This is a genomic window from Azospirillum sp. BE72 (assembly GCF_031455875.1).
GTDB lineage: Bacteria > Pseudomonadota > Alphaproteobacteria > Azospirillales > Azospirillaceae > Azospirillum.
Genome location: NZ_JAVDTO010000004.1, coordinates 395796 through 438931 on the forward strand (window position 1 = coordinate 395796; position 43136 = coordinate 438931).

Annotated in this window: 39 protein-coding genes and 1 pseudogene (1 of these 40 only partly in view); 24 read left to right on the forward strand and 16 right to left on the reverse strand. The window is 68.3% G+C overall.

The features are described from left to right. From J2Y49_RS16165 to J2Y49_RS16175, 3 genes are all read left to right on the forward strand, one after another. A protein-coding gene (locus J2Y49_RS16165; protein ID WP_310115886.1) for a DEAD/DEAH box helicase crosses the window boundary here: on the forward strand, positions 1–1170 show its end. The gene continues 2262 nt to the left of window position 1, outside the view; 1170 of the gene's 3432 nt are visible here — the last part of the coding sequence; its start codon lies off the left edge, out of view; the stop codon is at positions 1168–1170. A 92-nt stretch (positions 1171–1262) separates the two neighbouring features. Then, positions 1263–2375, forward strand: a complete 1113-nt coding sequence (gene ada, locus J2Y49_RS16170) for a bifunctional DNA-binding transcriptional regulator/O6-methylguanine-DNA methyltransferase Ada (protein ID WP_310115887.1) — start codon at positions 1263–1265, stop codon at positions 2373–2375. Further along, the gene (locus J2Y49_RS16175) at positions 2372–3070 is read left to right on the forward strand and encodes a 2OG-Fe(II) oxygenase (protein ID WP_310115888.1); all 699 of its coding nucleotides are present in this window, start codon (positions 2372–2374) and stop codon (positions 3068–3070) included. Before ada ends, J2Y49_RS16175 begins: the two co-directional genes overlap by 4 nt. Before the next feature lie 4 nt (positions 3071–3074). Here the strand turns inward: J2Y49_RS16175 and J2Y49_RS16180 are convergent, their stop codons facing one another. Genes J2Y49_RS16180 through J2Y49_RS16195 form a run of 4 tightly spaced genes read right to left on the reverse strand, consistent with a single transcriptional unit; the run spans position 3075 to position 6878 of the window. Continuing rightward, the gene (locus J2Y49_RS16180) at positions 3075–3878 is read right to left on the reverse strand and encodes an ABC transporter permease (protein ID WP_310115889.1); all 804 of its coding nucleotides are present in this window, start codon (positions 3876–3878) and stop codon (positions 3075–3077) included. Then, positions 3875–4663, reverse strand: coding sequence for an ABC transporter ATP-binding protein (locus J2Y49_RS16185; RefSeq protein ID WP_310115890.1), 789 nt, complete (start codon positions 4661–4663; stop codon positions 3875–3877). The genes J2Y49_RS16180 and J2Y49_RS16185 overlap by 4 nt, the downstream gene beginning before the upstream one ends. A gap of 20 nt (positions 4664–4683) precedes the next feature. Then, positions 4684–5664, reverse strand: a complete 981-nt coding sequence (locus J2Y49_RS16190; RefSeq protein ID WP_310115891.1) for a YVTN family beta-propeller repeat protein — start codon at positions 5662–5664, stop codon at positions 4684–4686. After that, complete coding sequence (locus J2Y49_RS16195) at positions 5661–6878, reverse strand: ABC transporter substrate-binding protein (protein ID WP_310115892.1); 1218 nt, start codon at positions 6876–6878, stop codon at positions 5661–5663. Before J2Y49_RS16195 ends, J2Y49_RS16190 begins: the two co-directional genes overlap by 4 nt. A 220-nt stretch (positions 6879–7098) precedes the next feature. Between J2Y49_RS16195 and J2Y49_RS16200 the strand changes: the two genes are divergently transcribed. The 11 genes from J2Y49_RS16200 (at position 7099) to J2Y49_RS16250 (ending at position 16738) form a co-directional block, all read left to right on the forward strand. Next, positions 7099–7953, forward strand: coding sequence for a transporter substrate-binding domain-containing protein (locus tag J2Y49_RS16200; RefSeq protein ID WP_310115893.1), 855 nt, complete (start codon positions 7099–7101; stop codon positions 7951–7953). A gap of 22 nt (positions 7954–7975) precedes the next feature. Further along, a complete protein-coding gene (locus J2Y49_RS16205) occupies positions 7976–8830 on the forward strand; it encodes a quinoprotein dehydrogenase-associated SoxYZ-like carrier (RefSeq protein ID WP_310115894.1) in 855 nt (284 codons plus the stop codon). Then, complete coding sequence (locus J2Y49_RS16210) at positions 8827–9780, forward strand: quinoprotein relay system zinc metallohydrolase 1 (protein WP_310115895.1); 954 nt, start codon at positions 8827–8829, stop codon at positions 9778–9780. Before J2Y49_RS16205 ends, J2Y49_RS16210 begins: the two co-directional genes overlap by 4 nt. 208 nt (positions 9781–9988) lie before the next feature. Beyond that, the gene (locus J2Y49_RS16215) at positions 9989–11743 is read left to right on the forward strand and encodes a PQQ-dependent methanol/ethanol family dehydrogenase (RefSeq protein WP_310115896.1); all 1755 of its coding nucleotides are present in this window, start codon (positions 9989–9991) and stop codon (positions 11741–11743) included. A 204-nt stretch (positions 11744–11947) separates the two neighbouring features. Then, complete coding sequence (pedF, locus tag J2Y49_RS16220; protein WP_310115897.1) at positions 11948–12376, forward strand: cytochrome c-550 PedF; 429 nt, start codon at positions 11948–11950, stop codon at positions 12374–12376. Between the two features lie 67 nt (positions 12377–12443). Next, a complete protein-coding gene (locus J2Y49_RS16225) occupies positions 12444–12923 on the forward strand; it encodes a cache domain-containing protein (protein WP_310115898.1) in 480 nt (159 codons plus the stop codon). A 136-nt stretch (positions 12924–13059) separates the two neighbouring features. Then, positions 13060–14055 (forward strand): ABC transporter substrate-binding protein, encoded by a 996-nt coding sequence (locus J2Y49_RS16230; RefSeq protein WP_310115899.1) that lies wholly within the window; start codon positions 13060–13062, stop codon positions 14053–14055. Positions 14056–14058: 3 nt separating this feature from the next. Further along, the gene (locus J2Y49_RS16235; RefSeq protein WP_310115900.1) at positions 14059–14814 is read left to right on the forward strand and encodes an ABC transporter permease; all 756 of its coding nucleotides are present in this window, start codon (positions 14059–14061) and stop codon (positions 14812–14814) included. Positions 14815–14848: 34 nt separating this feature from the next. Further along, a complete protein-coding gene (locus tag J2Y49_RS16240; protein WP_310115901.1) occupies positions 14849–15526 on the forward strand; it encodes an ABC transporter ATP-binding protein in 678 nt (225 codons plus the stop codon). A gap of 163 nt (positions 15527–15689) precedes the next feature. Continuing rightward, entirely contained in the window at positions 15690–16097 is a 408-nt protein-coding gene (locus J2Y49_RS16245) for a DUF2946 family protein (protein ID WP_310115925.1), read from the forward strand. Positions 16098–16219: 122 nt separating this feature from the next. Further along, positions 16220–16738: a copper chaperone PCu(A)C gene (locus J2Y49_RS16250; RefSeq protein ID WP_310115902.1), complete on the forward strand. Its 519-nt coding sequence runs from the start codon at positions 16220–16222 to the stop codon at positions 16736–16738. Positions 16739–16806: 68 nt separating this feature from the next. Here the strand turns inward: J2Y49_RS16250 and J2Y49_RS16255 are convergent, their stop codons facing one another. From J2Y49_RS16255 to J2Y49_RS16270, 4 genes are read right to left on the reverse strand one after another with little or no spacing between them, the layout of a single operon-like run. After that, positions 16807–17175, reverse strand: a complete 369-nt coding sequence (locus tag J2Y49_RS16255) for a response regulator (RefSeq protein WP_310115903.1) — start codon at positions 17173–17175, stop codon at positions 16807–16809. Beyond that, positions 17172–18662, reverse strand: coding sequence for an HWE histidine kinase domain-containing protein (locus tag J2Y49_RS16260; protein ID WP_310115904.1), 1491 nt, complete (start codon positions 18660–18662; stop codon positions 17172–17174). The genes J2Y49_RS16255 and J2Y49_RS16260 overlap by 4 nt, the downstream gene beginning before the upstream one ends. Next, positions 18662–19135: a response regulator gene (locus tag J2Y49_RS16265; protein WP_310115905.1), complete on the reverse strand. Its 474-nt coding sequence runs from the start codon at positions 19133–19135 to the stop codon at positions 18662–18664. The genes J2Y49_RS16260 and J2Y49_RS16265 overlap by 1 nt, the downstream gene beginning before the upstream one ends. A 4-nt stretch (positions 19136–19139) precedes the next feature. Beyond that, positions 19140–21371, reverse strand: a complete 2232-nt coding sequence (locus tag J2Y49_RS16270; RefSeq protein ID WP_310115906.1) for an ATP-binding protein — start codon at positions 21369–21371, stop codon at positions 19140–19142. A 429-nt stretch (positions 21372–21800) separates the two neighbouring features. On the opposite strand from J2Y49_RS16270, the gene J2Y49_RS16275 reads away from it, so the two are divergent. Next, positions 21801–22775 carry a nitronate monooxygenase family protein gene (locus J2Y49_RS16275; RefSeq protein ID WP_310115907.1) on the forward strand — a complete coding sequence of 325 codons (975 nt, stop codon included), beginning with the start codon at positions 21801–21803 and terminating at the stop codon, positions 22773–22775. A 4-nt stretch (positions 22776–22779) separates the two neighbouring features. Here the strand turns inward: J2Y49_RS16275 and J2Y49_RS16280 are convergent, their stop codons facing one another. Both J2Y49_RS16280 and J2Y49_RS16285 read right to left on the reverse strand, forming a co-directional pair. Beyond that, positions 22780–22956 (reverse strand): hypothetical protein, encoded by a 177-nt coding sequence (locus J2Y49_RS16280; RefSeq protein ID WP_310115908.1) that lies wholly within the window; start codon positions 22954–22956, stop codon positions 22780–22782. Positions 22957–23029: 73 nt separating this feature from the next. Next, positions 23030–23857: a DMT family transporter gene (locus J2Y49_RS16285; protein ID WP_409017850.1), complete on the reverse strand. Its 828-nt coding sequence runs from the start codon at positions 23855–23857 to the stop codon at positions 23030–23032. A gap of 178 nt (positions 23858–24035) precedes the next feature. Between J2Y49_RS16285 and J2Y49_RS16290 the strand changes: the two genes are divergently transcribed. Then, entirely contained in the window at positions 24036–25442 is a 1407-nt protein-coding gene (locus J2Y49_RS16290) for a PLP-dependent aminotransferase family protein (RefSeq protein WP_310115910.1), read from the forward strand. Between the two features lie 84 nt (positions 25443–25526). On the opposite strand, the gene J2Y49_RS16295 is transcribed toward J2Y49_RS16290, so the two are convergent. The 4 genes and pseudogenes from J2Y49_RS16295 to J2Y49_RS16310 form a co-directional block, all read right to left on the reverse strand. Then, positions 25527–29138 (reverse strand): molybdopterin cofactor-binding domain-containing protein, encoded by a 3612-nt coding sequence (locus tag J2Y49_RS16295; RefSeq protein WP_310115911.1) that lies wholly within the window; start codon positions 29136–29138, stop codon positions 25527–25529. A gap of 22 nt (positions 29139–29160) precedes the next feature. After that, a pseudogene (locus J2Y49_RS16300) lies at positions 29161–29619 on the reverse strand ((2Fe-2S)-binding protein); the annotation flags it as partial. Between the two features lie 82 nt (positions 29620–29701). Beyond that, positions 29702–30184: a MarR family transcriptional regulator gene (locus J2Y49_RS16305; protein WP_310115912.1), complete on the reverse strand. Its 483-nt coding sequence runs from the start codon at positions 30182–30184 to the stop codon at positions 29702–29704. Between the two features lie 119 nt (positions 30185–30303). Then, positions 30304–31353 carry a 2,5-dihydroxypyridine 5,6-dioxygenase gene (locus J2Y49_RS16310; protein WP_310115913.1) on the reverse strand — a complete coding sequence of 350 codons (1050 nt, stop codon included), beginning with the start codon at positions 31351–31353 and terminating at the stop codon, positions 30304–30306. Between the two features lie 468 nt (positions 31354–31821). Between J2Y49_RS16310 and J2Y49_RS16315 the strand changes: the two genes are divergently transcribed. From J2Y49_RS16315 to J2Y49_RS16340, 6 genes are all read left to right on the forward strand, one after another. After that, positions 31822–32970 (forward strand): FAD-dependent monooxygenase, encoded by a 1149-nt coding sequence (locus tag J2Y49_RS16315; protein ID WP_310115914.1) that lies wholly within the window; start codon positions 31822–31824, stop codon positions 32968–32970. Continuing rightward, positions 32967–33794, forward strand: a complete 828-nt coding sequence (locus J2Y49_RS16320; protein ID WP_310115915.1) for an alpha/beta hydrolase — start codon at positions 32967–32969, stop codon at positions 33792–33794. Before J2Y49_RS16315 ends, J2Y49_RS16320 begins: the two co-directional genes overlap by 4 nt. 69 nt (positions 33795–33863) lie before the next feature. After that, positions 33864–34565: an Asp/Glu racemase gene (locus J2Y49_RS16325; protein WP_310115926.1), complete on the forward strand. Its 702-nt coding sequence runs from the start codon at positions 33864–33866 to the stop codon at positions 34563–34565. 12 nt (positions 34566–34577) lie between these two features. Continuing rightward, a complete protein-coding gene (locus J2Y49_RS16330; RefSeq protein WP_310115916.1) occupies positions 34578–35210 on the forward strand; it encodes an N-carbamoylsarcosine amidohydrolase in 633 nt (210 codons plus the stop codon). A gap of 316 nt (positions 35211–35526) precedes the next feature. Then, on the forward strand, positions 35527–36852 hold the full coding sequence (locus J2Y49_RS16335; protein ID WP_310115917.1) for an MFS transporter: 1326 nt from the start codon (positions 35527–35529) through the stop codon (positions 36850–36852). A gap of 174 nt (positions 36853–37026) precedes the next feature. Next, complete coding sequence (locus tag J2Y49_RS16340) at positions 37027–38709, forward strand: cache domain-containing protein (RefSeq protein WP_310115918.1); 1683 nt, start codon at positions 37027–37029, stop codon at positions 38707–38709. 15 nt (positions 38710–38724) lie between these two features. Here the strand turns inward: J2Y49_RS16340 and J2Y49_RS16345 are convergent, their stop codons facing one another. Next, entirely contained in the window at positions 38725–39663 is a 939-nt protein-coding gene (locus tag J2Y49_RS16345; RefSeq protein ID WP_310115919.1) for a LysR family transcriptional regulator, read from the reverse strand. A 99-nt stretch (positions 39664–39762) separates the two neighbouring features. Between J2Y49_RS16345 and J2Y49_RS16350 the strand changes: the two genes are divergently transcribed. Then, positions 39763–40992: an MFS transporter gene (locus J2Y49_RS16350; RefSeq protein ID WP_310115920.1), complete on the forward strand. Its 1230-nt coding sequence runs from the start codon at positions 39763–39765 to the stop codon at positions 40990–40992. An 87-nt stretch (positions 40993–41079) separates the two neighbouring features. Here J2Y49_RS16350 and J2Y49_RS16355 read toward each other — a convergent pair whose 3' ends face one another. Continuing rightward, entirely contained in the window at positions 41080–42183 is a 1104-nt protein-coding gene (locus tag J2Y49_RS16355) for a LysR substrate-binding domain-containing protein (RefSeq protein WP_310115921.1), read from the reverse strand. Between the two features lie 52 nt (positions 42184–42235). On the opposite strand from J2Y49_RS16355, the gene J2Y49_RS16360 reads away from it, so the two are divergent. Further along, a complete protein-coding gene (locus tag J2Y49_RS16360; protein ID WP_310115922.1) occupies positions 42236–42988 on the forward strand; it encodes an SDR family oxidoreductase in 753 nt (250 codons plus the stop codon). Positions 42989–43136: the final 148 nt, after the last annotated feature.

Genomic DNA, 43136 nt, shown 5'->3' on the forward strand with positions numbered 1-43136 from the left:
ACGCTCCAGGGCGCCTTGGCCGGCCTGCGCGGACTCAGCATCATCGACACGCCGCCTGCCCGCCGCCGTCCGGTGCGCACCGCCGTGACTCCGCGCGATCCCGCCACTGCCCGTGCCGCCCTGCTGCGCGAACTCGGCCGCGGCGGGCAGGCCTTCTGCGTCACCCCGCGCATCGCCGACCTGGGCGAGTTGGAAGCGTGGATCCGGGAGCTTGTGCCGGCCGCGCGCATCGCGACCGCGCATGGCCGACTGGGGGCGGCGGCGCTGGACGATGCGGTGATGGGCTTCGTCGACGGCGAGAGCGACATCCTGCTGTCGACCCCGATCATCGAATCCGGCATCGACATTCCGCGCGCCAACACGCTGCTGCTGTTCCGCCCCGACCTGTTCGGACTGGGCCAGCTGCACCAACTGCGCGGCCGGGTGGGGCGCGGTGCGGTGCAGGGCTATGCCTATCTGCTGACCGATCCCGACCACCCGCTGGAGGAACGGGCGGCCCGCCGGCTCGGCTCCCTGGAGGTAATTGAAAGCCTGGGCGGCGGCTTTGTCCTGAGCATGCTCGACCTCGACCAGCGCGGGGCGGGCGACCTGCTGGGCGAGGACCAGACCGGCCATCTGCGCGCGGTGGGAACGGAGCTGTACCAGCGCATCCTGGCCGATGCCCTGCGGTCGCTGCGCCGCCAGCCTGACGAGCGCTGGGACCCCGAGGTGACGGTGGCGGTTCCCCGCTGCATCCCATCCTCCTACATCCCGGAGGAGGAACTGCGGATCGGCCTGCACCGCCGCATCGCCCGCACCCGCGAGGCCGGCGAACTGGATGCCCTGCGCGAGGAGATGGAGGACCGCTTCGGCCCGCTGCCCGACCCGGTGGAGCGCCTCCTCGCCATCGCATCCCTGCGCTGCCGATGCCGGGCGCTGGGCGTCGCCTCGCTCGGCTGCGGACCGGCCGGGGTGGCGGCGACCCTGCGCGGCGACCGCGCCGCGGCGCGGGCGGCCACGCTGGCGAAGCGCTCCAAGGGCCTGCTGCGTGCCCAGGACGACCGCCTGACCGCCGCGCTGGAGGCCCCCGACGCCGACACTCGGCTCGTCAATGCGGAACGGGTGCTGGACTGCATCGAGGTGATCGTCCGCAAGGCGCAGAGGAAGAAGAAGGAAAACGCAATTCGATAGCAAGCGGCGGAGTGCGCGGCACCGCCCGCCGGCCCAGATTGCCCCCTCAACGCGCCTTGATGCCTGTATGGTTCGAGGAGGGAGAGGGACAGATGACCGTCGCACTCGATACCGCCGCACCCGCTATCGCCGATACCAACGCCGACACCGCGTCCGACCGTTGGGATGCACTGCGCCGCCGCGATCCGGCCGCCGATGGGCGGTTCGTCTATGCGGTCAGCAGCACCGGCGTCTATTGCCGTCCCAGCTGTGCCGCGCGCCCGGCCCGGCCGGAGAATGTCGTGTTCTACGACACCAACGCCGAGGCGGAACGGGCGGGCTTCCGTCCCTGCAAGCGCTGCCGCCCGGACGGGCCGAGCCAGGCCGAGCGGCGGGCCGATGCCGTCGCCCGCGCCTGCCGCCTGATCGAGGAGGCGGAGGAGGTCCCGCCGCTGGACGAGCTTGCCGCCGCGGCCGGATTGAGCCCGCACCACTTCCACCGCATATTCAAGCAGGCCACCGGCGTCACCCCGCGCGCCTATGCCGAGGCCCGCCGCGCCGCCCGTGTCGCCGGCAGCCTGCAGGAGGCGGGCAGCGTGACGGAGGCGATCTATGAGGCCGGCTACGGCTCGTCGGGCCGTTTCTACGAGACGGCGGGGGCGCGGCTGGGCATGACGCCCACCGCCTATCGCCGCGGCGGGGCGGGGGAGGCGATCCGCTTCGCGGTCGGCGCCTGCTCGCTCGGCTCCATCCTGGTGGCGGCGACGGAGCGCGGGATCTGCGCCATCCTGCTGGGCGACGATCCGGAGGCATTGCTGCGCGACCTGCAGGACCGCTTCCCCAAGGCCGAGCTGATCGGCGGCGACACCGGATTCGAAGCGACCGTGGCGCAGGTGGTGGGATTGGTCGAGGCGCCGGGAACCGGGTTGGACCTGCCGCTGGACATCGGCGGCACCGCCTTCCAGCAGCGGGTCTGGCAGGCCCTGCGCGCCATTCCCGCCGGGCGGACCGCCAGCTATGCCGAGATCGCCAGGGCCATCGGCGAGCCGGCGGCGGTGCGGGCGGTGGCGCGGGCCTGCGGCGCCAACCCGCTGGCGGTCGCCATCCCCTGCCACCGGGTGGTGCGCTCCGACGGCGGCCTGTCCGGCTACCGCTGGGGCGTGGAGCGCAAGCGCGACCTGCTGGAAAGGGAACGGGCGGAAGACAGCAGGGAGTTGGCCCGGTGACGGCGGTGGACGATCTGGACTGGACCCGCATCGGGTCGGAGCTCGACGCCGCCGGCCATGCGCTGACCGGGCCGCTTCTGGATGCCCGGACCTGTGCGGCGTTGTCAGGGCTCTATGCGCAGGACGCGCCATTCCGCAGCCGGGTGGTGATGGAGCGGCATGGCTTCGGCAAGGGGGAGTACAAGTACTTCACCCACCCGCTGCCGGATCCGATTGCCGTCCTGCGGGCGCCGCTCTACCGCCGGCTGGCGCCGGTCGCCAACCGCTGGGCGGACGCGATGGGGCTCGACACCCGCTATCCGGCGGAGCATGCGGAGTTCCTGGAGCGCTGCCACGCCGTGGGACAGACGCGGCCGACGCCGCTTCTGCTGAAATACGGCCCCGGCGACTACAACTGCCTGCATCAGGACCTCTATGGCGAGACGGTGTTCCCGCTGCAGATCGCCATCCTGCTGTCGGAGCCGGGCAGCGGCTTCACCGGCGGCGAGTTCGTGCTGACCGAACAGCGCCCGCGCATGCAGTCGCGCGCCACCGTCGTGCCGCTGGGGCTGGGGGAGGCGGTGATCTTCGCGGTGGACCAGCGCCCGGTCCAGGGCAGCCGCGGCCCCTACCGGGTCCGCCACCGCCACGGCGTCAGCCCGGTCAGGTCGGGCGAACGCTACACGCTGGGCATCATCTTCCACGACGCGACGTGAATCTTCACCCCGCAGCCGACGGCGCCCGCGATCCCATGCCGCGGGCGGGAGAGTAGCCGCGCACCGCCAGCGCCGCGAACAGCAGGGTGGCGCCGGCGACGACGGCCAGCGCCAGCCAATCCACCTGCCCGTAAAGCGCGAAGCGGATCAGCTCCACCCCATGGGTGAAGGGGTTCAGGCTGCACAGCCACCACAGCAGCGGCCCGGCCTCCTCCATGCGATAGAGCGGATAGAGGGCGGAGGACAGGAAGAACAGGGGGAAGACGACGAAGTTCATCACCCCGGCGAAATTCTCCAGCTGCCGGATGGTGGAGGCCAGCACCATGCCGAGCGCGCCCAGCATCAACCCGTTCAGCAGCAGGGCCGGCAGCACGGTCAGCGGCGCCCAGGCCGGCAGGTCGATGCCGTAGAGCCGGACGATCAGCAGGAAGGCCGCCACCTGCAGCACCGATACCACCACCCCGCCCAGCAGCCGCGCCAGCAGCAGGAAGCCGCGCGGCAGCGGGCTGGTCAGCAGGATGCGCATGCTGCCCATCTCGCGGTCGTAGACCATCGACAGCGAGCCCTGCATGCCGTTGAACAGCTGGATCATGCCGATCAGCCCCGGCACGATGTAGGTCTCGTACGGGATGTAGGTCTCGTAGGGCGGGATGATGGCGATGCCGAGCGCCGCCCGGAAGCCCGCGGCGAAGACGAACAGCCAGACCAGCGGCCGGACCAGCGCGCCCAGGAAGCGTTCGCGCTGGTGGACGAAGCGCAGGACCTCGCGCGCCACGATCCCCTGGAAGGCGATCCACCATCCGTTCATGCCGCGGCCTCCGCATTCGCGCCCACATCGGCGCTCGGGTCGGCGACCGGCTTGGCGGCGGTCAGCCGGTCGAAGCTCTCCGCCACCGTCGCGCAGCCGGTTTCGGCGTTCACCGCGGCGACCGGGCCGCTGGCCCGCACCCGGCCGCGGTGCAGGACCACCACATGGTCGGTCGCCGGGTCGATCTCGTCGATCAGGTGGGTGGCCCACAGAACGGCGATGCCGTCCTCGGCGCACAGCGCATGGACATGGCGGATCAAGGTGCGGCGGGCGGGGATGTCCAGCCCGACCGTCGGTTCGTCCAGCAAAAGCAGGGTGGGGCGGTGCAGCAGGGCGCGGGCGATCTCCACCCGGCGGCGATGTCCGCCGTTCAGGGCGCGGACCTTCTCGCTCCGCCGTTCGAACAGCGACAGGCGGGTCAGCTCCGTCTCGATCCGCCGGTCCGCCTCGCGCCGCCCGATGCCGTGCAGGGCCGCGAAATAGCGCAGATTCTGCACCACCGTCAGGTCGAGGTCGAGGGTCGGCTGCTGGAACACCACCCCCAGCCGGCCCAGCGCCTCGCCAGGCGCCTGCGCCATGTCATGGCCATGGATGCGCACCCGGCCCCCGGACGGCCGAAGCAGCCCGGTTGCGAGCGCGAATAGCGTGCTCTTGCCCGCGCCATTGGGGCCGAGCAGGCAGGTGAAGGCGCCCGGCATCACGCGGAACCCGACATCCTCCAGCGCATGGCGCTCCCCGCCATAGCTGTGGCGCAGCCCCTCAACCTCCAATGCCGGCACCGTCATCCTGCTGCTCCCTCTTGCCATCACCCCTTGACGACGACGCCCCAGGGATAGCGGCCGACCTTGATCGACTTCGTCACCTTCAGGCTTTCGACGTCGATCACCGACACGTCGCCGCTGACCCCGTTGGTGCTGTAGAGCGTCTTCTGGTCGGGCGTCAGCGCCAGATGCCAGACGCGGCGGCCGACCAGCAGGTAATCCTTCACCTCCAGGGTCTTGGCGTCCACCACCGCGACATGGTTGGCCGGCCCCAGTGCCACGAAGGCGTAGCGGCCGTCGTCGGTCAGCTTGACGCCCACCGGCTGGATGCGGTCCTTGGCGACGCCCTTGATGTGGAAATCGACGACCTTCTTCACCTGCCGCGTGGCGGTGTCGATGACACTGACGGTCCCGCCGATCTCCGACGACACCCATAGCTGCGCGCCGTCCTTGGTGAACTCGGCATGGCGCGGGCGCGGGCCCACCAGGGTGTTGTCGACGACCTGCCGCTTCTCCACGTCGATCCAGTGGACCATGCTGGTGGTCTCGGAGGTGTTGACGGCCCAACGGCCATCGGGGCTGACGTCCATGCCTTCGGGCTCCACCCCGACATCGACCTGGAAGGCCACCTTGCGCGCGGGCACGTCGACCACGGTGACGACGTTGCTGTCCTCATTGGCGATGAACAGGTTCTTGCCGTCGGGGCTGAGCGCGAACTGTTCCGGATCCTCGCCGGAGGGCAGGTTGTGCACGACCTTCTTCGTGGCGAGGTCGAGAACCTGCACCGCATGGTCGTCGCTGGCGCAGATGAACAGCTGGGTGCCGTCCTTCGACAGGGTGATGCCGCGCGGGCGCTTGCCGACCTTGATGGTGTCGACCACTGCAAGCGTCTTGCCGTCGATCACCGACAGGCTGTTGTCCTTCTCGTTGGACACATAGATGGTCTGGGCCGACGCGGCGGACGCCAGGAAGGCGGTCAGCAGGGAAGCGGTTATGGGTAACCAGGGCAGGCGGGCGGATGTCATGGCGTCTTCTTCCCTCGCGTCTTGCAGAGCGTTTCAGGTTGGTCGTAGCCCAGGCTGTCCAGTTCGGTCCGCGGGTGCAGGAACCCCTCCTGCGGCGACACCGACACGACCGAGCGGTCGGCGGCCAGCAACACCGGCTGGCGCAGCTGCCCGTCCCACGGACGCAGGGTCAACGGCGCGCCGCGGAAGGCGGACATGGTGAAGTCGGGCGATTGGATGAAGGCGATCAGCCGGTCCGGGTCGGCAGTGCGGGCCCGGGCGGCGGCTTCCCCCACCACGCGGACGGCGGTCCAGCCATTGTGGTCGCGGGCGGTCATCGGCCGCTTGGCCGCCGCCTTGAAGCGGGATTGCAGCTGTGCCGCTCCCCATTGTTCGTGGGTGCGGTGCCAGACCGTGGGAACCAGCCCCTGGGTGCCGGCCACCGGGCGCGGATCGGCGGTGCGGTAGGACAGGTAATCGCCGAATTCCCCGACCTCGTCGGCGACGATCAGCACGTCGTAGGATTTGGCCTGGGTGAAGACGGGGATTTCCGCCTCCGCCGTGCGGTTCACGTCGCTGTCGGCGGTCCACGCCTTCTCCGCCACGATCTGGGCGCCGACGCGCTTGGCGGTGCGGCGGACGGCATCGGCATAGAGCTTGTCCTCCGGTCGGCGTCCGGTGACGAGGAACCAGCGCGGCCAGCGCTTCTTCACCAGATACTGCCCCAGCGCATCGGCCAGCATCGCCCGGCTGGGCGCCACATGCAGCAGGTTGGACGCGCAGGCCGCGCCGCGCAGCCCATCGTCCGGCGCGTTGGCGTTCAGGATCAGCAGGTTGCGCGCCTCCGGCAGCTTCGACAGCGCTTCCACCGTCGCACCCGGCGCATCAACGACGACGAAGCGCCCGCCCCGTCCCGCCAGTTCGCGCAGGGCCGCCGCGGCATCGCCGTCCGGTGGAACCTCCACGCTGTCCAGCACGAAGGACTGCTTGAGGAACTTGCCGGTCGTGTTGTTGTCGGCGACGGCGAGCGTGGCGCCGGCCAGCCCGTCGTCCGGCGGCGGCTCGTCCGGGTTGGCGACGTAGGGCGGCGGTTCCGGCGTCTGCGACAGGAAGCCGATGCGGATCTCGCCGGCATCCGTGCCGGCATTCTGCTGGGCGCCGGCGGGCATTCCGGCGAGCAGAACGGCGCCGAATGCGGCCAGCGTCAGGCTGTGGAGCAGGCGTGTCTTCGTCATCATATCCGTCGGAACGCAAACAGTTTGGAGTGCAGCCTATCCGGCGAATCCGCTCTCCGGAATGCGACTATGGGAGGATGGACAGCGATCCGAGGGGGCGGGATGTCCGCCGACCGATCACGGCCATGCCCTGTCTTGTACGAAAGTCCAATTATTGGCAGTGCTGACCGATCGCTATCCTGGCTTCCGTTCGATCAGGAAACCACTGCCGGAACCTCCGATGGCGCCCGTGACCCGCCGCTGCTTTCTCTCCGGGCTTGCCGCATCCGTGGCGGCGCTTCCGCGCGGTGCCTCCGCCCGTCCGCTCGACGAGGTGATGGAGCGCGGCCGGCTGCGGGTCGCCGTCTACCGCGATTTCCGGCCCTTCTCCTTCCAGCAGGACGGGACCCTGGTCGGCATCGACGTGGATCTCGCCCGTGCAATCGCGGGAAAGCTGGGCGTGAAGGCCGACATCGTGGAGCAGATCGCCGGGGAGACCGTGTCGGACGACCTGCGCGTCGCGGTCTGGCGCGGCAGCCTGTTCGGCGGCGAACTGGCCGACATCATGATGCACATCCCCTATGACAAGCAGTTCGGCCTGATGAACCCGGAGGCGGTGCTGTTCGGCCCCTACCATCACGAGGTGTTCGCGCTGGCGCGCAATCCGCAGCGGGTGCGCTCCGCCATGCTGGCGACCCTGCCGGATGAGCCGATCGCGGTGGAGATCGACAGCATCCCCGACTTCTTCCTGCTGGGCCTGCAGGGCGGCCGGCTGCGCAGCCAAATCATCCATTGCCCGACGCCCGAGGCCGCCGTGGAGAAGTTGACCGCAGGCGAGGCCGCCGCGGTGCTGGCGCCGCTCAGCCAGGTGCAGGCGGCGCTTGGCGCGCGGGCGGAGCAGTTCCCCATCACCACGGTAACCCTTCCGGGGATGATGACGTCGAGCTGGAACGTCGGCATGGCGACCAAGGAGAACTCCCGCGATCTCGTCTATGCCATCGGCGACGCGGTGACCGCCCTGACCGAGGACGGGACGATGGCGAAGATCTTCGCCAGCTACGGCGTCACCCACACCCCGCCCCCACTGGTGGAGTGAGGAGGCGATGGGGAGGAGTTGCATGCGACACGCCTTGATCGGAAGCCACCTGACCGCCGCGCTGCTGATGGCAGCCTCCCCGGCATTCGCAGCGGCCTCTCCGTCCGACCCGCTGAACTCCGTGATGTGGGAGGCCCTGCGCGATCAGTATTTCGCCGACGCGCCGGTGGTGTTCGACAATGCCGTGAAGGTCACGGCACCCGCCTCGGCGGAGGACACGCGCGCCGTGCCGCTGTCGGTCGATGCCACGGCCCTGGGGCAGGTGGTGGAGATGCTGGCGATCGCCGACCTCAACCCCTTTCCGCTGATCCTGCGCTATCACCCCGGCACCGCCGCGCCCTACATCGCCACCCGCATCAAGATCCAGCAGGCGACCGCCGTGCGCGGTGCGGCGCGGACCGCAGACGGTGTCTGGCACGTGTCGGGTGTCCTGGTCGATGCGGCGGGCGGCGGTTGCAGCGCCCCGCCGGTGTCCTACGCGCAGAAGGATTGGGCCGACCATGTCGGCGAGGTGCAGGCGCGGCTGTGGCCGGCGGATGCGGACGGGGTGGCGCGGCTGCGGCTGCGCATCCGGCATCCCAACGACACCGGCCTCGTCGATGGCATCCCCGCCTTCTTCGTCGAGACGCTGACGGTGCAGGCGCAGACCCCCGGCGGCCCGGCCGGACTGGCGCGGATCGACAGCCTGGAGCCGGTGTCGGAAAACCCGGTCTATTCGCTGGACGTCCGCCCGCCGCCGGACGCCAAGGCGCTGGTGCTGCGCGGCCGCGACAACCAGGGCGGCGAGATCGACGCGGTCATTCCGATGCCGCCGCCCGGCGCCCGGCCGGCGATGACTCTGCGCCCTACCGACCCGCTGCGGAGTGTCGGGCAATGACGACGAATCTCCTGCGCTGGCTGGCCCTCGCGGCCGCTCTCGCCACCAGCCACATTGCGATCAGCGCCCAGGCGTCCGGCCCGCTGACCTACGACCTGAAGCCGACGCGCATCGCCCCCGAAACCTATGTGTTCGAGGGATCGACCAAGCATTTCACCCGTGCCAATGGCGGCAACATCCTGAATTCCGGCTTCATCGTCACCGCCGACGGGGTGATCGTCATCCAGACCGGCCCGTCCCGCCGCTATGGCGAGGAGATGCGCGCCGCCATCCGCAAGGTCACCGACAAGCCGATCCGCAAGGTCTTCATCAGCAATCTGCACCCCGATTACTGGCTGGGCTCCCAGGCCTTCGCCGATGTGCCGCTCGCGGCGCTGCCCGGCACCATCGCCGGCATCCAGGAGGAGGGGAGCGGCATCGCCGACAACATGTACCGGCTGGTCGGCGACTGGATGCGCGGGACCGAGGTGACCGTGCCGACCGAACCCGTCTATGGCTCCACCGTCAGGTTCGGCGACCACCGGCTGCGGCTGATTCCGCTGGCGGGCCACACCGCCGCCGACCTGATGATCCTGGACGAGACGACGGGCGTGCTGTTCGCCGGCGGCGTCGTCTTCTGCAACCGCACCCCCACCACGCCCCATGCCTCCATCGCCGACTGGCTGAAGGAGTTGGACGCCGTGGATGCGCTGGACATCCGGCTGCTGGTGCCCAACCACGGCCACATCCGCCCCGACAAGGCCTGCGTCGCCCAGACCCGCGACTGGCTGACCTGGCTCGACGGCACGCTGCGCCATGCGATGGAGTCGGGCATGGACATGGCGGAAGCGTTGGAGCTGCCGATCCCGGAACGCTTCGCAATGCTCGACGTGCTGCGCGAAGAGTATCGCCGCTCCGTCGCCCATCTCTGGCCGAAGATCGAGCAGGAGAGCCTTCCCAAAGTCAATTGACGCTTGCGCCTGCTACTATCCGACAATTTACCCGACCGATCATCCGTCTACACTGCCGATATCGTGAAGCGACGCGGCCCTTGCGGCCGCCAACATCCTGATTGCCGCCCCGATCCCGCCCAGCACCGCCGGACCCGCCCGTCCTGCGGCAACGGTCGGACCTTGCCCGGGCGGTGCCGTCATCATCAGTATTGGGAGGCAACCGCACATGAAGCGTCTGGTTACAAGTCTCGCCCTGGCAGCCTCGCTGACCGCGTTCAGCGCCACCGGCGTTCTCGCCGCCGAAGGCCCTTCCAACGAGGATCTGCTGAAGAGCGCCACCAACACCGAAGCGGTCCTGACCTATGGCATGGGTCCGCAGGCCCAGCGCTTCAGCCCGCTGACCGACCTGAACGCCGACACCGTCAAGAAGCTGGTCCCGGTCTGGTCCTTCTCCTTCGGCGGCGAAAAACAGCGCGGACAGGAAGCCCAGCCCATCATCTATGACGGCACCATCTACGTCACCGGCTCCTACTCCCGCCTCTATGCGGTCGATGCCCGAACCGGCCAGAAGAAGTGGGAATACAACCACCGCCTGCCCGACGGCATCATGCCCTGCTGCGACGTGGTGAACCGCGGCGCGGCGATCTACAAGGACAAGATCTACTTCGCCACGCTGGACGCCCGCCTCGTCGCGCTGAACCGCGAGACCGGCAAGGTCGTCTGGAACAAGAAGCTGCAGGACTACAAGGAAGGCTATTCCAACACCGCCGCCCCGATGATCGTCGATGGCAAGATCATCACCGGCAACTCCGGCGGCGAGTTCGGCGTCATCGGCATGGTCGAGGCCCGCGATGCCGAGACGGGCGAGCTGGTCTGGCAGCGCCCGACCATCGAAGGCAACATGGGCATGCTGAACGGCAAGGAGTCGACCGTCACCGGCAAGACCAACGCCAGCTGGCCGGGGGACATGTACAAGACCGGCGGCGGCGCCACCTGGCTGGGCGGCACCTACGACCCGGAGACCAAGAGCCTGTTCTTCGGCACCGGCAACCCGGCGCCGTGGAATTCGCACCTGCGCCCGGGCGACAATCTCTACACCTCCTCCACGCTCGCCATCAATCCGGACAACGGCGAGATCAAGTGGCACTACCAGACCACGCCGCATGACGGCTGGGACTTCGACGGCGTGAACGAGTTCGTCTCCTTCGACCTGAAGAAGGACGGCAAGGTGATCAAGGCCGGCGGCAAGGCCGACCGCAACGGCTTCTTCTACGTCATCGACCGCAACACCGGCAAACTGATCAACGCCACGCCCTTCGTCACCAAGATCACCTGGGCCAAGGGCATCGACATCGAGACCGGCCGTCCGATCTACGTCGACGAAAACCGTCCGGGCGCCCCGACCGAGGGCAGCGGCGAGGCCAAGGGCAAGTCGGTCTTCGCGGCTCCCGCCTTCCTCGGTGCCAAGAACTGGATGCCGATGGCCTACAACCCGCAGACCGACCTGTTCTATGTCCCGGCCAACGAGTGGGGCATGGACATTTGGAACGAGCCGATCACCTACAAGAAGGGTGCGGCCTATCTCGGCGCCGGCTTCACCATCAAGCCGCTGTATGACGACTACATCGGTGCGCTGCGCGCGGTCGATCCGAAGACCGGCAAGATCGTCTGGGAATACAAGAACCCGGCCCCGCTGTGGGGCGGCGTCCTGACCACCGCCGGCAACCTCGTCTTCACCGGCACGCCGGAAGGTTTCCTGAAGGCCTTCGACGCCAAGTCGGGCAAGGAGGTCTGGAAGTTCCAGACCGGCTCCGGCGTGGTCGGCAGCCCGGTCACCTGGAAGATGGATGGCGAGCAGTATGTCGCCGTCGTTTCCGGCTGGGGCGGCGCCGTGCCGCTGTGGGGCGGCGACGTTGCCAAGCTGGTGAAGGACATCAACCAGGGCGGCTCGCTCTGGGTCTTCAAGCTGCCCAAGGCCTGATCGATCCACGACCGGCAGTGAGCCGAGCGGACCGGAGCAATCCGGCCCGCTCGGCTCGTTGTTCAATGCCGGCCAGTCAAATTGTTCCCCTGTTCTGTTATGTCCTACCATAGTTCAATTATTTGTCTGCCCCACTGCTGATAACGTCCGCTCATGCGAAGCAGAAGCCGCAGGGCGGCGAGAAACAGAGGGAGCGTCTTACTCATGAATGCACGGATTCTTCGAATTGCAGCCGCGGTTGGTCTGATCGGCGCCGTGACACTCCCCGGCCTTGTTTATGCCCATGGCGATGTCGTCCCGCAGGCGGTCGATACCACCGGGCTGGAGAAGCTGGGCGACAAGTGGCGTGACAGCAACCCCTACCGCAGCAACCAGCGCGCCATCGAGATCGGCTCCTCCGCCTTCAACCAGAATTGCGCGCGCTGCCACGGGCTGGGTGCGGTATCCGGCGGCATCGCCCCCGACCTGCGCTATCTGGAGAAGGGCGATGCCGGCGACGAGTGGTTCAAGGAGCGCGTGATCAACGGCTCGATCCGCAACGGCGTCACCTACATGCCGGCCTTCGGCGAGGCGCTGGGGCAGGAGGCGCTGTGGTCGATCCGCTCATGGCTGGAAACCGTGCACGAGGAGTGATCCCCCGCCACCGGTCACCAACCGCCGGCTTCCCGATCCCGTTTTAATTCCCTGAAGGTGGTCATCCATGATTAGCAGAACCATTCGCAGAACCGCTTCCCTGGCTGCCCTCGCCGTGGCCCTGCTGGCCGCACCGGCCGCCACGTCGTTCGCCGCCGACCGCGCCAGCCCCGAACAGGCCAAGTCGCTGGTCGCCGACGCCGTCGCCTATCTGAAGGCCAAGGGGCCGGAGGAAGCCACCAAGGCGTTCCAGGACCCGAAGGGCAGCTTCCGCCGTGGCGAGCTGTATGTCTTCGTCTTCGACACCAACGGCCGTTACGTGGCATCCGGCGCCAACCCGCGCCTTGCCGGTTCCGAGGCGGCCGACCTGAAGGATGCCGAAGGCAAGCCCATCGTCCAGGCGATGATCACCGAGACCAAGGACAAGCCGAGCGCCGTCATCGATTATGTCTGGCTGAACCGCCAGAGCAACAAGGTCGAGCACAAGCATTCCTACGTCACCCGCGACGGCAACTACATCGTCGGGGCGGGCACCTACGATCAATGACGGTACGGGGAACGGGAAGGGGGGTGTCGAAGTCCGGCACCTCCGCATACTCCGCCTTATCCTCCTATCGTTGAATATACGAACCATCTGCAATGCCCCTAGACTGAGCGTTCAACCAGACGCCGGGGACCGGACCATGTCGGCAGGCTGTACGAGACGGGCGACGCTGCTGGCCGCCGGCGCACTGGTCGCATCGGCCGCGATCCGGCCCGGCTTCGCTGCCGAACGGCCGGTCGTCCGTGCCGGGGTGCTGAAGTTCGGCACGGTCAGCTGGGAACTCGACACCGTCCACGCCAACCGCTTCGACCAAGAGGCCGGGATCGACCTGCGGCTGGTGGAACTGGCGGGCAATCCGGCGACGCAGGTGGCGCTGCAGGCGGGCGGGGTGGAGGTCATCGTCTCCGACTGGCTGTGGGTTTCGCGGATGCGCACGAAGGGGGAAGCGCTGTCCTTCATCCCCTATTCGACCGCCGTCGGCGCGCTGGTGGTGCCGGCAGGCTCCGCAATCACCGGCATCGGCGACCTGCGCGGGAAGCGCATCGGCGTGGCCGGCAGCCCGCTGGACAAGAGCTGGCTCCTGCTGAAGGCGCTGGCCGGCGACCGGCACGGCCTTGCGCTCGACCGCGACGCCCACCCCTTCTACGGCGCGCCGCCGCTGCTGAACAGCAAGGTTGCCGACGGCGACCTCGATGCCGTGCTGACCTACTGGCCTTTCGCCGCCCGGCTGGAGGCGCGGGGCATGCGGGTGCTGATCACGGTGTCGGACATGCTGACCGCCCTGGGCCAGCCGGCGGACATCCCATCCATCGGATACGTCTTCCGCGAGGAGTGGGCGCGCGCCAACCCGGCCGCGCTCGCCGGCTTCCAGGCGGCCACCGGCAAGGCGAAGGCACTGCTGGCGCAATCGGATGCCGCCTGGGACCGGCTGGCCCCGCTGATGCAGGCGGAGGACGATGCCACCTTCCGCACCCTGCGCGACCGCTACCGCGAGGGCATCCCCCGCCGCTGGACCGCGGAGGAGCAGGCCGGCGCCGCGCAGCTCTACGCGCTGCTGGCCCGGCTCGGCGGACGGGATCTCGTCGGGGACGCGGCGACGATCGCCCCCGGCACCTTCTGGACCGGCGGGGCATAGCCGGTGCGCCGCGCCCTGATGCCGCTGCTGTCGATCCTGCTGCTGCTGGCCTGCTGGCAGGCGGCGGCGATGCTGGTCGGCGGGCGCCTGCTGCCGGGGCCGCTGCCGGTCGCCCAATCCCTGTTGCGCGAGGCGGAGAGCGGGGCGCTGTTCCACCATCTCGGCGCCACCCTGCTGCGGGTGTTGGGCGCCTTCGCGCTCGCCATGTCCATCGGCACCGGGCTGGGAGTGGCGATGGGCCGCTCCCTCTTCATCGACCGGCTTTTCGGGCCGTGGCTGGTCTTCTTTTTGAATTTGCCGGCGCTGGTGGTGATCGTGCTGGCCTATGTCTGGTTCGGCCTGACCGAGGCCGCGGCCATCGGTGCGGTGGCCGTCAACAAGATCCCCAACACGGTCGTCCTGGTGCGTGCCGGCGCGCGCGCCATCGACGAGGGGCTGATCGACATGGCCCATGTTTATCGGATGTCACCTGCCGACCGGCTGCGCCATGTGCTGCTGCCGCAACTCACCCCCACCATCGCCGCTGCCGCGCGGTCCGGCCTTGCTCTGATCTGGAAGATCGTGCTGGTGGTCGAACTGCTGGGCCGCAGCGACGGTGTCGGATTCCAGATCAACCTCCTTTTCCAGACGTTCGATGTCGCAGGAATCCTGGCTTACACCGTCGCGTTCGTGGCCGTGGTCCAGCTTTTGGAATACGGCGTCCTCCAACCGGTCGAGCGGCGCTGCCAGCGCTGGCGGCGCTTGCCCGCTGACGCTTGAAATCCGCTCCAAGCGCTTCGGCGCGGTGGAGGCCGTGCGCGGCCTGTCGCTGTCCGCGGCGGCGGGGGAGGTCGTGGCCCTGGTCGGCCCCAGCGGCTGCGGCAAGACGACAGCGCTCGGCATCGTCGCCGGGCTGGACCGCGCCTTCGAGGGGGAGGTCAGCATCGGCACGCGCCCCCATGGCGGACCGGCGCGGCTGGGCTATGTGTTCCAGGAACCGCGGCTGCTGCCCTGGCGTACCGTGCGGCAGAACCTGGCGCTGGTCCTGCCGCGGGCGCAACGCAAGGGGCCGGCGGTCGGCGCCATGCTCGACGCGCTGGAACTGACGCCCTTCGCCGACCGCTTCCCGACCCAGCTGTCGCTGGGCATGGCGCGGCGGGTGGCGCTGGCCCGCGCCTTCGTGGTGGAGCCGGACCTGCTGCTGATGGACGAGCCTTTCGTTTCGCTGGACGAGCCGACGGCGCTGCGGCTGCGCGCGCTGCTGGCGGAATTGCTGGACCGGCGGCCGACCACTGTCCTGCTGGTGACCCACAATCTGCGCGAGGCGCTGGCGCTCGCCGACCGGCTGCTGCTGCTGGCGCCCTCGCCAGGGCGGGTGGTGGCCGAGGTGCCGGTGTCCATACCCCGCGCCGCCCGCGACGATGCCACCATCGAAGCGTTGCGCCGCGACCTGCTGTCCCGCCCGGAGCCGGCCTTCCGACTGCTGGCGTGAGCCCTGCCGAATTTCGGTGCATTTGCCCCTCGTCCGGTCGGACCGGCTGCGTTATGGTGCTGTCGTGCCGGCTCGGTCCGGCGGTGTGGAAGGGCGGCGTAGCCGGATGGCGTTCGGTCGGTGGACAGTGCAGCGGGTGCGGAGGCTCGGCCTGTTGGCCGGGATGGTCGCGCTGTTGCTGCAGGTCGTCGCCTGGGGCTGGATGCCCGTCGCGACCGCCGTCACACGGACCGGAGAACCGACGCCCCTGCAGATCTGTTCGGCCGGCGGTTTCGCGACGATCGACGTCGATCCAGCGGAATTCGGACCGGCGAACTACGGCTTCGCCTTGATCGGCGTGGATCATGCCGCCGGCGATGGCCACGGCGGCACCTCCGACCCGGCACCCTTCGGCAGCGGCCATTGCCCGCTCTGCCCGCTGGTGAGCGGACTTGCCTTGCCTCCGCCGCCCTTGACTGTCGAACCGGCCATGACCGTCGCCAGTGACAGCCGCCTGCTGCCGGGCGAGCGCATCGCCGCGGGCTGGTTCCTGTCGACGCTTCAGGCCCGCGGGCCCCCGTCTCACGCGTGATCTCGCACGCCTGACCTTCCTATTTAGCCATTCAATTCGCTGCGCATCGCGTGCCCCGATCCCAAAGAGGGATCCGTGCCGGCCGCATGCCATGCCCACATCCTGTTCAGGAGCACAAATCAATGAAGCGCATTCTCGGCATCGCCACCGCTCTCGCTCTGTTCGGCGCCGGTGCCGCTCTGGCCCACAGCTACAAGGCCGGTCCGATCGACATCGGCCATCCCTGGGCCCGTGCCACCGCGCCGTCGGCGCCCAACGGCGGCGCCTATCTGTCGCTGACCAACACCGGCACGGCGGAAGACCGTCTGGTCGCCGCTTCCACCCCCGCCGCCGAAAAGGCGGAGCTGCACACCCATCTGAACGAGAACGGCGTGATGAAGATGCGCGAGGTGCCCTTCATCGCCGTCGCGCCCGGTGAATCGGTGAAGCTGGCGCCGGGCGGGCTGCACGTCATGCTGCTCGGCCTCAAGAAGCCGCTGGTGAAGGGCGAGCGGGTGCCTCTGACCCTGCGCTTCGAGAAGGCGGGCAGCGTCGAGGTCGAACTCGCCGTCGAGGCCGCGGGCCAGAGCGGCTCCGACCACGGCCATAACAACATGGGTGCGGCGGCCGGCGCCGCGCATGGCCAGCCCCAGAAGCAGTGACGAAAGAAGCCCGCCGGCAGGTCATCCCCTGCCGGCGGGCTCCATGGAATGTCCCTGACGGGATCCGCTCAGCGCGGACGGTGACGGGCCAGCGCGTCGGTGATGTCGATGTCGCGGAAGGGCTTGCCGATCACCGGACGCGTACGGTGGGAGTCGGGCAGCCCCTCCGCCCCGTGGCCGGTGGTGAAGATGAAGGGGATGCCGGCTACGGCCAGCCGGTCGGCCACCGCATCCACCCGCTCGCCGCGCAGGTTGACGTCGAGCAGGGCGATGTCGAAGCCGCCCGCCTCGATCATCTCCAGCGCAGCCTTGACCGAGCCGGCTGGGCCGAGGCAGGTCACACCCTGGTCGAGCAGGGCATCCTCCAGGCTCATGGCGATCAGCGGCTCGTCCTCGACGATCAGGACGGTCAGGTCGGAAATGTTCGCGTCGGTCACTGCGGGCTCACTCGCGACGACAGGGGAATCACGAGGCGGCATCGCACGCCTGCAGGGTCGAAAGCAAGCGCAACATCGCCCTCCAACTCGTGCGCAAGGCCGCGTTCGATCAGGCGCGACCCGAAGCCACGGCGGGTCGGCGCCACCACCGGCGGTCCGCCGCTCTCGCGCCAACGCAGCACCAGCGCGCCCGCTTGGCCGCCCTTGCCGGCGCGGACCGGCGGCTGAGCCGGCTTCGCGATCTCCCAATCCAGTTCCACCCGACCGTTCTCCGCGGACAGGGCGCCATATTTGGCGGCGTTGGTGGCAAGCTCGTGGAAGGCGAGGTGAAGGGACACCGCCACTCCGGTCGTCAGGTTGACCGGCGGCCCGCCGACCTTGACGCGGCCGGCATGGACATGGGGTTCCAGCGTCAGGGCGGCGATTTCGCTCAGCGAGGCGCCCTGCCACTGGCGGCGGGTCAACAGGTCATGGGCCTGGGCCAGCGCACGCAGACGGGACTGGAAGGCATCCGGGAAGGCTTCCACCGACGGGGCGGCGCGCAAAGTCTGCTTGGCGATGGACTGCACCATCGCCAGCGTGTTCTTCACCCGGTGGTTCAGCTCTTCCAGCAACAGAAGCTGCCGCTCCTCCGCCTTCTTGCGGTCGGTGATGTTCAGCGAGACGCCGGCCAGTCCGGTCGGCGTGCCGTCCCGGTCGTAAACGGCGCGGCCGCGCACCTGCACCCAATGGACGCTGCCGTCGGGCCAGACGCTGCGGTATTCCATGTCCAGCGGGGAGCCGCTGGTCACCGCCTGCCGGACCATCGCGTGCTGATACTCGCGGTCCTCGGGATGGACATGCTCCAGCAGCTGGTCATAGCTGGTGAGCTTGTCGGGGTCGGACAGGCCCAGGTTGGCGGCGCAGATCGAGGACACGCGCAGCCGGTTGTCCGCCAGCGTCAATTCCCACGAGCCGAGCCGCCCGGCCTCCAGCGCGAAGCGCAGCCGCGCCTCGCTCTCCGCCAAGGCCTGGCGCTTGTCGGCCAGCTCGTTGCGGTCCCGCGCCTCCACCAGGGCGCGGCGCACCACGACCTGCAGGCGTTCCATCCGCAGCTTGACCACGTAATCGGTGGCGCCCTTCTTCAGCGCCTCGATGGCGTTTTCCTCGCCGAGCATGCCGGACACGAAGATGAAGGGCACCCGCGGCAGCCGTTCGCGGGCGATGGCCAGCGCCGACATGCCGTCGAAATCGGGCAGGTCGAAGTCCGACAGGATCAGGTCGTACGGGCCTCCATTCGCGACCGCATCGATGAAGGATTGCCGGGTATCGACCCGCTGGATGTCGAAATCATGGTCGTCGATCATCAGCAGGTGCTCGCGCACCAGATCGGCGTCCATGCCGTTGTCTTCCAGCAGCAGGACGCGGCAGGGAATCGGCGGCCTCGGATCGGCGGGGGTGCCGTCCGATGCGAAGATCCCCGAGGGCGGGTCGAGCAGCTTGGTCATCAGGTGCCGCGCGGACGTCGGGGATGGCAGCCGGGCGGCGGCTCGTTCAGGATCGCCCAGAAGCTGCCGATGTCGCGGATGGCGTCGAAGAACTCCTTGAAGCCGACCGGCTTGACGACGAAGGCGTTCACCCCCAGCCGGTAGCTGCGGACCAGATCCTGCTCCTCCTTGGAGGAGGTCAGCATGACCACGGGGATGGCGCGGGTGCTGTCGTTGGCCTTGATCCGCTGCAGCACCTCGATCCCGTCCACCTTCGGCAGCTTGATGTCGAGAATGATGACGGCCGGATATTTCGGGTCCGTCGGCTTGGACACCGCCTGCCCATCCTCGTGGAACAGGTAGGACAGCGCTTCCGCCCCGTCGCGGGCGACGACGATGTCGTTGGCGAGCTGCGCCTCGGCGAAAGCCTCCAGCGTCAGCTCCAGGTCCTTCGGGTTGTCCTCGACCAGCAGGATCGGTTTCAGCTTGGCCATTGGGCTACCTCGATTCGGCGGTTGCGGACCGCGGCAGGGAGAAATGGAAGGTCGCACCGTGGTCGAGCCTGCTTTCCGCCCAAACCCGGCCACCGTGGCGCTCCACAATACGGCGGACGTTGGCAAGGCCGATGCCGATGCCTTCGAACTCCTCCTCGCGGTGCAGCCGCTGGAAAACGCCGAAGAGTTTACCGGCATAGGCCATATCGAATCCACGGCCATTATCGCGCACATAGAACTCGTGCGTCTCGGGCATGCTGCGGCAGCCGACCTCGATCTCGGGCTCAGCGCGGTCGCGGGAATATTTGATGGCGTTGGACAGCAAATTTTGCACCACCAGCCGCAGCATGGTCGGATCGCCGGTGACGGTCGGCAGTGGATGCACGGTCCAATGGACGTTGCGCCCCCGCAGGTCGGGCTCCAGCAGGTTGCGGACCTCCTCCACCAGCCGGGCGACGTCGACCTCCACCCGCGCCAGCGTGGCACGGCCGAGCTGCGAGAAATGCAGAAGCCCGTCGACCAGCGTGCCGGCCGAACTCGCCGCCTCGATGATGCTGTCCAGATAGTGGCGCTCCCGGTCGCTCAGCTTGTCGGCTGCGCGAGAGCGCAGAAGCTCGGCATAGCTGGAGACGTGACGGAAGGGGGCCCGCAGGTCGTGCGAGACGGAGTAGGAGAAGGCGGCAAGCTCGCCGTTGCTGCGGCGAAGCTCCTCGTTCAGCGCGGCCATTTCCTCCGCCTTGCGCAGCACGATGCTGACGATGGCGTTGCGGAAGTCTCCGGCCGCCTCGATCTCGCCATGGCGCCAGGGCAGGGACTGGCCGCGCACCGTCTCCTTCCAGGTCTCGAAGGAGTGGCGCGGCGACAGCCGGCCGCTGTCGTCGACCGGCTTGTTGGGATCGCCGGCCCATTCGATGGAGCGCACGATCTCCGGCCGGAACCACAAGAGATAGCTGGGATGCAGCTGCGAGATGGAGATCGCCAGCAGTCCGCTGGCGCTCGCATCCATCCCGGCGGCGGCCTGCATCTCCACGGGCAACTGGTGGCTGGCGAACAGATCCTTGATGCCCTGACCGGCCAGTTCCGCGCCGATGGCCTCCACCACCGCCTGCGGCGGGGTATGGCCGATCAGGCGGCAATCGCCGTCGAACAGGATGGCGGCGCCGTCGGCATTCACCAGCGACAGCAGATCCTCGCCATCCTCCGCCAGCCCGTCGATGAAGCGTTCCGCCGCAGCCATGTGGGCGAGCAACCGGGCCTGGATGCTCTTGGATCGGATGCGGTGATCGGCATCCTCCGCCCGTTCCAGCGCGATCATCTGGCTGGACAGCACCTGTCCCAGCAGGTCGCAGGCGGTGCGGATGGCGAAGGATACCTGCCGCGGTTCGGCATGATGGCAGGAGATCAGGCCCCACAGCCGCTCCCCGTCCATGACGGAGATCGACATGGAAGCCGGCGTGCCCATGTTGCGCATGTATTCCAGATGCACGGGCGACACGCTGCGCAGCACGGAAAAGCTGAGGTCGAGCGGCTCTGCCGCTCCTTCTGCCGCCCGATCTGCCGACAGGATTGGAACCGGGCGGTAGCGGGCATCGGTGATCAACCGCAAGCGGTTCAGCGCGTAGAGGCGGCGCGCCTGCTCCGGAATGTCGGAGGCGGGAAAGCGCAGGCCGCGGTAGGAGGGCAGGCGGCCGTTGCCGTCCTCGGCGATGACGGTGCCGTTCCACTGTTCGTCGAACCGATAGATCAATACGCGGTCGAAGCCGGTCAGCGACCGCACCTCCTCCGCCGTGCAGGTCAGCAGGGTCTCGAAATCATGGGCCGCCTGCATGCGCCGGATGCCTTCGCGCATCTGCGGGTAGAGCGCCTCCAGCGTGCCGATGCCGGTAGCTTCGAGGTCCTCCAGCTCCAGGATCACCAGCCCGCTGGACCGGTGGGCGATGGCCTGATGGTCGCTGCCGCCGCGCAGGTGCAGGATGTCGAGCTGTACCGGTTCGGCCGGGGCGGCACGCAGCCGGCGGACGAGCGACGCCATGCCGTCGGCGTCGATCAGCCGGTCGATCGGCTGTCCGAAAGCCTCGTCGAGGGGGCGGTTGAGCACCGCGCCGGCTTCCGCACTCGCGCGAATCAGGCGCAGGCCGTCTGGTTCCAGCGCCAGGAGATGGCCGTGCGGCTGGATGCTGCCGGGAATATGAATCGGTTCGCGCGCGCAGGCGTCGAGGTCAAAGCTGCCCGCCATGGTCTGAGGCCACGGTTCCGGTCCGGTTGCAGGCGTCACGATCGTCCTTTGCTCGTCTCGGTCACAGTCCGGCAGGCCCGCTTGACTCAGGCCCTCGTCACCAGAGTCTGCCGGATTCCCGTCGAGATTTCGACGGCAGTCTGAACAGTCCACGATGCAAAACCCGGTTCCGGCCGCGCGCGTCGCGTTGCGGCGACCGGCACGGCAGGATATTCATCAGACCCTATACTTTCATTATCATAGGGCAAGTTTTCGACCTGTTCCCAGAATTTTGTCTGATCTGCGCTTTAATCATAGATCGAAGATCATATACCGTTTCGTCTTATGGATCAGCTTATAAGTTCGGGTACTCCCGTTGCGCCGCATGGCAAGCCGGGAGCGGTGGACAAGCAGCAACGATAAGGCTGGAGAAGGGGAGGAGTTGGCGGCATGAAGACCGAGGTGACGCGCCTGCTGGGCATCGATTACCCGATCGTGCAGGGCGGTATGCAGTGGGTCGGGCTGGCGGAGCTGGCATCGGCGGTGTCCAACGCCGGCGGGCTCGGCATCCTGACGGCGCTGACCCAGCCGACGCCGGAGGATCTGGCGCGGGAAATCCAACGCTGCCGCGGCATGACCGACCGGCCCTTCGGCGTGAACCTGACCATGCTGCCGGCGGTGACGCCGCCGCCCTACGAGCGCTATCTGGACGTCATCATCGACAGCGGCATCACCATCGTCGAGACCGCCGGCAACAGCCCACGCGCCTTCGTCGAGCGCATGAAGGCGCACGGCATCCGCATCCTGCACAAATGCACCAGCGTCCGCCACGCGCTGAGCGCCGAGCGGGCCGGGGTGGACGTCATCAGCATCGACGGCTTCGAATGCGCCGGCCATCCGGGGGAGGACGACATCCCCGGTCTGGTGCTGATCCCGGCGGCGGTCCGGGCGCTGAAGATTCCGGTCATCGCCTCCGGCGGCATCGCGGATGGACGCGGCATGGCGGCGGCGCTGGCGCTGGGCGCACAGGGGGTCAACATGGGCACGCGCTTTCTCTGCACGCGGGAGGCGCCTGTGCATGATGCCGTCAAGCAGGCGCTGGTCGCGGCCGGCGAACGCGACACCAACCTGATCCTGCGCAGCCTGCGCAACACCGCCCGCGTCTTCAAGAATGCGGTGTCGGACGAGGTGGTTGCGTTGGAACGCCGTCCCGGTGGCGCCGGGTTCGAGGATGTCCGCCCCCTCGTTGCCGGCCAGCGCGGCCGGGCGGCTTTGGAGTCCGGCGACGTGCAGGCCGGGGTGGTGTCGGCCGGCATGGTCATCGGCCTGATCGACGACATCCCGACCTGCGACGAACTGATCCGCCGCATGGTCGCAGAGTGCCGGACCCACCTGCGCCGTGCGTTGGCTATGGCGGAGGAATAGGCGCTCAGAAGATCAGCTTCAGGATGCCGGTGACGACCAGCAGGCCGATGATGAAGATGACCAGGATGGCCCAGCCGAGGATCTTGAGCATGGTGTCGGTCCCTGTGTGGCTTCGTGCATTGCGTGGCGCCTCCGCTCTTCGGTGACGCCACGCCCATGCTTGGATCAACCCGCCAGCCACGCTTCGGTTCCCGCCGGAAGCGTGTGCTGACGGTCGATGACCCGCCGCGATAGGTGGCCGGTCTGCTTGACGTTCACGCGAATTTCCTGGCGCCTGCGACGCACAGCACCACCAGCCCGGTCACCACGATCATGGTCCAGGCGACTGGCTCGTGCAGCAGCAACCCTGCCAGGGCAAGGCCGAGGAGGGGCTGAAGCAACTGCAATTGCCCCACACCGGCGATGCCGCCGAGCGCCAGCCCGCGATACCAGAAGACGAATCCCACCAGCATGCTGAAGACCGAGACGTAACCCAGCCCGATCCAGGCGGGCGCAGCGACGCCGTCCCAATTTTCCGGCATCGTCAGGAGCGCGGCCACCGCCATGGCCGGCGATGCCAGCACGAGCGCCCAGGAAATGACCTGCCAGCCGCCCAGCCGCCGGGACAGGACGGCACCCTCGGCATAGCCGAGCCCGCAGAGCAGGATTGCCGCGACCATCAGCAGGCCGCCGGCAAGCGAGGCGCCGCCACCCTGGGCTAGGGCGAAACCGGCGACGGCAACCCCGCCGACCGTCGAGAACAGCCAGAAGGCGGGCTTCGGCCGTTCCCTCGACCGCAGCACGCCGAACAACGCGGTGGCGAGCGGCAGCAGCCCGATGAACACGATCGACTGCGCCGAGGTGATCCGTTGAAGCGCCAGCGCCGTCAGCAGGGGAAAGCCGACGACCACCCCGAGCGCCACGACGGCCAGCGGGCGCAGGTCGCTGCTGGCGGGCCGCGTCTGCCGCAGGATCGACAGCAGTGCGATTGCCAGCGTGGCCGCGATCACCGCCCGTGCCGAAGTCAGGAACAGCGGCGGGAAGCCGGCGACCGCGACGCGCGTCGCCGGCAGCGAACCGCTGAAGATGACCACGCCGAGCATCCCGCTGCCCCATCCTGCCGAAGCCCACCGCATCCTGCCCCCCGATCCACTCCGTTAGCAGCGATGCTAGCGTCATGCCCCCTAGCGAAGACAGCGACAGTCCCATACAATTCCACCAAACTGTATTGGCTACGGAAGCCATACACATGGGGGCGGCGTCTATGGCGGTGGGTGCACGATGAACAGCCGGACCGGCACGCGGAGCGGCACTCGGACTGGCGAGGTGATGGAGGCGATCCGCCGGAGGATGGCAAGCCGCACGCTGTCGGCGGGTGAAAAGCTGCCCTCGATCCGCAGCTTCGCCGCCACCATGGGCGTGTCCCCGTCGACGGTGGTGGAGGCCTACGACAGGCTCGCCGCCGAAGGCGCGATCCGCTCCCGCCCCGGCTCGGGATTCTACGTGTCCGGCACCATGCCGCCGCTCGCGCTGGCCGAGGTCGAGCCCCGGCTGGACCGGACCATCGATCCGTTCTGGGTGTCGCGACAGTCGCTCGATGCGGCGGCAGAGACGCTGAAGCCGGGATGCGGCTGGCTACCGGCCGATTGGATGCCGAACGCCGCGATACGCCGGGCGATACGCCGTCTCGCGACCGCCGACGATGCCGTGTTGGCGGACTATGGCGGCACGCGCGGATCTCTGGCTCTGCGCCGTCTGCTCGCCCGCCAGTTCGCAGACGAAGGGATATCGGCGGGCGCCGATCAAATCCTGCTGACCGGCTCCGGAACCCAGGCCATCGACCTGATCTGCCGCTTTCTGCTGCGCCCCGGCGACGTGGTGCTCGTCGACGATCCCTGCTACTTCAATTTCCAGGCGCTGCTGCGCGCCCATCAGGCCCGGATCGTCGGTGTTCCCTATACGAGGCAGGGACCCGATGTGGCCCTCTTCACCGAAGCCCTGACGGCGCATCGGCCAAGGCTCTACATCACCAACTCCGCGCTCCACAACCCGACCGGCGCGACGATGTCGCCGCAAACGGCGCACAAGCTGCTCAGCGCCGCCGCCGCCCACGATCTCACCATCGTCGAGGACGACATCTTCGCCGGCTTCGAGCCCGAGCCGTCGCCGCGTCTGGCCGTCCTCGACGGGTTGGCCCAGGTCGTCCGCATCGGCAGCTTTTCCAAGACTCTGTCCGCCTCGATCCGCTGCGGCTACATCGCGGCCCGGCCGGATTGGGTGGAGGCGCTCGTCGATCTGCAGGTCGCGACGAGCTTCGGCGGCCCCAGCCCCGTCGCCGCCGAACTCGTCCTGGCGACTTTGAGCGATGGCAGCTATCGCAAGCATCTCGACGCCCTGCGCCGGCGGCTGGCGCGGAGCCGCCGCGTGGTTGCGGCCAAGCTGGACGCTCTTGGCCTGCGGCCATGGCTGATGCCGCGCGGTGGATTCTATCTCTGGTGCAGCCTGCCCGACGGCCGGAACGCTGCCGATGTCGCCCGTGCGGCATTGCGCGAGACTGTTGTTCTCGCCCCCGGAGACGTCTTCAGCGTGTCTTGCTCGGCTTCGGCGTTTCTGCGCTTCAATGTCGCCCAGATGGAAGACCCGCGGGTGTTCGACGTGCTGGCGCGCGCGATGGCGGCAGAAGGATAGACCTGCGGAGGTTCCACCGCTCCGTCGACCCATCCCCATCCCGGCCCCAATCCCGTCCGCTATGCGACATCGCATGCGCCCGCGTCAGTGCGTCCCCGGATTGGCCCGTGCCTTGGCCACCCCAGTCGCAATGTCCGTCCAGGCCGGCTTGTCCGGCGCGAAGCGGCCGCGCAGGTACGCCATCAGATCCGCCACCTGTTTATCGGACAGGCTGTCGCGGAAAGCGGGCATATAGCCGAGGTCGCGGGTCGCCGGGTTCTGGATGCCGTGCAGGATGACGCGGGCAAGATTGTCGGGGCTGTCGCTGTGGACGTTGCTGTTCACCGCCATCGACGGGCTGACGCCGAACAGCGTCGGTCCATTGCCGTCGCTGTGGCAGGCCTGGCAGGCGCCGTTGAAGATGCGTTCGCCATTGGCGGAGTTGACCGGTGCCGGAGTGACCGCAGGTGTCTCCACGGCATCGCGGCCCGCATTGCCGCCCAGCGAGGCGAGATAGACCGCCATCGCCCGCACATCCGCCTCCGGCACGGTGGACAGCTCGTGCACCACCGCGGCCATCGGGCCGGCGGCGACGCCGTGGCGCTGGGAGAAGCCGGTGCGCAGGTAGGTGAACAGGTCGTCCTCCGTCCAGGGCTTCGGCGCCTTGGACAGGCTGGTCAGGGCCGGCGCTTCCCACCCGTCGACGGTGCCGCCGGCCAGGAAGGCCTCGCCCAGCTTCTCCGCACCCAGCGCGTTGCGCGGGCTGTGGCAGGCGGCGCAATGGCCGAGACCGTTGACCAGATAGTTGCCGCGGTTCCACTCCGCAGTCTTTTGCGGGTCCGGCGTGTAGGTCTCGCGGTTGAGGAACAGCGTGTTCCACCCCGCCATCATCGGGCGCAGGTTGAAGGGGAAGCGCATGGTGTTGGCCGGCGTCTCGCTGCGCACCGGGGGCTGCGTCATCATGTAGGCATAGAGCGCCTGCATGTCGTCGTCGGTCATGTTGCGGAAGGCGGTGTAGGGAAAGGCCGGATAAAGATGCCGGCCGTCGCGGCTGATCCCCTCGCGCATCGCCCGGTCGAAGGCGGCGAAGGACCAGCGCCCGATCCCGCTGTCCGGGTCCGGCGTGATGTTTGTGCTGTAGACGGTGCCGAACGGGGTCTCGAACGGCCGGCCGCCGGCATTGGTCGCACCATTCTCGACCGTGTGGCAAACCGCGCAGTCGCCGAGCGCCGCCAGCTGCCGCCCGCGTTCGATGGTGGCCGACGACCACAGCCCGGCAGACGGCGGCGAGACCGGGGCGATCTCGGCGCGGAAGGGCAGGGCGCTGCTCGCCATGCCGATCATCACCCCGCATAAGCCGGTCAGCGAGGCGCCGAGCCACGCCTTCCACCCGCGCTTGCGCGGCTTGGCGGCCTCCGGCGGGGAAGGCGGAACCGGTTCGGACGGGCCGTTCAGCGCCTCCCGCACCCGCTCCGCGGTGATCGGCAATTCGCGGAAGCGGATGCCGGTGGCGTCGAAGATGGCATTCGCGATCGCCGCCGCGCTGGGGACGGAGGCGGACTCGCCCGATCCCAGCGGCGGCTCGGTCTCGCGCGGCATCATCAGCACGTCGATGTCCGGCACCTCGGGGAACGTCATGATCGGATAGCCGCCCCATTCCTTGGCGGCGACGACCGAATCCTCGAACTCCACCTGTTCCTTCAGCACGCGGCTGGTCGATTGGATGACGTTGCCGTGGATCTGGTGGCGCACGCCGTCGGGGTTGATCATCTGCCCGGCGTCATGGCCGACGACCACGCGGGTCACCGCGATCTCGCCGGTCTTGCGGTCCACCGCCACGTCCGCCACCCAGGCCGCCCAGGCGGCGCCGAAGCCAGGGAACTTGCTGTGGATGTAGCGGGCATAGGCGAAGCCGCGGCCGCGCAGGACGTCGCCCTCCGGCGGGGTTTGCTGCGGGGCGGTGCGCGGCTGCCAGCCGGCGCGGCCGGCGACGGCGCGGATCAGGTCGGCGGCGCGTTCGTCCTCGCGCAGGTGGCGCAGGCGGAATTCCACCGGATCGACCCCGGCGGCGAAGGCCAGCTCATCGATGTAGCTGTCATGGGCGAAGCTGTTGGGCATCGCCGACACGCCGCGCATCCAGGAGGCGCGGACGATGGGGGCCATGTCGTTGATGACCACCCGCATGTTCTCGTAGTCGTAGGGCGGGATGGAGGTGCGGTCGCCCATCTCGAACACGGCGGCCACCGGATCGACCCGCCCGGTCAGCAGCAGCGCCAGCGTCGGGGCGCCGTTCGACGGATAGCTGGTGGCGAAGTCGTAGGCGACGATGCCGCCGTCGGCGTCGATCCCGCCATCGACCTCCATCAACTGGGCGGTGCCCTTCGGTTCCCACAGATGCTCCTGCTCGCGGGTCAGCTGGACGCGCACCGGGCGGCCGACCGCCTGCGACAGCAGCAGCGTATCCGCCGCCACGTCGTCGGCGCAGTTGCGGCCATAGCAGCCGGCGGCCTCCATCCGCACCACGTCGATCCGCTCCTCCGGCCATTCCAGCAGCCAGGCGAGGTCGGCCCGCAGCAGATGCGGATTCTGGGTGCCGGACCAGACGGTGGCGCGGTCCGCCTTGCAGTCGGCCACCGCGCAGGACGGCCCGATGGAGCCGTGCATCTGGTAGGGCCAGACATAGGTGCGCGTCATCCGCTGGTCGGCGGCGGCAAGCGCTGCATCGACGTCGCCCTTGTCCAGCACCTTGCGCGGCGTGCTGGGGTTCTCGCGCAGGGCCTGGGCGAGGTTCGACAGATCCGGCAGCTTGCGGGTCCAGGGCCTCCAGGTGATCTTCAGCTCGCGCGCGGCCTTGATCGCCTGCTCCTCCCGCTCCGCCACCACGCCGACGAAGTCGCGCAGCACCACCACCTTGATGACGCCGGGAATATGGGCGATGGAGGATTCGTCGATGCTTTCCAGGCTGTTGCCGACGAACTCTCCGCTGTCGATGCCGGCATAGGGCGGGCGGACCACCCGGCCATGCAGCATTCCCGGCAGTCGCAGGTCATGCACATACGAAAATTCGCCGGTCGCCTTGGCCGGGATGTCGACGCGCGGCGCCCCCTTGCCGACCAGCTTGTACTGCTCGCGCGGCTTCAGCGGGGCCTTGCCGCTGATGCGCAGTTCCACCCGCTCGCCCCGCACCAGCTCGCCATAGGAGATGCGGCGGTTGCCGATATCACCGTTTTCCGGCGCGATCACCACGCCCTCGTCGACCCGCAACTCTCCCGCCGGCACGCCGAACAGGGCCGCGGCGCGGTCCAGCAGGAAGCGGCGCGCCTCCGCGGCGGCATTGCGCAAGGGGACCGCCGAAATCTGGATGGTGGCACTGGCGATGGTGGCGCCCTGGTTGGGGCTGCTGCCGGTGTCGCCCAGCACCATGCGCAGCTGGTCCATGCGCAGGTCCAACTCCTCCGCGACGATCTGGGTCAGCGCCGTCTGGATGCCGGTGCCGAGATCGACATGGCCGTTGAAGGCGAAGACCTGTCCGTCGTCGCGCACCGCCAGGAACAGCGCCATTTCCGGTGGCTTCGGCGTTGCGGTGGTACCCTTGGCGACCGGGCCGGAGGGGGGCTGGATCTCGTCAACGATCAGCAGGACGCCGGTCGCCGCCATCAGCTCCGCACGCGTCGGCGTCGGCTGGGACTGCAATTCGGGCGTTGGGTTGATCGTCATGATGTGCTCCGGGGGAGGAGAGAAGCCGCGCGGCCCGCATAACGGCGCGCAGGATTTCGACATGGGTGCCGCAGCGGCACAGGTTGCCGGACAGGGCGCGGCGCACCTCGTCCATGGTCGGGGTCGGATTGCGGTCGAGCAGCGCCTTGGCGGTCATGATCATGCCGTTCATGCAATAGCCGCACTGGGCCGCCTGCTCGTCGATGAAGGCCTGCTGGACCGGGTGGGGGGCGCTGCTGCTGCCCAGCCCTTCCAGCGTCACCACCTCGCGCCCCTCCGCCCCCGCCAGCGGGATGACGCAGGACCGCGCGGCGACGCCGTCGAGGATGACGGTGCAGGCCCCGCATTCGCCGAGCCCGCAGCCGTATTTCGGCCCGTTCAGGGCCAGATCGTTGCGCAGGATGTAGAGCAGCGGCGTGTCGGCCATCGCCGTCACCGAGACGGCGCGGCCATTCACCCGCAGCGCGATGGTCTTTTCCATAAAGCGTCCGTCCGGTGCGATAGGTCCCGCATCCCCGCGGTATCTGCGGGTCGGAATGGCGCGTCGGCCATCCAGCGGTGGGTTACTCCTCCCCGTCCTGCGTGATCATCTTCTGCAGGACATGGGTGACCGCCAGCCGTTCCGCCGGGTTCAGCTGCCCCATGGTCAACTCGCTGATCCGCTTGGCGCAGGGGACCATGTCCTCCAGCAGCTGCCGCCCCTCGTCTGTCAGGCAGTTGATGACCTTGCGCCGGTCCTGCGCGTCGGAGGTCTGGCTGATCAGCCCGCGCGCCTTCAGCCGGTCGACGATGCCGCGGATCGTCGCCTGATCGATAGCGGTGGACTTCACCAGCTCGATCAGCGAGCTCGGCCCGTTGTCGCGGATGGCGCAGAGCGTGACGAACTGCACCGAGGTCAGCTGCGGGTCGCAGGCGTTGCGCTGGAAGATGGCGAGGTGCCGCTGATAGGCCCGCCGCAGCAGATGGCCAATCTGGTCGGAAAAGACGTAATCCGCCTCTCCGGGGCCAGCTTTGTGGCCGTCTTCAGGCAGCAGGTCTTGGGGCATCGGGGACAACATGCGGTGGACCGGGTGTGTGGCGAACGATAGCAGCGGCGGCGGGGGCAGGGAAGGGCGGCGGGCTTTCGGCCTCGCCCCGCCCTTCATGCCGCCCTTCAAGCCGGAGATCATGCCCTGGACGCTTCCGGCGCCACCACGTCGCCAGCCAGCACCACCGGTTCGCCGTCCAGCAGGATGTCGCAGCCGCGCAAGGGGATGTCCATGTGGCAGGGGGTCTTGCGGCTGCCGCCGACCTCGGTGTTCGGGCCGGTGGAGAACAGGAAGTTGCCGTAGAAGGCGCGGGCGTCCATGCACATGCCGTCGTTCTTGTCGTGCAGGCCCATCGCCGTCCATTGCGCCCGCGGCTGCAGGCCCCAGCCGATGTGGGAGATGCCGTAGACCTCCGGATCCTTGAAATAGGCCATGTAGTCGCGCAGGTATTCCGCTTCGAACCCGCCATGGATGCTGCGGATGAATCCCTCCTCGATCTCCAGCGTCACCTTCTCCCGCACATAGGTCTTGAAGGGCAGCAGGATGTCGCCGACGTCGAGCACCAGCGTGCCTTCCGCGCTGCCCTCGTCCGGCCAGGAGAACAGGAAACCGCTCGGCCAATGGTCCCAGCGGCCGGGCTCGTCGGCGAAGCCGTACTCCGTCACCGTCGGATACTGGCCGAGAGTCGCGCGGAAATCGCTGCCCGCCTTGGAGGTCACGGCGATGGAGCGGGCGCGCTTCAGCCGTTCCGCCGCGGCGTTGACGCGAATCTTGTCCTCTTCCGTCGGCATGATGCGGGCCAGCACCTCCGGCGGCTCCACCGCCAGCAGGATGCGGGTGCCGGTCTTCAGGATCTGCTCCTGCTCCGGCGAATGCAGCAGCATCATGGTGTCGACGATCAGGTCGGCCGCCTCCAGCGCGCGCTGGGCGGCGAGGTTGCCGGTCAGGGGCGTGTCGCCGCAATAGGCGGTCATGTCCATGCCCATGGCGCGCGGGTGGTTGAAGGCCGGCAGTTCGACCCCGTAGACGTTCGCCCCCAGGCGCTGGGCCGCGTCCATCGCGGCACGCACGATGCGCGGATTGGAATAGTCGCTTTTCAACACAGCGACGCTCTGGGTCTTGTCCACCTTTGACAGGGTCAGAACCCGTTCGAACATCTGCGTCAGTTCGCGATCGCTCACCGGCATCTCATCTCTCCCAACCTTGGTGGCCACAGCCGCTGAAAACGCGATCCGGGCCGTGTTTCCGGGTGGACATCCGCTGATCATCGCAGCGGGCTGACCAGGATATATAGAGCGTATAAGCTTAATTCGACCATGAACAGTGTGGGGGTAAGCCCTTCGCTGCCGCTGTGCCGATCTGAACACCAAATAGGCATCAGTGATATAAAATGAGGCTACACAAGGCTAAAACGCGGTCACTTAGAGCCGCAAACCGCCGTGGCGGTCCCGCAAAGCCTGAGTAGCGTTGTATGACGAATTGTGTTGCGTGGCAAGTTGAAACAGCGTACACACTTCATATCGAGTTTAATGCGACGGTCGACGGCCGGAGCCGGGGCGAGAAGCCCCCGGACACTCCTCCCGCACCCTTGCATCCGGTCGCGAGCCCTTCGGCGGCGCCGACCGAACACCCCACCTCAGCAAAGGGCCATACCCATGGGAAAGACTCAGAGAATCGCTATCGTCGGGGCCGGCCTGGGCGGAGCCGCCGCCGCCGGGCTTCTGCAGCAGGCCGGGTTCCAGGTGGATGTCTACGAACAGGCGCCTGAATTCTCCCGGCTGGGCGCGGGGATTCATGTCGGTCCCAATGTGATGAAGGTGTTCCGTCGCCTGGGCATCGAAAAGCCGCTGGAGGCGATGGGCTCCAAGCCGGACTTCTGGTTCAGCCGCGACGGCTTCACCGGCGATTACCTGTCGCGCATCCCGCTGGGCGACTTCGCCAAGCGCGAATACGGCGCCGCCTATGTCACCGTCCACCGCGGCGACATGCATCTGCTGCAGATGGACACGCTGGCCCCCGGCTCCGTCCACTTCGACAAGCGGCTGGAGACGATCACCGACAGCGGCGACGACGTGCATCTGACCTTCGCCGACGGGACCGAGGCGCGCGCCGACATCGTCATCGGCGCCGACGGCATCAACTCCCGCATCCGCGAGGCTCTGCTGGGGGTCGAGGCGCCGAACTACAGCGGCTGGGTCGCGCACCGCGCGCTGATCCGCGGCGACCAGCTGGCGAAATACGACTTGACCTTCGAGGACTGCATCAAGTGGTGGACCGAGGACCGTCACATGATGGTCTATTTCACCACCGGGAAGCGCGACGAGTACTACTACGTCACCGGCGTGCCGCACCCGGCCTGGGACTTCCAGGTGGCCTTCGTCGACAGCAGCCGCGAGGAGATGTACGAGGCATTCCAGGGCTATCACCCGACCGTTCAGGCGCTGATCGAGTGCACGGAAGAGGTCACGAAGTGGCCGCTGCGCAACCGCAACCCGCTGCCTCTGTGGAGCCGCGGCCGGCTGGTCCTGCTGGGCGACGCCTGCCACCCGATGAAGCCGCACATGGCCCAGGGCGCCGGCATGGCGATCGAGGACGCAGCGATGCTGACCCGCTGCCTGTCCGAGACCGGCCTGACCGACTATCGCAGCGCCTTCGCGCTGTACGAGGCCAACCGCAAGGACCGCGCCACCCGCGTGCAGGCGGTGTCCAACGCCAACACCTTCCTGCGCACGCAGGAGGATCCCGCCTGGGTCTTCGGCTACGACGTCTATGAGCAGCCGCTGCGCGAAGGCATCGCGGCATGACCGCCCCGACCTTCCTCTACGGCGCCAACGTCCAGGCCAACGGCATCCGCCAGCATTACCTGCGCTATGGCGGGGAGCGGCATGCCGGGCGTCCGGCCATCGTGCTGATCCCCGGCATCACCAGCCCGGCCGTCACCTGGGGCTTCGTCGCCGAACGCTTCGGCCAGCAGTTCGACACCTATGTGCTGGACGTGCGCGGGCGCGGCCTGTCGGAAAGCGGTCCGCATCTGGATTACGGCATCGATTCCTGCGCTGACGATGTGAACGCCTTCGTCGCGGCGCTCGGCCTGACCGACTACGTCCTGGTCGGCCATTCCATGGGTGCCCGCTTCGCCATCCGCGCTTCGGTGCGCGGGGACGGGAAGGGCCTGCGCCAGCTGGTTCTGATCGATCCGCCGGTCTCCGGCCCCGGCCGCCGGCCCTATCCCAGCGGCCTGCCCTGGTACGTCGACTCCATCCGCCAGTCGCTGAAGGGCATGGATGCCGACGCCATGCGCACCTTCTGCCCGACCTGGACGGAGGAGCAGCTGCGGCTGCGCGCGGAATGGCTGCACACCTGTTACGAGCCGGCCATCGTCCGGACCTATGAGGGCTTCCACCAGGACGACATCCACGCCGACCTGCCGAAGCTGCCGGTCCCGGCCCTGCTGATCGTCGCCGGCCGCTGCGGCGTCATCCAGCCGGAGGACGAGGAGGAGATCGCCCGCCTCCAGCCCGCCATCCGCATCGCCCGCGTCCCCAATGCCGGGCACATGATCCCCTGGGACGACCTCGACGGCTTCTTCGCCGCCTTCGGCGACAGCCTCGGCCATCCCCTCGCCTGATCCATAGGAACCCAACCCATGTCTTCGCTGTACCGCATCGGCCAGATCGTCCCCAGCTCCAACGTCACCATGGAAACGGAAATCCCGGCCATGCTGACCGCGCGTCAGGCGATCCGCCCGGAACGCTTCACCTTCCATTCCGCCCGCATGCGGATGAAGACGGTCAGGAAGGAAGAATTGGCGGCGATGGACGCCGAATCCGACCGCTGCGCCGTCGAACTGTCGGACGCCCGCGTCGATGTGCTGGGCTATGCCTGCCTCGTCGCCATCATGTCGATGGGCCTGGGCTACCACCGCGATTCCGAGGCGCGGCTTGCCCGCAAGACGCTGGAGAACGACGCGCCGGCCCCGGTGGTCACCAGCGCCGGCGCCCTGGTGGACGGGCTGAAGGTGATCGGCGCCAAGCGCATCGCCATCGTCGCCCCCTACATGCGCCCGCTGACCGAGCTGGTGGTGGACTATATCCGCGCCGAAGGCTTCGAGGTGCAGGACTGGCGCGCTCTGGAGATCCCCGACAATCTCGACGTCGCCCGCCACGACCCCAACAACCTGCCGGCCATCGTGCGCGGCATGAACCTGGACGGCGTGGACGTGGTCGTGCTGTCCGCCTGCGTGCAGATGCCGTCGCTGCCGGTGGTGCCGCGGGTGGAGGCGGAGACCGGCAAGCCGGTGCTGACCGCCGCCATCGCCACGACCTACGCCATGCTGAAGGCGCTGAAGCTGGAGCCGGTCGTCCCCGGCGCCGGCGCCCTGCTGTCCGGCGCGTACTGAGGAGTGAGGCGCATGACCGACGGGCAGAGCGCATCCGACAACTACAAGGGCGTCTGGGGCAACCGGATCGGCTTCGGCGAGCGGCCGGCCCTGCTGGTGATCGACTTCATGCAGGGCTACACCACCGAAGGCGCGCCGCTCTACGCCCCCGGCGTGGTGAGCGCGGTGGCGGAGACGGTGGACCTGCTGGACGCCGCCCGCCGCCATGGCATCCCGGTCGTCCATACCAACATCCGCTACCATCCCGGCCATTTCGCCGATGGCGGCATGTGGGTGCGCAAGGCCCCGGTGATGAAGGACATGGTGGAGGGCAACCCGCTCGCCGCCTTCTGCCCGGAGGTCGCGCCGCTTCCCGAGGAGGTGGTGATCTCCAAGCAGTATGCCAGCTCCTTCTTCGGCACCAGCCTCGCCCCGATGCTGCATGCGATGGGGGTGGACACGGTGGTGCTGACCGGATGCTCCACCAGCGGCTGCATCCGTGCCACCGCCGTCGATGCGGTCCAGCACGGCTTCCGCACCATCGTGGTGCGCGAGTGCGTCGGCGACCGCCACGACGGTCCGCACGAAGCCAATCTGTTCGACATCGACAGCAAGTACGGCGATGTGGTGAACAAGCAGGAGGCGCTTGCACAGTTCAATCGATGAAGGGCGGGGATATCCCCTCTCCCCCCCGGGGAGAGGGTTAGGGTGAGGGGGGCGCACCGCGTGACTTCCCGAAAATCCATGCCATGCATCCCCCTCACCCCGACCCTCTCCCCGCTTTCGGTGGACCAAAGGTCCGCCTGTCGCGTCAGCGCAAACGAAGTTTGCGCGTGAGCGGGGGGAGAGGGGGATGAGCAGTTCAGGACCAATAAGAAAAGAAAACTGGGGCCAACACCCGGCGCCGCACCCGAGACAGGCGGCGCCGGCATGAAAAAACAGGACGGGTTCACAACGCGATCAGCGTAAGGAGACAGACGACATGTCCTATGCCCAGACGACAACAGCGAATGCCGCAATTGGCGCGGCGCAATCCGTCGATGCGGAACAGCTCTACAAGAAGATCACCTGGCGCCTCATTCCCTTCCTCTGCTTCTGCTATCTGGCGGCCTATCTGGACCGCATCAACATCGGCTTCGCCAAGCTGCAGATGATGGGTGACCTGCAGTTCAGCGAGGCCGCCTATGGTCTGGGCGCCGGCCTGTTCTTCGTCGGCTACATCCTGTTCGAGGTGCCGAGCAACCTCGTGCTGACCAAGGTCGGCGCGCGGCTGTGGATCGCCCGCATCATGATCACCTGGGGCCTGCTGTCGGCCGCGACCATGCTGGTCACCACGCCGACGCAATTCTACATCGTCCGTTTCCTTCTCGGCGCCGCCGAGGCCGGCTTCCTGCCCGGCGTGCTCTATTACCTGACGCTGTGGTTCCCGACCTACCGCCGCGGACGCATCATGGCGCTGTTCGTCATCGGCCTGCCGCTGTCCAGCGTGATCGGCGGCCCGCTGTCGGGCTGGATCATGAGCCATTTCGACCAAGTCCAGGGCCTGCGCGGCTGGCAGTGGCTGTTCCTGCTGGAAGCGCTGCCCAGCGTGATTTTGGGCTTCCTGACCTTCGTGGCGCTGCCGAATTCCTACAGGGATGCCAAGTGGCTGTCGGAGGATGAGAAGGCCCGCCTTGCCGTCGACCTGCGCGGCGACGATGCCGAGGCCAAGAATGTTGGCCACAGCTTCAAGGAAGGGCTGCTGAACCTGAAGGTGTGGATGCTGGGCGGCATCGACTTCGCCATCCTGCTGACCGCCTACGCCATCGGTTTCTGGCTGCCCACCTTCATCCGCAAGACCGGGGTGATGGATCCGTTCCACATCGGCCTGCTGACGATGATCCCCAACATCGTCGCGGTGGTCGGCATCCTGCTGATCGGCGCCAGTTCCGACCGGATGCGCGAGCGCCGCTGGCACATCATCATCCCCTTCCTGGCCGCCTCGGCCGCCATGGCGACCAGCACCTTCTTCGCCGACAACCTCGTCGCCACCGTGGCCCTGTTCACCGTCGCGTCGGTCGGCGTTCTGGGTCCGCTTCCGGCCTATTTCAGCCTGCCGGCCACCTTCCTGAAGGGCACTGCGGCGGCCACCGGCTTCGCCATGGCGATCTCGCTCGCCAGCATTGCCGGTCTGGTCAGCAACTCGCTGATCGGCATCGTTATCGACCTGACCGGCAGCAGCAGCGCCGCCTTGTGGTTCTTCTCCGGCTGCCTCCTGCTCGGCGCCCTGCTGGTCTACGCCCTCCCGCCCAAGGTGGTGAATCGCTGACCGGTTTTGTGCAGCGTGTAAACCATCTGTGAAAGATCACGCGATATGAGTGTGTAAGCGGTTCGGCCGGCGCCGCCCAGAGGGGTGCGGCGCCGGTCGGCCGTTCCGGCGGGTCCGGCCACGGCGCGGCCGAGACGCATGCCGCAAAAGCCAGTCGCCGGGGACAACAGAGACATGATTTCCGCATTGCGTGGCATCCGGGGGCGCCTGCTGCTGCTGCCCCTGATCACCGTCCTGGCGCTGGTCGGCGCCGGGGCCATGACCGCAAGGTCGCTCGGCACCGTGATGATGGAGGAGCGCCAGGCCCGCGCCCGCGTCGCGGTGGAGATGGTGACGTCCATCATCGAGCGGTTCGAACAGCGGGCCGCGTCCGGCGAGCTGCCGGTCGCCGACGCGCAGAAGCTGGCGCTCGACATCGCGCGGTCGGCCCGCTACGACGGGACGGAATATGCGCTGATCCTCGACCGCAAGGGCAACATCCTGGCCCACCTGAACCCGCAGGTCGAAGGCAAGGCCATGTGGGACAGCACCGACAAGACCGGCCGGCTGTTCGTGCGCGACGAGATCGCGGCGGCCGAATCCGGCGGCGGCTATTCCTCCTTCTTCTTTCCCAAGCCGGGATCGAGCGAGCCGGTGGAGAAGTCGGCCTATTCCAAGCTGACCAAGGGCTGGGGCTGGGTCGTCAGTTCAGGCGTCTATCTGGACACCGTGGCCGCCGCGCGCCTGCAGACCATGCTGAACATCGCCGCCGTGATCGCAGCGTTGGCAGCGGTCAGCCTCGGCCTTGCCGTCTGGATCGGCCGGCGCATCACCACGCCCATCCTGCAGCTGACCAAGGCCACCAACCGCATTTCCACCGGCGACCTGTCGGTCGCCATCGGCCACCAGGACCGTGGGGACGAGGTCGGCACGCTCGCCCGCGCGCTGGAGGAGTTCAAGCGCAACGGCCTGGAGGTGCGCCGCCTGCAGGCCGAGGCCGAGGCACAGAAGGAGCGCACCGACGCCGAACGCCGCGCCGCCCTGCTCGACATGGCCGCGCGGTTCGAGGCGCGCGTGATGGGCGTGGTGGGCGCCGTCGCCGCGGCGTCCCATCAGATGGAAAGCACCGCCACCGGCATGGCCGGTGCCGCCGAGCGGTCGGGCACGCAGGCGCATGCGGTGTCGCAGGCGTCCGAGCAGGCCAGCAGCAACGTCAACACCGTCGCCGCCGCGACGGAGGAGCTGTTCGCCTCCATCGCCGAGATCGGCCGTCAGGTGACGATGTCCACCTCCGTCGCCGGCCGCGCGGTGGACGAGGCTGCGAAGATCGACAGCATGATCCACAGCCTTGCATCCGCCGCCCAGGAGATTGGGCAGGTGGTGGAGCTGATCAACGCCATCGCCGGCCAGACCAACCTGCTGGCCCTCAATGCCACCATCGAAGCGGCGCGCGCCGGCGAACACGGCAAGGGCTTCGCCGTCGTGGCCAGCGAGGTGAAGGCTCTGGCCAACCAGACCGCCCGCGCCACCGACGACATCCAGGCCAAGGTGCTGGAGATCCAGCAGTTCACCGGCAGCACGGTGACGGCGGTGCAGGGCATCGGCGCCACCATCACCTCGGTCAGCGACATCGCCACCGCCATCGCCTCGGCGGTGGAGCAGCAGAGCGCCGCCACCAAGGACATCGGCGCCAACATCCAGCAGGCCGCCCGCCACACGGCGGAGGTCAACAGCAACATCGCCGGCGTCGCCCAGACCGTCGGGCAGACCGGCGCCGCCGCGTCCGGCGTGCTGGAAGCCGCCAGCGGTCTGGTGCGCGAGACCGTCAAGCTGCGCAGCGAGGTCGAGGACTTCCTCTCCACCGTCCGCGCCGCCTGAGGACGCGGTTCGCCGTCACGGTGCCTGGATCGTCCGGAAGGCGAGGGGCACCGCGATGCGCATCGCGTCGATGAAGCGGCGGAGGCGCGCCGGCTGGTGGCGGGCCGGCGGATAGACCAGATGCACCGGAAGCGGCGCCGCCCGCCAGTCCGGTGCGAGATGCACCAGCTGCCCGGTCGCCAGATCATCGACCAGCGCCCATTCCGAGGCGATGGCAGCCCCCAGCCCGCGGAGCGCCGCGTTGCGGATTGCCTGCAACCCGTCGGTGGACATCCGCGGGCGGATGGGGAAGCTCACCGCTTCGCCGGTTTCGGCATGGGTCAGCGTCACCTCGTCGCGATAGAAGGTGCGCAGCGCCAGCCAGGGCAAATCCGCCAGGTCCGACGCATGCGCCGGAACCGGGCGCCCGTCGAGCAGGGCAGGGGAGGCGACGGCGATCCGCGGCACCTCCCCCAGCCGCAGGGCGATGACGGACGGATCGCCGACCTCGCCGACGCGTATGGCGCAGTCGATGCCCTCGCCGATGAAATCGGGCATGCGGTCGTGCAGCAGCCATTCCACCGTCATCCGCGGGTAGCGTTGCAGATAGTCGGCCACCGGCCCGATCAGTTGCTGCTGCCCGAACGCATGCGGCGCCACCACCCGCAGATGGCCGGACGGCCGGTCGTCCGCCCCGCGCACGTCGCTTTCCAGCATCTGCCAGCCGGCGAGCAGGTCCTTCGCCCGCTCGTAGCAGCGCGACCCGTCGTCGGTCAGCGCCATCCGGTGGGTGGAACGCTGCAGCAGGCGGACGCCCAGCACCCGTTCCAGCTGTTGCAGGCGGCGGCTGACCGTCGGCTGGGTGCTGCCGAGCTGTGCCGCCGCGGCCGACAGGCTGCCGGCCTCCACGATGCGGACGAAGGTTTCCAACAAGGCGATGCGGTCGCTGCCGGTTGCCGGGAGATCAGTGCTCATACGTACTACGTATAGCAAATCTACACCTGATCCGGCTACCGTCCCATCAACCCTGCGGCCATAGTCCCTCTCGTTCAGTTTCCTGAGGGGGGTCTCACGATGACGACCATTCAAACCGCGCATAGCGCCGCAGCCGCGATGACGGCGTCCTCCGATGCCGGGCTCAGCCGGCCGCTGGTGTTCCTGCTGGCCGCCGGTGCCGGTCTGGCGGCGGCATCGCTCTATTACAGCCAGCCCATGCTGGGCATCCTCGGGCCAGACATCCAGGCCGACGGCCGGTCGGTCGGCTGGGTGCCGACGCTGACCCAACTCGGCTACGCCGCCGGCATCCTATTGCTGGCGCCGCTGGGCGACCGCTTCGACCGGCGCCGGATCATCCTGGCCAAGGCGGCGGTGCTGGTCGCGGCGCTGCTGGCGGCGGGCTTCGCACCGTCCATCGCCAGCCTTCTGGCGGCGAGCCTGGTCCTTGGCTTGTCGGCGACGCTGGCGCAGGACATCGTGCCCGCCGCCGCGACGCTGGCCCCGGCGGAACATCGCGGCCGGGTGGTCGGCACGGTGATGACCGGCCTTCTGCTGGGCATCCTGCTGTCACGGGTGATCAGCGGCCTCATTGCCGAGCATTTCGGCTGGCGCGCCGTGTTCGTGGCGGCGGCGGGCAGCATCGCACTGCTGGGCGTGGCGCTGTGGCGCGGCCTGCCGCGCTTCGCACCGACGACCAGCGTCGGCTATGGGGAGTTGCTGGCATCGCTGACCGTGCTGTGGGGGCGTCATCCGGCGTTGCGCCGCGCCGCCATGGCGCAGGGCCTGCTGTCGCTGGGCTTCAGCGCCTTCTGGTCGACGCTTGCGGTCATGCTGCATGGCGCGCCGTTCCATCTGGGCGCCGCGGCAGCGGGCGCCTTCGGTCTGGCCGGTGCGGCGGGGGCGCTGGTGGCGCCGGTCGCCGGTCGGATCGCCGATAGCCGCGGGCCGGAGATGATGACCCGGCTGGGTGCCGGTCTGGCCGCGCTGTCGTTTGCCGCCATGTTCCTGTCGCCGCTGGTGCCGGAGGGTGGCCGCCTGTGGCTGCTGGTTGCGAGCGCGGTCGGCTTCGACCTTGGCGTCCAGGCGGCGCTGATCGCCCATCAGACCATCGTCTACGGCATCGACCCGGCCGCCCGCAGCCGCCTGAACGCCGTGCTGATGGTGGGCATGTTCATCGGCATGGCGGCCGGCGCCACGCTGGGCAGTCAGGTGCTGGCAAACTGGGGCTGGAACGGCGTCATCGCGGTGGCGACCATCGCCTCCCTCGGCGCCCTGATCCTTCGGCTCTTCACCCGGCCCGAGCGTTAAGGCGGGGTCCGTCACCAAGGTTCAGGCTCGTCTCTCCACATTCCCCGGGATCATGCGGCGTTGCATGATCCCGGGGCATTTCGTTGTTCAAAGCTCCCTTGCTTCCCGGCTCAGGCGATCGGTGCCGGTCGCCTTGATGGCGATGAGTTGGTCGATGTTCTCCAGGAAGATCCGCAGGATGGGGGAGGGGTTGTCAGCCCGATACCCCGCGGCGATCTCGATCACCGGCGCGTTTCCCGCGAGCGGCCGGCTCACCAGCGAGCGCGGCAGCAGGGTGTCGACATAGGCGGGCAGCAGCGTGACCCCGCCGGTGGATGCCACGAGCGAGATTCCCGTGGCGATCCCGTCAAGCCTATGGGCCGGCGACACCACGACGCCACGGTCCCGCAGATAGCGCTCCACGATGCCGCGCAGCACATGCGGAGTGTTGGTGTAGCCGATGAAGGATGCCGGGTCGATGTCGCGCACGTCGATCGCGGAGCAGGCGGCGAGGGGATGATCCCTCGGCAGGATGACCAGGATCGGCTCGTGCGCGATGACCTTGTAGGACACGTCCGGCTGCGGTTCGAGCCTGCAGAAGCCGAGATCGATCTCCCCCCGCTGGATGGCGTCGCCGATATCGGGCGAGAAGTCGCTCGACACCCGGAAATCGATATCCTTCAGATGGCCGCGAAGCATGTGGGTGACGTGCGACAGCCACTCCACCTCCTGGCCGGTCAGGAAACCGACCGAGAAGCTGGGCTTGGGCGGTCGGACGGCCCGCCGTGCCGCGGCAACGGCATCGGCTGCCGCCTGCAACGACAGCCGGGCGTGCTCCAGAAAGGCGCGTCCAGCCGGCGTGAGTTCGACGCCGCGGGAGTTCCGCAGCAAAAGCTGGGCGCCGACCTCCAATTCGAGGTCGCGCAGCTGGCGGCTCAGCGATGGTTGCGCGGTGTGCAGGCGCCGTTCGGCGGCGACCGTGAGGCTGCCCTCCTCGGCCACGGCAACGAAGTACCGGAGATGACGGAGTTCCATCGGACGCCATGCCTGTGAGGTATGGATGCTACATATACGAAGTCGTTCCCACGCCGCAAGCCGGCCGTTATCAAGGCGCTGCAGACACGTAATCCCTGCTGCCTGAGCATCGCCGGAGAACGGAAGGCCGTCATTGCCGGGAATTCGGAAAACGGTGCCGGAACCGGTCTTCGACAACGTTTCTCCGCCGGATGACGGCGGCCCCACACTCCGCAACGGGAAACACACAATGACCACCATCTCGATCGTGACCGGCGGCAGCCGCGGACTCGGCCGCAACACCGCTCTCAGCATCGCACGGCGCGGCGGCGACGTGATCCTCACCTACCGCAGCCAGGCTGCGGAGGCACAGGCCGTCGTGTCCGAAATCCAGGCGCTTGGCCGTCGGGCAGCCGCGCTGCAACTCGATACCGCCGACATTTCGGGTTTCTCCTCCTTTGTCGAGCGTGTCCGCTCCACCTTGCAGGGCTGGGATCGCGACCACTTCGACCATCTGGTCAACAACGCCGGCCACGGGGAAATGGCCGGTTTCGCCGAAACCACCGAGGCGCAGTTCGACCTGATCTTCAACGTCCATGTGAAGGGCGTCTTCTTCCTGACCCAGGCCTTGTTGCCGCTGCTGGCAGACGGCGGCCGGATCGTGAATTTCTCCTCGGGCCTGACCCGTGTGTCCTTTCCCGGATTCTCGGCCTATTCGGCGGCCAAGGGTGCGGTGGAAATCCTCACCCATTATCTGGCGAAGGAACTCGGCGCCCGCGGCATCACCGCCAATGCGATCGCGCCCGGAGCCATCGAGACCGACTTCCTCGGCGGCGCGGTGCGCGACACTCCGGCCTACAACGAGGCCTTCGCCACCATGACGGCGCTTGGCCGTGTCGGTGTGCCGGACGACATCGGCCCGGCTGTGGCGAGCCTGCTCGGTCCCGACAACCGCTGGGTCACCGCCCAGCGCATCGAGGTCTCGGGTGGCCAGAACATCTGAGCCAGAGGCAACGGTCCATAATTTCCATAATTTTCGTTATGCGTCATTTGGCGTGTAAGCGCAATGTCAGAATGTCAGTCCCTCGCAACATAGAAGTGTCAGTCTTCTGTCGGGTTTTCGACGGCTGGGAGGCTGGCGATGGGCTGGA

What these genes read in the sequence shown, in the direction of transcription:
- J2Y49_RS16310 (WP_310115913.1), bottom strand. Translation starts at nt 31,353, where the DNA reads ATGCCGGTGAGCGATCGCGAACTGACGCAGATGTTCGAACGGGTTCTG.
- J2Y49_RS16330 (WP_310115916.1), top strand. Translation starts at nt 34,578, where the DNA reads ATGACCGACGGGCAGAGCGCATCCGACAACTACAAGGGCGTCTGGGGC.
- J2Y49_RS16185 (WP_310115890.1), bottom strand. Translation starts at nt 4,663, where the DNA reads ATGACGGTGCCGGCATTGGAGGTTGAGGGGCTGCGCCACAGCTATGGC.
- J2Y49_RS16230 (WP_310115899.1), top strand. Translation starts at nt 13,060, where the DNA reads ATGTCGGCAGGCTGTACGAGACGGGCGACGCTGCTGGCCGCCGGCGCA.
- J2Y49_RS16360 (WP_310115922.1), top strand. Translation starts at nt 42,236, where the DNA reads ATGACCACCATCTCGATCGTGACCGGCGGCAGCCGCGGACTCGGCCGC.
- J2Y49_RS16340 (WP_310115918.1), top strand. Translation starts at nt 37,027, where the DNA reads ATGATTTCCGCATTGCGTGGCATCCGGGGGCGCCTGCTGCTGCTGCCC.
- J2Y49_RS16285 (WP_409017850.1), bottom strand. Translation starts at nt 23,857, where the DNA reads ATGCTCGGCGTGGTCATCTTCAGCGGTTCGCTGCCGGCGACGCGCGTC.
- J2Y49_RS16265 (WP_310115905.1), bottom strand. Translation starts at nt 19,135, where the DNA reads ATGGCCAAGCTGAAACCGATCCTGCTGGTCGAGGACAACCCGAAGGAC.
- pedF (WP_310115897.1), top strand. Translation starts at nt 11,948, where the DNA reads ATGAATGCACGGATTCTTCGAATTGCAGCCGCGGTTGGTCTGATCGGC.
- J2Y49_RS16180 (WP_310115889.1), bottom strand. Translation starts at nt 3,878, where the DNA reads ATGAACGGATGGTGGATCGCCTTCCAGGGGATCGTGGCGCGCGAGGTC.
- J2Y49_RS16200 (WP_310115893.1), top strand. Translation starts at nt 7,099, where the DNA reads ATGGCGCCCGTGACCCGCCGCTGCTTTCTCTCCGGGCTTGCCGCATCC.
- J2Y49_RS16210 (WP_310115895.1), top strand. Translation starts at nt 8,827, where the DNA reads ATGACGACGAATCTCCTGCGCTGGCTGGCCCTCGCGGCCGCTCTCGCC.
- J2Y49_RS16350 (WP_310115920.1), top strand. Translation starts at nt 39,763, where the DNA reads ATGACGACCATTCAAACCGCGCATAGCGCCGCAGCCGCGATGACGGCG.
- J2Y49_RS16290 (WP_310115910.1), top strand. Translation starts at nt 24,036, where the DNA reads ATGAACAGCCGGACCGGCACGCGGAGCGGCACTCGGACTGGCGAGGTG.
- J2Y49_RS16215 (WP_310115896.1), top strand. Translation starts at nt 9,989, where the DNA reads ATGAAGCGTCTGGTTACAAGTCTCGCCCTGGCAGCCTCGCTGACCGCG.
- J2Y49_RS16275 (WP_310115907.1), top strand. Translation starts at nt 21,801, where the DNA reads ATGAAGACCGAGGTGACGCGCCTGCTGGGCATCGATTACCCGATCGTG.
- J2Y49_RS16225 (WP_310115898.1), top strand. Translation starts at nt 12,444, where the DNA reads ATGATTAGCAGAACCATTCGCAGAACCGCTTCCCTGGCTGCCCTCGCC.
- J2Y49_RS16315 (WP_310115914.1), top strand. Translation starts at nt 31,822, where the DNA reads ATGGGAAAGACTCAGAGAATCGCTATCGTCGGGGCCGGCCTGGGCGGA.
- ada (WP_310115887.1), top strand. Translation starts at nt 1,263, where the DNA reads ATGACCGTCGCACTCGATACCGCCGCACCCGCTATCGCCGATACCAAC.
- J2Y49_RS16335 (WP_310115917.1), top strand. Translation starts at nt 35,527, where the DNA reads ATGTCCTATGCCCAGACGACAACAGCGAATGCCGCAATTGGCGCGGCG.
- J2Y49_RS16250 (WP_310115902.1), top strand. Translation starts at nt 16,220, where the DNA reads ATGAAGCGCATTCTCGGCATCGCCACCGCTCTCGCTCTGTTCGGCGCC.
- J2Y49_RS16205 (WP_310115894.1), top strand. Translation starts at nt 7,976, where the DNA reads ATGCGACACGCCTTGATCGGAAGCCACCTGACCGCCGCGCTGCTGATG.
- J2Y49_RS16195 (WP_310115892.1), bottom strand. Translation starts at nt 6,878, where the DNA reads ATGACGAAGACACGCCTGCTCCACAGCCTGACGCTGGCCGCATTCGGC.
- J2Y49_RS16325 (WP_310115926.1), top strand. Translation starts at nt 33,864, where the DNA reads ATGGAAACGGAAATCCCGGCCATGCTGACCGCGCGTCAGGCGATCCGC.
- J2Y49_RS16190 (WP_310115891.1), bottom strand. Translation starts at nt 5,664, where the DNA reads ATGACATCCGCCCGCCTGCCCTGGTTACCCATAACCGCTTCCCTGCTG.
- J2Y49_RS16270 (WP_310115906.1), bottom strand. Translation starts at nt 21,371, where the DNA reads ATGGCGGGCAGCTTTGACCTCGACGCCTGCGCGCGCGAACCGATTCAT.
- J2Y49_RS16245 (WP_310115925.1), top strand. Translation starts at nt 15,690, where the DNA reads ATGGTCGCGCTGTTGCTGCAGGTCGTCGCCTGGGGCTGGATGCCCGTC.
- J2Y49_RS16295 (WP_310115911.1), bottom strand. Translation starts at nt 29,138, where the DNA reads ATGACGATCAACCCAACGCCCGAATTGCAGTCCCAGCCGACGCCGACG.
- J2Y49_RS16305 (WP_310115912.1), bottom strand. Translation starts at nt 30,184, where the DNA reads ATGCCCCAAGACCTGCTGCCTGAAGACGGCCACAAAGCTGGCCCCGGA.
- J2Y49_RS16320 (WP_310115915.1), top strand. Translation starts at nt 32,967, where the DNA reads ATGACCGCCCCGACCTTCCTCTACGGCGCCAACGTCCAGGCCAACGGC.
- J2Y49_RS16260 (WP_310115904.1), bottom strand. Translation starts at nt 18,662, where the DNA reads ATGACCAAGCTGCTCGACCCGCCCTCGGGGATCTTCGCATCGGACGGC.
- J2Y49_RS16345 (WP_310115919.1), bottom strand. Translation starts at nt 39,663, where the DNA reads ATGAGCACTGATCTCCCGGCAACCGGCAGCGACCGCATCGCCTTGTTG.